General features: G+C 72.2%; 46 protein-coding genes and 1 riboswitch (2 of these 47 running past the window's edge). Of the genes, 23 read left to right on the forward strand and 23 right to left on the reverse strand.

The window, feature by feature from the left end:
* The 4 genes from glgB to ACFVU7_RS07455 form a co-directional block, all read right to left on the reverse strand.
* Positions 1–1,825, reverse strand: the 5' portion of a protein-coding gene (gene glgB / locus ACFVU7_RS07440; RefSeq protein WP_388044603.1) for a 1,4-alpha-glucan branching protein GlgB. The gene continues 605 nt to the left of window position 1, outside the view; the window shows 1,825 of its 2,430 coding nt (coding positions 1–1,825); its start codon is at positions 1,823–1,825; its stop codon lies off the left edge, out of view.
* A 170-nt stretch (positions 1,826–1,995) separates the two neighbouring features.
* Positions 1,996–3,486, reverse strand: coding sequence for a phosphotransferase (locus ACFVU7_RS07445; protein WP_380740405.1), 1,491 nt, complete (start codon positions 3,484–3,486; stop codon positions 1,996–1,998).
* 252 nt (positions 3,487–3,738) lie between these two features.
* On the reverse strand, positions 3,739–5,463 hold the full coding sequence (gene treS / locus ACFVU7_RS07450) for a maltose alpha-D-glucosyltransferase (protein ID WP_074001467.1): 1,725 nt from the start codon (positions 5,461–5,463) through the stop codon (positions 3,739–3,741).
* Entirely contained in the window at positions 5,460–7,415 is a 1,956-nt protein-coding gene (locus tag ACFVU7_RS07455; protein WP_117489574.1) for an alpha-1,4-glucan--maltose-1-phosphate maltosyltransferase, read from the reverse strand. The genes treS and ACFVU7_RS07455 overlap by 4 nt, the downstream gene beginning before the upstream one ends.
* Before the next feature lie 1,042 nt (positions 7,416–8,457).
* Here ACFVU7_RS07455 and glgP point away from each other — a divergent pair.
* On the forward strand, positions 8,458–11,124 hold the full coding sequence (glgP, locus tag ACFVU7_RS07460; RefSeq protein WP_049651957.1) for an alpha-glucan family phosphorylase: 2,667 nt from the start codon (positions 8,458–8,460) through the stop codon (positions 11,122–11,124).
* A 138-nt stretch (positions 11,125–11,262) separates the two neighbouring features.
* On the opposite strand, the gene ACFVU7_RS07465 is transcribed toward glgP, so the two are convergent.
* Both ACFVU7_RS07465 and ACFVU7_RS07470 read right to left on the reverse strand, forming a co-directional pair.
* Positions 11,263–13,110: an ABC transporter ATP-binding protein gene (locus tag ACFVU7_RS07465; RefSeq protein ID WP_074001468.1), complete on the reverse strand. Its 1,848-nt coding sequence runs from the start codon at positions 13,108–13,110 to the stop codon at positions 11,263–11,265.
* Positions 13,107–14,981: an ABC transporter ATP-binding protein gene (locus ACFVU7_RS07470; protein ID WP_380740401.1), complete on the reverse strand. Its 1,875-nt coding sequence runs from the start codon at positions 14,979–14,981 to the stop codon at positions 13,107–13,109. Before ACFVU7_RS07470 ends, ACFVU7_RS07465 begins: the two co-directional genes overlap by 4 nt.
* A 234-nt stretch (positions 14,982–15,215) precedes the next feature.
* Between ACFVU7_RS07470 and ACFVU7_RS07475 the strand changes: the two genes are divergently transcribed.
* Positions 15,216–16,643: a family 2B encapsulin nanocompartment shell protein gene (locus ACFVU7_RS07475; RefSeq protein WP_375876971.1), complete on the forward strand. Its 1,428-nt coding sequence runs from the start codon at positions 15,216–15,218 to the stop codon at positions 16,641–16,643.
* A gap of 7 nt (positions 16,644–16,650) precedes the next feature.
* Here the strand turns inward: ACFVU7_RS07475 and glgX are convergent, their stop codons facing one another.
* Entirely contained in the window at positions 16,651–18,816 is a 2,166-nt protein-coding gene (gene glgX / locus ACFVU7_RS07480; RefSeq protein WP_388044604.1) for a glycogen debranching protein GlgX, read from the reverse strand.
* 175 nt (positions 18,817–18,991) lie between these two features.
* On the opposite strand from glgX, the gene ACFVU7_RS07485 reads away from it, so the two are divergent.
* From ACFVU7_RS07485 to ACFVU7_RS07500, 4 genes are all read left to right on the forward strand, one after another.
* On the forward strand, positions 18,992–20,278 hold the full coding sequence (locus ACFVU7_RS07485) for an Ig-like domain-containing protein (RefSeq protein WP_388044605.1): 1,287 nt from the start codon (positions 18,992–18,994) through the stop codon (positions 20,276–20,278).
* 196 nt (positions 20,279–20,474) lie between these two features.
* Entirely contained in the window at positions 20,475–21,728 is a 1,254-nt protein-coding gene (locus ACFVU7_RS07490; protein ID WP_234348164.1) for an Ig-like domain-containing protein, read from the forward strand.
* A gap of 178 nt (positions 21,729–21,906) precedes the next feature.
* The gene (locus ACFVU7_RS07495; protein ID WP_388044606.1) at positions 21,907–23,151 is read left to right on the forward strand and encodes an Ig-like domain-containing protein; all 1,245 of its coding nucleotides are present in this window, start codon (positions 21,907–21,909) and stop codon (positions 23,149–23,151) included.
* Positions 23,152–23,348: 197 nt separating this feature from the next.
* Complete coding sequence (locus tag ACFVU7_RS07500; RefSeq protein WP_074001473.1) at positions 23,349–23,849, forward strand: ATP-binding protein; 501 nt, start codon at positions 23,349–23,351, stop codon at positions 23,847–23,849.
* 340 nt (positions 23,850–24,189) lie between these two features.
* On the opposite strand, the gene ACFVU7_RS07505 is transcribed toward ACFVU7_RS07500, so the two are convergent.
* From ACFVU7_RS07505 to ACFVU7_RS07530, 6 genes are all read right to left on the reverse strand, one after another.
* The gene (locus ACFVU7_RS07505; RefSeq protein WP_049649065.1) at positions 24,190–24,633 is read right to left on the reverse strand and encodes a hypothetical protein; all 444 of its coding nucleotides are present in this window, start codon (positions 24,631–24,633) and stop codon (positions 24,190–24,192) included.
* Entirely contained in the window at positions 24,633–25,043 is a 411-nt protein-coding gene (locus ACFVU7_RS07510) for a helix-turn-helix domain-containing protein (protein ID WP_063780013.1), read from the reverse strand. Before ACFVU7_RS07510 ends, ACFVU7_RS07505 begins: the two co-directional genes overlap by 1 nt.
* A gap of 63 nt (positions 25,044–25,106) precedes the next feature.
* The gene (locus ACFVU7_RS07515) at positions 25,107–25,466 is read right to left on the reverse strand and encodes a type II toxin-antitoxin system RelE/ParE family toxin (RefSeq protein WP_388044607.1); all 360 of its coding nucleotides are present in this window, start codon (positions 25,464–25,466) and stop codon (positions 25,107–25,109) included.
* A gap of 72 nt (positions 25,467–25,538) precedes the next feature.
* Positions 25,539–26,405, reverse strand: coding sequence for a hypothetical protein (locus tag ACFVU7_RS07520; protein WP_388044608.1), 867 nt, complete (start codon positions 26,403–26,405; stop codon positions 25,539–25,541).
* Positions 26,406–26,626: 221 nt separating this feature from the next.
* On the reverse strand, positions 26,627–26,827 hold the full coding sequence (locus ACFVU7_RS07525; protein ID WP_388044609.1) for a DUF397 domain-containing protein: 201 nt from the start codon (positions 26,825–26,827) through the stop codon (positions 26,627–26,629).
* Positions 26,824–27,606, reverse strand: a complete 783-nt coding sequence (locus tag ACFVU7_RS07530; RefSeq protein WP_388044610.1) for a helix-turn-helix transcriptional regulator — start codon at positions 27,604–27,606, stop codon at positions 26,824–26,826. The genes ACFVU7_RS07525 and ACFVU7_RS07530 overlap by 4 nt, the downstream gene beginning before the upstream one ends.
* A gap of 186 nt (positions 27,607–27,792) precedes the next feature.
* On the opposite strand from ACFVU7_RS07530, the gene ACFVU7_RS07535 reads away from it, so the two are divergent.
* Entirely contained in the window at positions 27,793–28,227 is a 435-nt protein-coding gene (locus ACFVU7_RS07535; RefSeq protein ID WP_388044611.1) for an ATP-binding protein, read from the forward strand.
* Positions 28,228–28,327: 100 nt separating this feature from the next.
* Positions 28,328–28,855 (forward strand): GNAT family N-acetyltransferase, encoded by a 528-nt coding sequence (locus ACFVU7_RS07540; RefSeq protein ID WP_388044612.1) that lies wholly within the window; start codon positions 28,328–28,330, stop codon positions 28,853–28,855.
* A gap of 143 nt (positions 28,856–28,998) precedes the next feature.
* On the opposite strand, the gene ACFVU7_RS07545 is transcribed toward ACFVU7_RS07540, so the two are convergent.
* Positions 28,999–29,703 carry a hypothetical protein gene (locus ACFVU7_RS07545; RefSeq protein ID WP_388044613.1) on the reverse strand — a complete coding sequence of 235 codons (705 nt, stop codon included), beginning with the start codon at positions 29,701–29,703 and terminating at the stop codon, positions 28,999–29,001.
* A 421-nt stretch (positions 29,704–30,124) separates the two neighbouring features.
* Between ACFVU7_RS07545 and ACFVU7_RS07550 the strand changes: the two genes are divergently transcribed.
* On the forward strand, positions 30,125–31,294 hold the full coding sequence (locus ACFVU7_RS07550; RefSeq protein WP_388044614.1) for a protein-L-isoaspartate O-methyltransferase: 1,170 nt from the start codon (positions 30,125–30,127) through the stop codon (positions 31,292–31,294).
* Between the two features lie 417 nt (positions 31,295–31,711).
* Here ACFVU7_RS07550 and ACFVU7_RS07555 read toward each other — a convergent pair whose 3' ends face one another.
* On the reverse strand, positions 31,712–32,971 hold the full coding sequence (locus ACFVU7_RS07555) for a hypothetical protein (protein ID WP_388044615.1): 1,260 nt from the start codon (positions 32,969–32,971) through the stop codon (positions 31,712–31,714).
* A gap of 493 nt (positions 32,972–33,464) precedes the next feature.
* On the opposite strand from ACFVU7_RS07555, the gene ACFVU7_RS07560 reads away from it, so the two are divergent.
* Complete coding sequence (locus ACFVU7_RS07560) at positions 33,465–34,406, forward strand: DMT family transporter (protein WP_388044616.1); 942 nt, start codon at positions 33,465–33,467, stop codon at positions 34,404–34,406.
* Between the two features lie 66 nt (positions 34,407–34,472).
* Here the strand turns inward: ACFVU7_RS07560 and ACFVU7_RS07565 are convergent, their stop codons facing one another.
* Positions 34,473–34,769 (reverse strand): hypothetical protein, encoded by a 297-nt coding sequence (locus ACFVU7_RS07565; RefSeq protein ID WP_388044617.1) that lies wholly within the window; start codon positions 34,767–34,769, stop codon positions 34,473–34,475.
* 220 nt (positions 34,770–34,989) lie between these two features.
* Here ACFVU7_RS07565 and ACFVU7_RS07570 point away from each other — a divergent pair, with 220 nt between their 5' ends.
* Both ACFVU7_RS07570 and ACFVU7_RS07575 read left to right on the forward strand, forming a co-directional pair.
* Entirely contained in the window at positions 34,990–35,763 is a 774-nt protein-coding gene (locus ACFVU7_RS07570; RefSeq protein WP_388044618.1) for a class I SAM-dependent methyltransferase, read from the forward strand.
* A gap of 223 nt (positions 35,764–35,986) precedes the next feature.
* On the forward strand, positions 35,987–36,469 hold the full coding sequence (locus ACFVU7_RS07575; protein WP_388044619.1) for a nuclear transport factor 2 family protein: 483 nt from the start codon (positions 35,987–35,989) through the stop codon (positions 36,467–36,469).
* 55 nt (positions 36,470–36,524) lie between these two features.
* On the opposite strand, the gene ACFVU7_RS07580 is transcribed toward ACFVU7_RS07575, so the two are convergent.
* Positions 36,525–37,280, reverse strand: a complete 756-nt coding sequence (locus ACFVU7_RS07580; protein WP_388044620.1) for a TetR/AcrR family transcriptional regulator — start codon at positions 37,278–37,280, stop codon at positions 36,525–36,527.
* Between the two features lie 150 nt (positions 37,281–37,430).
* On the opposite strand from ACFVU7_RS07580, the gene ACFVU7_RS07585 reads away from it, so the two are divergent.
* Positions 37,431–38,084 carry an NADPH-dependent FMN reductase gene (locus tag ACFVU7_RS07585; RefSeq protein WP_388044621.1) on the forward strand — a complete coding sequence of 218 codons (654 nt, stop codon included), beginning with the start codon at positions 37,431–37,433 and terminating at the stop codon, positions 38,082–38,084.
* Positions 38,085–38,106: 22 nt separating this feature from the next.
* The gene (locus tag ACFVU7_RS07590) at positions 38,107–39,720 is read left to right on the forward strand and encodes an MDR family MFS transporter (protein WP_388044622.1); all 1,614 of its coding nucleotides are present in this window, start codon (positions 38,107–38,109) and stop codon (positions 39,718–39,720) included.
* 69 nt (positions 39,721–39,789) lie between these two features.
* Here the strand turns inward: ACFVU7_RS07590 and ACFVU7_RS07595 are convergent, their stop codons facing one another.
* The 4 genes from ACFVU7_RS07595 to gcvT all read right to left on the reverse strand — a co-directional run bounded on the left by ACFVU7_RS07595 (position 39,790) and on the right by gcvT (position 44,269).
* Positions 39,790–41,157 (reverse strand): L-serine ammonia-lyase, encoded by a 1,368-nt coding sequence (locus ACFVU7_RS07595; RefSeq protein WP_074001486.1) that lies wholly within the window; start codon positions 41,155–41,157, stop codon positions 39,790–39,792.
* 161 nt (positions 41,158–41,318) lie between these two features.
* The gene (gene glyA / locus ACFVU7_RS07600) at positions 41,319–42,587 is read right to left on the reverse strand and encodes a serine hydroxymethyltransferase (RefSeq protein WP_049649095.1); all 1,269 of its coding nucleotides are present in this window, start codon (positions 42,585–42,587) and stop codon (positions 41,319–41,321) included.
* Positions 42,588–42,667: 80 nt separating this feature from the next.
* Positions 42,668–43,048, reverse strand: coding sequence for a glycine cleavage system protein GcvH (gene gcvH, locus ACFVU7_RS07605; protein ID WP_049649096.1), 381 nt, complete (start codon positions 43,046–43,048; stop codon positions 42,668–42,670).
* 99 nt (positions 43,049–43,147) lie between these two features.
* On the reverse strand, positions 43,148–44,269 hold the full coding sequence (gene gcvT / locus ACFVU7_RS07610) for a glycine cleavage system aminomethyltransferase GcvT (protein ID WP_049649097.1): 1,122 nt from the start codon (positions 44,267–44,269) through the stop codon (positions 43,148–43,150).
* Between the two features lie 230 nt (positions 44,270–44,499).
* Positions 44,500–44,601, reverse strand: a riboswitch (glycine riboswitch).
* A 209-nt stretch (positions 44,602–44,810) separates the two neighbouring features.
* On the opposite strand from gcvT, the gene ACFVU7_RS07615 reads away from it, so the two are divergent.
* The 7 genes from ACFVU7_RS07615 (at position 44,811) to ACFVU7_RS07645 (ending at position 53,211) form a co-directional block, all read left to right on the forward strand.
* Entirely contained in the window at positions 44,811–45,614 is an 804-nt protein-coding gene (locus ACFVU7_RS07615) for an enhanced serine sensitivity protein SseB C-terminal domain-containing protein (protein WP_117489618.1), read from the forward strand.
* Between the two features lie 116 nt (positions 45,615–45,730).
* Positions 45,731–46,654, forward strand: a complete 924-nt coding sequence (locus ACFVU7_RS07620) for an enhanced serine sensitivity protein SseB C-terminal domain-containing protein (RefSeq protein WP_388044623.1) — start codon at positions 45,731–45,733, stop codon at positions 46,652–46,654.
* Positions 46,655–47,100: 446 nt separating this feature from the next.
* Positions 47,101–48,087, forward strand: a complete 987-nt coding sequence (locus tag ACFVU7_RS07625; RefSeq protein WP_049649099.1) for an ABC transporter permease — start codon at positions 47,101–47,103, stop codon at positions 48,085–48,087.
* Positions 48,088–48,173: 86 nt separating this feature from the next.
* Complete coding sequence (locus ACFVU7_RS07630; protein WP_074001488.1) at positions 48,174–49,940, forward strand: ABC transporter substrate-binding protein; 1,767 nt, start codon at positions 48,174–48,176, stop codon at positions 49,938–49,940.
* A 97-nt stretch (positions 49,941–50,037) separates the two neighbouring features.
* The gene (locus ACFVU7_RS07635) at positions 50,038–51,048 is read left to right on the forward strand and encodes an ABC transporter permease (RefSeq protein WP_049649101.1); all 1,011 of its coding nucleotides are present in this window, start codon (positions 50,038–50,040) and stop codon (positions 51,046–51,048) included.
* Positions 51,045–52,112, forward strand: a complete 1,068-nt coding sequence (locus ACFVU7_RS07640) for an ABC transporter ATP-binding protein (protein ID WP_049649102.1) — start codon at positions 51,045–51,047, stop codon at positions 52,110–52,112. Before ACFVU7_RS07635 ends, ACFVU7_RS07640 begins: the two co-directional genes overlap by 4 nt.
* Before the next feature lie 34 nt (positions 52,113–52,146).
* A complete protein-coding gene (locus ACFVU7_RS07645) occupies positions 52,147–53,211 on the forward strand; it encodes an ABC transporter ATP-binding protein (protein ID WP_388044624.1) in 1,065 nt (354 codons plus the stop codon).
* A 90-nt stretch (positions 53,212–53,301) separates the two neighbouring features.
* Here ACFVU7_RS07645 and ACFVU7_RS07650 read toward each other — a convergent pair whose 3' ends face one another.
* The gene (locus ACFVU7_RS07650) at positions 53,302–54,657 is read right to left on the reverse strand and encodes an acyltransferase family protein (protein WP_388044625.1); all 1,356 of its coding nucleotides are present in this window, start codon (positions 54,655–54,657) and stop codon (positions 53,302–53,304) included.
* A 129-nt stretch (positions 54,658–54,786) separates the two neighbouring features.
* Here ACFVU7_RS07650 and ACFVU7_RS07655 point away from each other — a divergent pair, with 129 nt between their 5' ends.
* Positions 54,787–55,446, forward strand: coding sequence for a trimeric intracellular cation channel family protein (locus ACFVU7_RS07655; RefSeq protein ID WP_049660599.1), 660 nt, complete (start codon positions 54,787–54,789; stop codon positions 55,444–55,446).
* On the opposite strand, the gene ACFVU7_RS07660 is transcribed toward ACFVU7_RS07655, so the two are convergent.
* Positions 55,352–56,119, reverse strand: a complete 768-nt coding sequence (locus ACFVU7_RS07660) for an IclR family transcriptional regulator (protein WP_074001489.1) — start codon at positions 56,117–56,119, stop codon at positions 55,352–55,354. The genes ACFVU7_RS07655 and ACFVU7_RS07660 overlap by 95 nt on opposite strands.
* A gap of 181 nt (positions 56,120–56,300) precedes the next feature.
* On the opposite strand from ACFVU7_RS07660, the gene ACFVU7_RS07665 reads away from it, so the two are divergent.
* Positions 56,301–57,166, forward strand: the 5' portion of a protein-coding gene (locus ACFVU7_RS07665; protein ID WP_074001490.1) for a cysteine desulfurase family protein. 316 nt of this gene lie beyond the right edge of the window; only the first 866 of its 1,182 coding nucleotides appear in the window; its start codon is at positions 56,301–56,303; its stop codon lies off the right edge, out of view.

Here is a 57,166-nt window from a genome sequence, read left to right on the forward strand (position 1 = left end):
CCCGCTTGCCGTGCACCACCTCGTCGTGCGAGATGGGCAGGACGTAGTTCTCGGAGTAGGCGTACACCATCGAGAAGGTGATCTCGTTGTGGTGGTACTTGCGGTGCACCGGCTCCTTGGACATGTAGACGAGCGAGTCGTGCATCCAGCCCATGTTCCACTTCAGCCCGAAGCCGAGGCCGCCGGCGTCGGTGGGGCGGGTGACCCCGTCCCAGGCGGTGGACTCCTCGGCGATGGTCACCGCGCCCGGGCAGCGCCGGTAGACGGTGGCGTTCATCTCCTGGAGGAAGGAGGCGGCGTCCAGGTTCTCCCGGCCGCCGAACCGGTTGGGCGTCCAGTCGCCGCCCTCGCGGGAGTAGTCGAGGTAGAGCATCGAGGCGACGGCGTCCACCCGCAGGCCGTCGACGTGGAACTCCTCGCACCAGTACACCGCGTTGGCGACGAGGAAGTTGCGCACCTCCTTGCGGCCGTAGTCGAACTCCAGCGTCCCCCAGTCGGGGTGCTCGGCGCGCAGCGGGTCGGCGGGCTCGTACAGCGGCTCGCCGTCGAAGCGGGCGAGCGCGAAGTCGTCCTTGGGGAAGTGCGCGGGCACCCAGTCGACGATCACGCCGATGCCGTGCCGGTGCAGGGTGTCCACCAGGTACCGGAAGTCGTCGGGGCCGCCGAGCCGGGCGGTGGGGGCGTAGTAGCCGGACACCTGGTAGCCCCAGGAGCCGCCGAAGGGGTGCTCCATCACCGGCATGAGCTCCACGTGGGTGAAGTTCAACTCCTGGAGGTAGCGCGGCAGTTCCTCGGCGATGGCGCGGTAGGTGGTGAGGTCCGGGCGCCAGGAGGGCAGGTGCAGCTCGTACACCGACATCGGGGCCCGGTGGTGCGCGGCGCGGGCCCTGCGGGCCATCCACTCGCCGTCCTGCCAGGCGTAGTCGGAGGAGGTGACCACCGAGGCGGTGCCGGGCGGGCACTGGGCGGCCCTGGCCAGCGGGTCGGCCTTGTCCAGCACCCAGCCCTGCCGGGTGTGCACCTCGTACTTGTAGGTGGCGCCCTCGGCCAGGCCGGGGACGAACAGCTCCCAGATCCCGGACGAGCCGAGCGAGCGCATCGGGTGCCCGGTGCCGTTCCAGTGGTTGAAGCCGCCGATCAGCCGGACCCCGACGGCGTTCGGCGCCCAGACCGCGAAGGCGGTGCCGGCCACCCCGTCGACGGTGCGCACGTGCGAGCCGAGCGCCCGCCACAGCTGCTCGTGCCGGCCCTCGGAGATCAGGTGCAGGTCGAGTTCGCCGAGGGTGGGCGGGGTGCGGTAGCCGTCGTGCTGGCGCAGCGGCTCGCCGTCGGGGTACGTCACCAGCAGGGTGTACTCCGGCGGTTCGCCGCCGGCCACCAGGCCGGTGAACAACCCGCTCTGCTGGTGGGTGAGTTCGGCCGGGCCGTGGGTGGTCTCGACGACCACCCGCTCGGCGAACGGGCGCAGCACCCGGATCGCCGTGCCGCCGTGCACCGGGTGCGCGCCGAGCAGCGCGTGCGGGTCGTGGTGCTGCCCGCCCACCAGCCGGTCGACCTCGGCCGGCGGCAGCGGCGCCTCGGGCAGCCGCAGCGCCCCGGTGGGGGCCGGGCGCTCGGCCCCCCGGGGCTGCGGGGCCGCGAGTGGGTCGGCCGGGGACGGGAGGGCGTCCGGGGGCTCCGAGCCGGTGCCGGCGCCCCCCTCCTCCTCGGCCGCCCGGTGCGCCCCGTGCTCGTGGCCGGTGTGGCCTTCGGCGGGGAGCGGTCCGGCCAGGAAGGTGGCCGGTACGGGGCGGGTGGGGCGGCCGGTCGGGTCGATCGGCGTCACGGCGGGGTCCTCCTGCGGCGGGGTGGGCGAACTCCTGCGGGCGGGACAGGAAACGGTCGGGACAGGAAACGGGCGGGACGGGAGACGCGTGGTGCGGAAACGAGTGGTGCGTGAACGGGCGGTGCGGGAATCGGGCGGTGCGGAAAAGGCGTGGGTACGGGAAGGGCCGGTCAGACGGACAGGGCGAGCCGGTTGATCGCGGCCAGCGGGATCGGCAGCCAGCTCGGCCGGTGCCGGGCCTCGTACACCACCTCGTAGACCGCCTTGTCGATCTCCAGCGCCCGCATCAGCTCCGGCGAGGCGGCCGGGTCGGCGCCGCCGCCGGCGGTGTAGCCGGCGCCGTAGGCGGTGCGGTTGCGCTGGGCCCAGGCGGCGGCCAGGTGGGCCAGTTCCGGGTCGACGGGGCCGCCGGCCAGCAGGTGGGCGGCCGCGTAGTCGAAGGAGCGCAGCATCGCGGCGACGTCGCGCAGGGCGGGCTGCGGTTCGCGGCGCTCGTTGACGGACTTGGCGGGCTCGCCCTCGAAGTCCAGCAGCACCCAGCCGTGCGGGGTGCGCATGGCCTGTCCGAGGTGGAGGTCGCCGTGGATGCGCTGGACCGGCAGGCCGTCCGGGTGGGCGTCGGCGAGCTGCTGGAAGGCGGTGCGCAGGGCGGCCCGGAAGCGCAGCAGGCCGGGGACGGCGGCGACGGCGCTGTCCAGCCGGTCGGCCATGGCGCCGGCCAGCCGTCCGGTCTGGGCGCGGTCGAGCCGGGCGACGGGCATCGAGCGGGCGAGGACCCGGTGCACCTCGGCGGTGGCCCGGCCGAGCCGGTGCGCCTCGATGGCGAAGTTGCCGGGGGAGCGGTCCCCCTTGAGCCGGCCGACCTGGTCGAGGGCGAGTTCCCAGCCGTCCTCGGCGTCCGGCAGGTAGCGCTGCAGCAGTCCGAGGGTGGCGGGTTCGGCGCGTTCCATCCGGCTCTCGAACCAGGCGGCGACCCGGGGGATGCGGGTGGAGCCGGCCCGGGAGAGCGCGAGCGACAGTTCGAGGTCGGGGTTGGTGCCGGGGTGGATGCGGCGGAACAGCTTGAGGATGTACGAGGTGCCGTAGATGACCGAGCTGTTGGACTGCTCGGCGGTGGAGGCGCGGCCGGGGAGGTTGGCGGGCAGTCCGGAGCCGGGGGTGCGGCGGAAGGAGAGCGCGCCGAAGCGGTCCCCGGTGGCCAGGTGTTCGAGCAGCCGTCCGGTGAGTTCGGGGTCGTGCACCGCGTCGTAGAGGGTCGCGCCGTCGTACGGGCCCTGGCTGAGCCGGCCGAGCACGGCGCCGGGCCCGATGTCCCCGAGCCCGCCGGAGCGGATGCCGAGCAGCAGCTGGTAGATGTCGCCGTGCGGGGCGCCGGCCGTGGTGGCGTGTTCGACCCGCAGCAGGAGGTGCAGCAGGGCCGGGTCGCCGACCTGCAGCGGGGTGCCGACGACCGGGGTGAGGCCGGTGATGGGCCTTCCCTTGCCGGCGTACCAGCGCTGGGTGGGCAGCCATGAGGCGATCAGTGGCAGGGCCGCCTGGACGAGTTCGCTGACGCCCAGGGCGGTTCTCCGGGCCCCGGCGCCCCGGGTGCCCGCGGGGGTGGCGGGACCGGTGGGGGCGTCGTCCTGGAGGTGGGCTTGAGAACGGGAGGTTTCGGACATGGCTCCCTTTCCCCGGAAGCACGCGGACTGCCCGACGGGTCGTGGCCGGGTCCGTCAGTCTTCCGGATTGCGGCGGCGCGGCGGTCGCGGCACGCGAGCACGGCTCGGGTGTCACGCCTTCGTGTGGGTGGCCGTTGGGCTGTTCTCCGTACGCGGTGGTGCAGAGAACTCCGGGGGCGCGGGGGTTCAACTCGCGCCCCCGGAGGGTCTGGTGGTGCTGTTCACGGCTGCTGTGCCACGTGCGGCGGATCGTTACTTCGATCGCCTGGTCCCGCTCAGGCGCGGGGGCTGCCGGAGCTGGAACCAGTAGAAGCCGTGCCCGGCCAGGGTGAGCAGGTAGGGCCACTCGCCGATCGACGGGAAGCGCACCCCGCCGATCAGCTCGACCGGGTACCGCCCGCCGTACTGCCGCAGGTCCAGCTCGGTCGGCTGCGCGAACCGCGAGAAGTTGTTCACGCACATGACCAGGTCCCCCTCGTACTCGCGCACGAAGGCCAGCACGGCGGGGTTGCTGGAGGGCAGTTCGGCGTAGCTGCCGAGGCCGAACGCCGGATTGAGCTTGCGGATCTCGATCATGCGACGCGTCCAGTGCAGCAGGGAGCTCGAACTGCTCTGCTGCGCCTCGACGTTGGTCACCTGATAGCCGTACACCGGGTCCATGATGGGCGGCAGACTGAGCCTGCCCGGGTCGGCGGAGGAGAAACCCGCGTTGCGGTCCGGGGTCCACTGCATCGGGGTGCGCACGCCGTCCCGGTCGCCGAGCCAGATGTTGTCGCCCATGCCGATCTCGTCCCCGTAGTAGAGGACCGGCGAGCCGGGCAGGGAGAGCAGCAGCGCGGTGAACAGCTCGATCTGGTTGCGGTCGTTCTCCAGCAGCGGGGCGAGCCGGCGGCGGATGCCCACGTTGGCGCGCATCCGCGGGTCCTTGGCGTACTCCGCGTACATGTAGTCGCGCTCCTCGTCGGTGACCATCTCCAGGGTCAGCTCGTCGTGGTTGCGCAGGAAGATGCCCCACTGGCAGCCGCCGGGGATCTGCGGGGTCTTGGCGAGGATCTCGGACACCGGGTAGCGGGACTCCCGGCGCACCGCCATGAAGATCCGGGGCATCACCGGGAAGTGGAACGCCATGTGGCACTCGTCGCCGCCGGAGGCGAAGTCGCCGAAGTAGTCGACGACGTCCTCCGGCCACTGGTTGGCCTCGGCGAGCAGCACGGTGTCCGGGTAGTTGGCGTCGATCTCCTTGCGGACCCGCTGGAGGAACTCGTGGGTCTCCGGGAGGTTCTCGCAGTTGGTGCCCTCGCGGGCGAACAGGTACGGCACCGCGTCCAGCCGGAAGCCGTCGATGCCGAGGTCGAGCCAGAACCGCAGCCCGGCGATCATCTCGTCCTGGACCCGGGGGTTGTCGTAGTTGAGGTCCGGCTGGTGCGAGAAGAAGCGGTGCCAGAAGTACTGCTTGCGGACCGGGTCGTAGGTCCAGTTGGAGGTCTCGGTGTCGACGAAGATGATCCGGGCGTCCGGGTACTGCTTGTCGTCGTCGGCCCACATGTAGAAGTCGCCGTAGGGCCCGTCCGGGTCGGAGCGGGAGGCCTGGAACCACGGGTGCTGGTCGCTGGTGTGGTTCATGACGAAGTCGATCACGATGCGCATGCCGCGGGCGTGCGCGGCGTCGACGAACTCCATGAAGTCGGCGAGGTCGCCGAACTCCGGCAGCACCGAGGTGTAGTCGGAGACGTCGTACCCGCCGTCGCGCAGCGGCGAGGCGAAGAACGGGGGGAGCCAGAGGCAGTCGATCCCGAGCCACTGGAGGTAGTCGAGCTTGGCCGTGAGCCCCTTGAGGTCCCCGACACCGTCGCCGTTGCTGTCCTGGAAGGACCGCACCAGCACCTCGTAGAAGACCGCACGCTTGAACCACTGCGGGTCGAGCTTCTTCTTCGAGGTCTCGGGGAAGGTGTCGGGGACGGGCTCGTTCACTGTCACGCTGGGTTCCTCCGAACCGTGAGGAGGTGAGCCGGCTCGGCTGAGGGATCGAGCCGGACGTAGTTGTGCCGGCCCCAGGTGTAGACGGCGCCGGTGAGCTCGTCGTGCACCGCGTACGGGCCGTCGCCGTCGAGCGTGACGGTGGCCTCCTGGACGTGGTGCGGGTCGAGGTTCACCACGGTGACGACCTGGTCGGTGAGCCCCTCGGGGGTGGTCGCGGTCTTGGAGTAGGCGAGCACCTGGTCGTTGTCGGTGGGGTGGAAGCGCAGGTCGCGCAGCTGCTGGAGGGCGGGGTGGCGGCGGCGCAGCCGGTTCAGCACGGTCAGCAGCGGGGCCAGGGTGTCGGTGCGGCTCCAGTCGCGCGGGCGCAGTTCGTACTTCTCCGAGTGGAGGTACTCCTCGGAGCCCGGGTGGGCCGGCTCGTTCTCGTACAGCTCGAAGCCGGCGTAGACGCCGTAGCTGGGGGAGAGGGTGGCGGCGAGCACCGCGCGGATCGCGAAGGCGGCCCGGCCGCCGTGCTGGAGGTACTCGTGCAGGATGTCCGGCGTGTTGGCGAAGAAGTTGGGCCGCATGTAGGCGGCGGCGTCACCGCTGAGTTCGGTGAGGTAGTCGGTGAGTTCCGGTTTGGTGGTGCGCCAGGTGAAGTACGTGTACGACTGGTGGAAACCGATCTTCGCCAGGGTGTGCATCATCGCGGGGCGGGTGAAGGCCTCCGCCAGGAACACCACGTCGGGGTCGGTCCGGGCGACGTCGGCGAGCACCTTCTCCCAGAACACCACCGGTTTGGTGTGCGGGTTGTCGACCCGGAAGATCCGGACGCCGTGCGACATCCAGAACCGGAGGATCCGGATGGTTTCCTTGACGATTCCGTCCATGTCCTGGTCGAAGTTGACCGGATAGATGTCCTGGTACTTCTTCGGCGGATTCTCGGCGTACGCGATGGTGCCGTCCGTGCGGTGGCTGAACCATTCCGGGTGCTTGTTCACCCAGGGGTGGTCGGGGGAGCACTGGAGGGCGAAGTCCAGCGCCACCTCCAGGTGCAGCGCCTTGGCCTCGGCGACGAAGTGGTCGAAGTCCTCGATGGTGCCGAGGTCCGGGTGGACGGCGTCGTGGCCGCCCTCGGGGGAGCCGATCGCCCAGGGCGAGCCGACGTCGTGCGGGCCGGCCGTCAGGGTGTTGTCCGGGCCCTTGCGGAAGGCTCGGCCGATCGGGTGGACCGGCGGCAGGTAGACCACGTCGAAGCCCATCGCGGCGACGGCCGGCAGGCGTTCGGCGGCGCTGCGCAGGTTGCCAGGGCGCGGCGGCTCGACGCCGGCCGGGTCCACCACGGCGCCCTCCGACCGGGGGAAGAACTCGTACCAGGAGCCGAACAGCGCGCGCTCGCGGTCGACCTGGAGCGGCATCGGGCGGGAGGCGCTGAGCAGCTCGCGCAGCGGGTGGCGGACCAGCGCGTCGAGCACCTCGGGGGCGAGCGCGGCGGCCAGCCGGGACAGCGGCGGCAGGGTCTGGTCGCGCAGCGCGTCGGCGGCGGCCAGCACGTCGGCGCGACCCTCCTTCTTGGGCACCCCGGCCGCGGCCTGCTCCAGCAGCCGGGCGCCCTCCTCCAGGACCAGCGCGGTGTCGATCCCGGCGGGCAGCTTCACCGAGGCGGTCCGGCGCCAGGTGGCGACCGGGTCGCTCCACGCCTCCACCAGGTACGACCAGCGGCCGGGCCCGGTCGGGGTGACGTACGCGCCCCAGCGGTCGGTGCCCTCGGCCAGTTCGCGCATCGGCGTCCACGGGCCGCTGCGGCCGCGCGGGTCGCGCAGCACCACGTTGGCGTTGACGGCGTCGTGGCCCTCGCGGAAGACGGTCGCGGTGACCAGGAAGGTCTCGCCGACGACGGCCTTGGCCGGGCGGCGGCCGGCGTCGACGAGGGGACTGACGTCCAGGACGGGGATGCGGCCGATCACGGTGTCGCTCTCTGTCGTCTTGCGGGCGGAGGGCTTGCGAGCGGGGGCCTTCCGGGCGGCTGCCCCGGTGGCCGGGGCCTTCGCGGAGGCGGACCCGGCGGCCTCCGCGGTGGCGGCCTTCGGAGCTGCGGTCTTCGGGGTGGTGGCGGTGGTGCGGCGCGTGGTGGTGGTGCGCCTGCGGGGTGCCGCCGCCCGGTCCTCCTCGGCCGCGGGGTGCCGGGCCGTCGAGGGGGCTTCGGATTCGGAGGATCCGGCACGGACCGCCCCGGAGGCCCTCGGCGCCGGCATCGCCGGATCTGTCCGAGTGTCAGAATCCATCCGTCCGGCGGATTCCGCGACCGCTGCGTCGAGGCCTTCGGCCACCGGTGTGGACTGGTCCCGCGTGTCGCCGTGCATGCCAAGCTCCTGCCCGAGATCGGCGGCAGCTCCCCGCGGGCCTGGGTACGGGCCGGGGGAGTACCGGAGGACTGCTGGGTGGGGAGGACGTGCGACCGGAAGCCTGCCCGCGCCGCTGTTCCCGGCAACCTGCCCGGCGCCCGCCGAGCCGGCGGTGGGACGCCCCGGAGCCCGTGTGCGTCCCGGCGCACGCCTCCGCCGGGCGCGCCCCGGCCGACCCGGTCCACCCGTGAACGAGCGGGCCGGTAGGGAGGACACGCGTCCGTGCGCGGTGAGCGCCGAATGGGCTAAGAAGGACGGGAACGGACAACACGAAAAGGATTCGGACGTGCTGCTTCGCGGGGGACGCCACCCGTCGTCGTACTCCCCACTGCATCAACGACCTTCGGTCATCCTCGCACCGGCGACAAGGTTTTTGCAGCGGTACGACAGTAGTTTCGGGCCTTCTCTCGGGTGGATGCGCCATCGGAAATGAAGCCGTACCGAAGAGTTCACGTATTGGTAGCGCGGGCCCTCGAAATGTGCGCCTCGCGCGCCCCCCGTGCAGTCCAATGCGCCGAATGCGATCTCATCAATAGCCCGAACGGATGCCCAATAGTCCACTTGACGCACTGTCCGGCCGACCGCCACGGCTACGCTTCACGCCGTGAAGGCAATCCGCAGATTCACCGTCCGCACCGTCCTGCCCGAACAACTCCAGCCGCTGCACGAGCTGGCCCTCAACCTGCGCTGGTCCTGGCACCCCGAGACCAGGGACCTCTTCCGGTCCGTGGACCCGGAGGTCTGGGCCGCGACCGGCGAGGACCCGGTGCGGCTGCTCGGGGAGGTCCCGGCCGCCCGGCTGGCCGCGCTCGCCGCCGACCGGCGCTTCCTGCGCAGACTCGGAGACCTCGCCGACGACCTGCGCGAGTACCTGACCGGCCCCCGCTGGTACCAGACCCGGCAGCAGTCCGACGCCGCCCCGCTGCCCGCCGCGATCGCCTACTTCTCGCCCGAGTACGGCATCGCCGCCGCGCTGCCCCAGTACTCCGGCGGGCTCGGCATCCTGGCCGGCGACCACCTCAAGGCCGCCAGCGACCTCGGCGTGCCGGTCGTCGGCGTCGGCCTGTTCTACCGGCACGGCTACTTCCGCCAGTCCCTGAGCCGGGACGGCTGGCAGCAGGAGCGCTATCCGCTGCTCGACCCGGACGAACTCGCGGTCAGCCTGCTGCGGGAGGCCGACGGCACCCCCGGCCGGGTCGACCTGGCCCTGCCCGGCGGCCGCACCCTGGCCGCCCACATCTGGAAGGCCCAGGTCGGGCGGGTCCCGCTGCTGCTGCTCGACTCCGACATTGAGGCCAACTCGCCCGCCGAGCGGGACGTCACCGACCGGCTGTACGGCGGCGGCAGCGAGCACCGGCTGCTCCAGGAGATGCTGCTCGGCATCGGCGGCGTCCGGGCGGTGCGCGCCTACTGCCGGCTCACCGGGCACCCCGCCCCCGACGTCTTCCACACCAACGAGGGCCACGCCGGCTTCCTCGGCGTGGAGCGCATCCGCGAACTGGTCGCCGACGACCGGACCGGCCTCGACTTCGCCGCCGCCCTGGAGGCCGTCCGGGCCGGCACCCTCTTCACCACCCACACGCCCGTCCCGGCCGGCATCGACCGCTTCGACCGCGAGCTGGTCGCCCGCCACTTCGGCGGCGACGCCGCGCTGCCCGGCGTGCCGGTCGAGCAGGTGCTCGCGCTCGGCGCCGAGAGCTGGCAGGACGGGGACCCGAAGCTCTTCAACATGGCCGCCATGGGCCTGCGGCTGGCCCAGCGCGCCAACGGGGTCTCCACCCTGCACGGCGAGGTCAGCCGCTCGATGTTCAACGGCCTGTGGCCCGGCTTCGACCCGGCCGAGGTGCCGATCACCTCGGTCACCAACGGCGTGCACGCCGCCACCTGGATCGACCCGGCGGTGGTCCGGCTCGGCGCCGCCGAGATCGGCGCCGAGCGCGCCGAGGAGGCGATGACCACCGGCGAGAGCAAGCGCTGGACGGGTCTGGAGCGGATCGGCAACACCGAGGTCTGGCAACTGCGGCGCGCCCTGCGGGCCCAGCTGGTGGAGGAGGCCCGCCGCCGGCTGCACGCCTCCTGGCGTCGGCGCGGGGCCGGCGAGGCCGAGCTCGGCTGGGTCTCCTCGGTGCTCGACCCCGACGTGCTCACCATCGGCTTCGCCCGCCGGGTGCCCTCGTACAAGCGGCTCACCCTGATGCTGCGCGACCAGGAGCGGCTGCGCGCGCTGCTGCTGCACCCCACCCGGCCGGTGCAGATCGTGGTCGCCGGCAAGGCCCACCCGGCGGACGACGGCGGCAAGCGGCTGATCCAGCAGATGGTCGCCTTCGCCGACGACCCGGCGGTGCGGCACCGGATCGTCTTCCTGCCGGACTACGACATGGCGATGGCCCAGCGCCTCTACCCGGGCTGCGACGTCTGGCTGAACAACCCGCTGCGCCCGCTGGAGGCCTGCGGCACGTCCGGGATGAAGGCGGCGCTCAACGGCTGCCTCAACCTGTCCGTCCTGGACGGCTGGTGGGACGAGTGGTTCGACGGCCGCAACGGCTGGGCGATCCCCACGGCCGACGAGAGCGGCGGGGCGCTCGACCCGGACAGCGGCGAGGCCGAGCGGCGCGACGACATCGAGGCGGCCGCGCTCTACGACCTGATCGAGAACCAGGTCGCCGCCCGGTTCTACGACCGGGACGCGGACGGGCTGCCGCAGCAGTGGATCGCCATGGTCCGGCACACCCTGGTCACCCTCGGGCCCAAGGTGCTGGCCGGGCGGATGGTCCGGGAGTACGTCGAGCGGCTGTACGCCCCGGCGGCGCAGGCCCAGCGGGAGCTGGCCGGGCAGCACGGCCACGGCGCGCGGGAGCTGGCGCTCTGGAAGGCGACGGTCCGGGAGGCCTGGCCGGCCGTCCGGGTCGAGCACGTCGAGGCGGACTGCCCGACCGAGGCGCAGGAGCTGGGCAGTTCGCTGGAGCTGCGGGTGCAGGTCGCGCTCGGGACGCTGCGGCCGGGCGACGTCGAGGTGCAGGCGGTCTCCGGCCGGGTGGACGAGCGGGACCGGATCTCGGACGCCTGCCTGCTCGCCCTCAAGCCGGTCGGCGGGCCCGATCTGGACGGCCGGATCCGCTACGAGGGCTCGCTTGAGCTCTGCCGGACCGGCCCGTTCGGCTACACCGTCCGGGTGCTGCCCGCGCACCCGCGGCTGGCCTCGCCGGCCGAGCTGGGGCTGGTCGCGCTGCCGGCCGAGTCGGCCGGGATGGACGCGGGGCTGCTGCGCTGAGGCCGCGGGCGGCCGTCCACCGGTGGTGAACCGGGTGGGCGGCCGCCCGCGTACCTCCGTGCGGGAAATGGGGAATGCCCGGCCGGGTGCGTGACGGCGCACCCGGACGGGCACATTCGTGGGGTCCGGGCCGGGGCCCTAGACCAGGCTGTCCCGCCAGGCCCGGTGGAGGGCGGCGAAACGGCCGGAGCCGTCGATCAGCTCCTGTGGGGAGCCATCCTCCACGATCCGGCCCTGGTCCATCACCAGGACACGGTCGGCGATCTCCACGGTGGAGAGCCGGTGGGCGATGATCACGGCCGTCCGGCCGGCCAGCACGGTGCGCATGGCCCGCTGCACGGCCTGCTCCCCGGGGACGTCCAGCGAGCTGGTCGCCTCGTCCAGGATCAGCACCGCCGGGTCGGCCAGCAGTGCGCGGGCGAAGGCCACCAGCTGGCGCTGGCCGGCCGAGATCCGGCCGCCGCGCTTGCGCACGTCGGTGTCGAAGCCGTCCGGCAGGGCGGCGATGAACTCGTACGCGCCGATGTCCCGGGCGGCCTGCTCGACCTCCTCCCGGGTGGCGCCGGGGCGGCCGACCGCGATGTTCTCGGCGACGGTGCCGGAGAACAGGAAGGACTCCTGGGTCACCATCACGACGCCGCGCCGCAGTTCGGGGGTGGCCAGGTCGCGCAGGTCCACGCCGTCCAGCCGGATCCGGCCGTCGGTCGGGTCGTAGAAGCGGGCCAGCAGCTTGGCGACCGTGGACTTGCCCGCGCCCGTCGCGCCGACCACCGCGACCGTCTGCCCGGCGGGGATCAGCAGGTCGAAGGCCGGCAGCACCTCCTTGCCCGTCCGGTAGGCGAAGCGGGTGCCCTCGAAGGCGACCGCGCGGCCCTGGCCGGAGGCCTCCGGCAGCTCGGCGGGTTCGGCCGGCTCGGCGACGGTCGGCTCGTGGGCGAGCAGGCCGGCGATCTTCTCCAGGGCGGCGGCGGCCGACTGGTAGCTGTTCAGGAACATCGCCAGCTGGTCGACCGGGTCGAAGAGCCGGCGCAGGTAGAGCGCGAAGGCGGTGAGCACGCCCAGCTCCAGCGCGTCGTCGACGACCAGGTAGGCGCCGAGCAGCACCACGCCGGCGAACCACAGGTTGGCGGTGAGGCGGGAGAGGCCGACGTAGCGGGCGATCTCCAGCAGGCCGTCCGCGGTGGCGGTGGCGGACTGCCGGTTGACCACGGCGAAGGCGGCGTCGTTGGCCTTCTCCCGGCGGAAGGCCTGCACCGGGCGGATGCCGTTCATGGTCTCGGTGAAGCGGACGATCAGCGAGGCGGCCGAGGTGCGCGAGCGCCGGTAGACCCGGCGCGAGCGGCGGCGGAAGGAGTGGGCGATCAGGGCCAGCGGCAGGAAGGACGCCAGCGAGACCAGGCCGAGCCGCCAGTCCAGCACCACCAGCAGCACCGAGATGTAGCAGACCGACAGCAGGACCGTCAGCAGCTCCTGGAGGCCCTCGGAGAGCAGCTCGCGCAGCGCGTCGATGTCGCTGGTGGCGCGGGAGATGATCCGGCCCGAGGTGTAGCGCTCGTGGAAGTCCAGGCTGAGCCGCTGGGCGTGCCGGAAGATCCGGCCGCGCAGCTCCAGCACGATGTCCTGGTTGACCCGGGCGCTGATCTTGATGAAGACCCACTGCAGCACCGGGCTGAGCAGCGCGCAGAACAGGTAGGCCGCGACCACGGCGACCAGCGGGCCGGAGTCGTGCTCGCGCAGCGCCGGGATGCCGCGGTCCATCGCCACCGCGACCAGCAGCGGGCCGGACTGGAGCGCGGCCTGCTGGACCAGGATCACCACCATCGCGACGGTGATCCGGGCCCGGTGGGTGCGCAGCAGCGAGCGCAGCAGCGCCCGGGGCGCGCCGGGTGGGACGGGGATGTCCTCCTCGTCGGCGGGCGGCGGGGGCAGCTCCTCCTCGGCCGGCGCGACGGGTTCGGCCCGTACGGGTTCGGCGGTGGTGGTCATGCGCGCGCTCCTTCCGGTGCGAGGGGGCCGTCGGGTATCAGGGCGGCCTCGCCCGACATCAGTTCCCGGTAGTGCGCGCAGTCGCGCAGCAGTTCCTGGTGGGTGCCGACGGCCGTGATCCGGCCGTCCGCCAGCACCGCGACCCGGTCGGCGAGCAGCACGGTGCTGGGGCGGTGGGCGACGACCAGGGCGGTGGTGGTGCCGAGGACCTCGCGCAGGGCCCGCTCGACCAGGGCCTCGGTGTGCACGTCCAGGGCGGAGAGCGGGTCGTCCAGGACGAGGAAGGCCGGGTCGCCGACCACCGCGCGGGCCAGCGCGAGGCGCTGGCGCTGGCCGCCGGACAGGCTCAGGCCCTGCTCGCCGACCTCGGTGTCCGGGCCGTTCGGGAGCTTCTCGACGAAGCCGGCCTGGGCGGTGTCGAGGGCGGTGCGCAGCTGTTCCTCGCCGGCGCCCGGGGCGCCCATCAGGACGTTCTCCCGGACGGTGGCGGAGAACAGGGTGGGCTCCTCGAAGGCGACCGAGACGAGTTCGCGCAGCCGCGGCCGGGGCAGTTCGCGGATGTCCCGGCCGTCCAGCGTGATGGTGCCGGCGGTGGCCTCGTACAGCCGGGGGAGCAGGGCGGTGAGGGTGGTCTTGCCGCTGCCGGTGGCACCGACCAGGGCCATCGTCTCGCCGCTGCGGATGTGCAGGTCGACGCCGGCCAGCAGGTCGGGGCTGCCGTCGGGGGCGTCGGGGTAGCGGAAGCGGACGCCGGTGAAGCGGATGCCGTCCGGGGCGGTGGGCGCCGCGGCGGTGCCTGGGGCGGGGGTGTCCGCCTCGGGGGTGTCCGGTTCGTCCAGCACCTCGAAGAAGCGGTCGGTGGCGGTGGCGGCCTCGTTGGCGTAGGCGAGCAGCCAGCCGAGCGACTCGACCGGCCAGCGCAGCGCGAGCGCGGTGGAGAGGAAGGCGACCAGGGTGCCGGCGCTCAGGTCGTCGTGGGCCACCAGGTAGGCGCCGACGGCGAGGGCGCCGGCGAGCGCGATCTCCGGCAGGCCGACGATGACGGCCCAGAGGTTGGCGAGCAGGTGCGCCTTGCGCAGTTCGGTGCGGCGCAGCTCCTGGGCCTGGGCGCGGAAGCGCTCGGTCATCGACCGGTGCCGGCCGAAGGCCTTGAGGATGCGGATGCCGAGGACGGACTCCTCGACCAGGGTGGCGATGTCCCCGTTCTGGTCCTGGGCGAGCCGGGCGGCGCCGGAGAAGCCGGACTCGAACCGCCGGGTGAGCACGAACAGCGGGACGACGGGCACCAGGGCGATCAGCGCGAGCCGCCAGTCCTGGGTGAACATCACCACGGTGCCGGCCAGGAACATCACCGAGTTGACGATCAGGAAGACCAGCGGGAAGGCCAGGAACAGCCGCATGGTGTACATGTCGGCGGTGGCCCGGGAGAGCAGCTGGCCGGAGCCCCAGCGGTCGTGGAAGGAGACCGGCAGCCGTTGGAGCTTGGCGAAGAGGTCCCCGCGCATCGCCGTCTCCAGCCCGGCCAGCGGGCGGGCCAGCACCACCCGGCGGGTGTAGAACAGCGCGGACTCGACCGTGCCGAGGACCAGCAGCAGGCCGACCAGCGGCCAGAGGCCGGCCAGGTCGTGCTCGGCGAGCGGGCCGTCCACGATCAGGCCGAGGACCACCGGGACGGCGAGGGTGCTGAGCATGCCGAGGGTGGCGGCCGTCACCGAGACGGCCAGCCGGCCGCGGACGGCGCGCGCGTACGGCCACAGGCGCAGCAGGGAGCGGACCGTGGAGTGCCGCGGCCCGGGCCCGGCGGGGCCGGTTCCGTCGCTCTGGGGGCTTCCCGGGGTCGGGTTCTCGGGGTCTTGTCTGTTCTCGGCCATCGCGGTGAGGGTAGGCAGACGGGCCGTCATTTCTCATCCGGTTTTTCGCCCCTGTCGGTGGCGCCCGGCGAGAACCGGCCACTCGGACGGGCGGTGCGGGCGCGAATTAGGGGGCGCGCGCCGCCATTCGTGCAGGTAGGAGTGCGCCGTGCGCCTCTTGCGGGCGCCTGCCGATGAGCCGATGACACGTCCTGTACGGATGTCCAGTGGTGCGTGAGTGACAGGAGTGCACAGATGACGGTCGAAACCGAGCCCACCCCCGGCCCCGGCTCGGCAATCGTGCAGGTACGGGCCCAGCTCAGCCTCAGCACGACCGCGGCGAGGAACCTGGCGACGACGACCAAGTCGAAGCCGCAGATGCAGGAGATCACCTCCCGCTGGCTGCTGAAGATGCTGCCGTGGGTGCAGGTCAGCGCGGGTACCTACCGGGTCAACCGGCGGCTGAGCTACGCGCCCGGGCGCGGCCGGGTGAGCTTCGCCAAGACCGGCGCCGCGGTGACGGTGATCGCCCCCTCGCTGGCGGAGGTCCCGGCGCTGCGCGGCTTCGAGGACGAGGAGGTGCTGGCCGAGCTGGCCCGCCGGTTCGTGCAGCGGGACTTCGCGCAGGGCGAGGTGCTGGTGCAGGAGGGGGCGCCGATCGAGGAGGTGTTCCTGATCGCGCACGGCAAGGTGGACCGGATCGGCACCGGCAAGTACGGCGAGGTGACGGTGCTCGGCACGCTCGCCGACGGCGACCACGTCGGCGACGAGGCGATCACCGAGGGCGGCGGCAGCTGGCCGTACACCGTGAAGGCGAGCACCTCCGGGGTCGCGATGGCGCTGTCCTGGCCGGTGCTCCAGGAGCTGATCGGCCGTTCCGAGTCGCTGCGCGAGCAGCTGCTGGGCTTCGCCGCGGACGCGGCGCAGGCGCAGAACGAGCACGGCGAGGCGGAGATCGACCTCGCGGCCGGCCGGCAGGGCGAGTACGAGCTGCCCGGCGCCTTCGTGGACTACGAGCTGCGGCCGCGCGAGTACGAGCTGAGCGTCGCGCAGACCGTGCTCAAGGTGCACAGCCGGGTCGCGGACCTCTACAACCAGCCGATGAACCAGACCGAGGAGCAGCTGCGGCTGACCATCGAGGCCCTGCGGGAGCGGCAGGAGCACGAGATCATCAACAACCCGGAGTTCGGCCTGCTCGGCAACACCGACTTCGACCAGCGGATCCAGACCCGCGCCGGGGCGCCCACCCCGGACGACCTGGACGAGCTGCTGAGCATGCGCCGCGACACCGACTACCTGTTCGCCCACCCGCGCGCGATCGCGGCCTTCGAGCGGGAGTGCAACCGGGTCGGCGTCTACCCGTCCACCGTCGACGTCCTCGGCAAGCAGCGGCCGACCTGGCGCGGGGTGCCGATCTTCCCGTGCAACAAGATCCCGGTGTCCGACCAGCAGACCAGCGCGTTCATCGCGATGCGCGTCGGCGAGGACAACCAGGGCGTGGTCGGCCTGACCCAGATCGGCATCCCGGACGAGGTGGAGCCGGGCCTGAACGTCCGCTTCATGGGCATCGACGAGAAGGCGATCGCCTCCTACCTGGTGAGCACCTACTACTCGGCGGCGGTGCTGGTGCCGGACGCGATCGGCGTGCTGGAGAACGTCGAGCTCGGGCACGCCGGGAGCTGAGCCCCGGCTACGTGGCGGGGGCGGGCGCGCGCAGCAGCCGCAGCGAGCGCCCGCCCAGTACGACGGTGCCGGCCGGGGCCGGTTCGTCGGGGTGTACGGCGGCGGTGTCGACGAGGGGCTCCCAGCCGGGGGCCGGCGCCGCCGCGGGCAGGGTGAACACCACCGGTTCGTGGCCCGCGTTGAGCAGCAGCAGGAAGCCGTCGTCGCCGATCGGCCGCCCGGCCTCGTCGCGTTCGGGCAGCGCGGAGCCGGAGAGCAGCATGCCGAGGCAGGCGGTCGGCGCGAACCAGTCGGCCTCGGTCATCTCCGTGCCGCGCGGGGTGAACCAGGTGAGGTCGGGCCGGCCGCCGGGGGTGGTGGCCCGGCCGGAGAAGAACGCCCGCCGGTGCAGCACCGGGTGGTCCCGGCGCAGCCGGACCAGCCGGGCGGTGAGCGCGCACAGCTCCTGCCAGCCGGGCTGTTCCAGCAGCGACCAGTCCAGCCAGCCGACCTCGTTGTCCTGGCAGTAGGCGTTGTTGTTGCCGCCCTGGGTGCGGCCGAGTTCGTCCCCGGCGGTGAGCATCGGGACGCCGGCGGAGAGCAGCAGGGTGGCCGTCAGGTTGCGCAGTTGGCGCAGGCGCAGCCGGTTGACCTGCTCGTCGGTGGTCTCGCCCTCGGCGCCGTGGTTCCAGGAGCGGTTGTCGTCGGTGCCGTCCCGGTTGTCCTCGCCGTTGGCCTCGTTGTGCTTGCGGTCGTAGGAGACCAGGTCGCGCAGGGTGAAACCGTCGTGCGCCGTCACGTAGTTGACCGAGGCGTACGGGCGGCGGCCGGCCCGCTGGTAGAGGTCGGAGGAGCCGGAGAGGCGGTAGCCGAGTTCGCGGACGTCCGGGCGGGCGCCGCGCCAGAAGTCCCGGACGGTGTCGCGGTACTTGTCGTTCCACTCGGCCCACAGCGGGGGGAAGCCGCCGACCTGGTAGCCGCCGGGGCCGACGTCCCAGGGTTCGGCGATCAGCTTCACCCGGTTCAGCACCGGGTCCTGGGCGACGGCGGCGAGGAAGGGGTGGTCGGTGTCGACGGCGTCGCCGCCGTTCGTGCCGCCGCGGGCCAGGGCGGCGGCCAGGTCGAAGCGGAAGCCGTCCACGCCCATCTCGGTGACCCAGTACCGCAGCGAGTCGGTGACCAGCCGGATCACCTGGGGGCGGCGGGTGTCCAGGGTGTTGCCGCAGCCGGTGTAGTCGGCGTAGCCGCGCGGGCGGTTGGGCGGGAGGCGGTAGTAGGCGGCGTTGTCGATGCCGCGGAGGCTGAGCGAGGGGCCGAGTTCGGCGCCCTCGGCGGTGTGGTTGAACACCACGTCCAGGATCACCTCGATCCCGGCGGCGTGCAGGGCGCGGACCATCCGTTTGAACTCGCCGACCTGGCCGCCGCGGGAGCCGGAGGCGGAGTAGCCGGCGTGCGGGGCGAAGTAGCCGATCGTGTTGTAGCCCCAGTAGTTGACCAGGCCGCGGGCCTGGAGGTGGTCCTCGCTGGCGTACTGGTGCACCGGCAGCAGTTCGACGGCCGTCACCCCGAGGCGGGTGAGGTGGGCGAGGGCGGCGGGGTGGGCGAGGCCGGCGTAGGTGCCGCGCAGGGGCGGGGGGACGTCGGGGTGGCGCATGGTGAAGCCGCGCACGTGCAGCTCGTAGAGGACGGTCTCGGCCCACGGGGTCTTCGGGCGGCGGTCGTCGGACCAGTCGTCCTCGTCGTGGACGACCACGGACCTGGGCACGTACGGCGCGGAGTCGCGGTTGTCCCGGACGGTGTCGGCGACGTCCGCTTCGGGCCAGTTGCGGACGGCCGCGCAGGCGGCGTCGTGGGAGGTGTAACAGCCGTCGACGGCGCGGGCGTACGGGTCGAGCAGCAGCTTGGCGGGGTTCCAGCGGGCGCCGGTCCACGGGTCCCAGCGGCCGTGCACGCGGTAGCCGTAGCGGGTGCCGGGGCGTACGCCGGGGAGGAAGCCGTGCCAGACCTGGACGTCCTGCTCGGTGAGGTGGTGGCGGGTCTCCTGGCCGTCCTCGTCGAACAGGCACAGTTCGACGGCTTCGGCGGCGGGGGCCCAGAGGGCGAAGTTGGTGCCTCGCCGGCCCGTGCGGTCCAGGTGGTAGCGGGCGCCGAGGGGTTGGCAGCTGCCGGGGTTCAGCTGCTGTTCTGACGCCATGGCGGGGGCCTCCCTGGGCGGGGTGTTCTGGGTCCATTCACCTTCTCTTTCCCGGAATGTGTTGGCCGGAAGCGGTCCGGGGTTTCGGGAGCGGGGGTTTCGGGGGCGGCGTGTCTTCGTTGGGAGGGTTCTCGTTGTTCCGGGCATCGGACTTGAACAGTGGGAGGGCCCCGGGATGCGGCGCCGTGGACGGGTGTGGGCGCGGGGCGTGGCGGCGGTGGCCTGCTGCGTGGCGGTCCTGGCGGGGTGCGGCGGGCCTCCGGTCGTGCCGGACGGGGACGCGGTGGGGCCGGGTGGGCGTACGGCCCCGGCGGCGCCCTCGCGGGCGGTGCTCTCGGTGCAGCCGGTGGACGGGGCGCAGGACGTGCGGCCGGAGGGGGCCGTCCGGGTGACGGTGGCGCAGGGGCGGCTGGTCTCGGTGCGGCTGGCGGACGGGAAGGGCACGGAGGTGCCGGGCACGATCGCGGCCGACGGCGGCGCGTGGGCGCCGGACGGGCCGCTGCCGCTCGGGACGGCCTTCACCGTGGACTCCGTGGCGGAGGACGACCAGGGGCAGCGGGCGGCCCAGCACTCGGCGTTCACGACCGTCACCCCGACGCACACCTTCGTGGCGTTCTTCACCCCGGAGGACGGTTCCACGGTGGGGGTCGGGATGCCGGTCTCGCTGCGGTTCAGCCGTCCGATCACCGACCGGGCGGCGGTGGAGAAGGCGGTGCAGGTCACCGCCGATCCGCCGGTGCCGGTGGCCGCGCACTGGTTCGACGGGCAGCGGCTGGACTTCCGCCCGCAGGCGTACTGGGCGGCCGGGACGAGGGTCACGGTGGCGCTGCGGCTCAAGGACGTGCAGGGCGCGCCGGGGGAGTACGGCACCCAGAGCCGGGAGCTGCACTTCACCGTCGGGCGGGCGCAGGTCTCCACCGTCGACCTGGACGCCCACACCCTGACCGTCCGGGCGGGGCAGGGCGGCAAGGTGGTCCGGGTGCTCAAGGTCTCCGGCGGCAGCCGGGACCACTCCACCTACCGGGGGGTGATGGTGGTGTCGGAGAAGTACAAGGTGACCAGGATGAACTCGCAGACCGTCGGCATGGGCGACGAGTACGACATCAAGGACGTCCCGCACGCGATGCGGCTGACCGCCTCCGGCACCTTCGTGCACGGCAACTACTGGGCGGACCCGGGGGTGTTCGGCGCCGCCAACACCAGTCACGGCTGCATCGGGCTGTCCGATGCCAAGGGCGGGGCGAGCAAGGACTCCCCGGCGGGCTGGCTGTTCGAGCACACCCTGGAGGGGGACGTGCTGGAGGTGAAGGCCTCCTCCGGGGACTTCGTGCCGCCGCAGAACGGGCTGAACGGCTGGAACGTGCCGTGGGAGCAGTGGGTGGCGGGGAGCGCGCTGGGCCGGGGGGTGGCGGCCACCGCGTCCGCTTCGGCGGCTCCTCCGTCGGCTTCGGCGCTGCCGTAAGTCCCGTTCGCCCGTTACGTCCTGTCTTCACCACGGTTTCACGCCCGCGTCAACCGACTCCTCTCAGGATTCACTCGGACGGCTTAGCTATCCTGCTCCGGCGCGCCCGCAGCCCGGCCCGGAAAGATCCACGTCCGGTGCAACTCACGGGGGCACTCAACGCGTCAAGAGAGTGAATACCGGGAGGGGAGAAACCGTGAAGACGGGGAAGACGGCCGGCACCGCGATACGCACCACCAACCGCTACGGGCGGAAGAGTGCGATGGCGCTGGTCATGGGCGGGGTACTGCTGCTCACCGCGGCCTGTGGCGACGACAAGGGCAGTGGTTCGGGCGGTACGGGGGGTTCGGGCGGCGGCAGCGCGGCCTCGGCCGCGGCGGACGGGGGCGGGTCGGCCACGCCGAAGCCCTCGGCCGCGGTGCTGGCCGTGGAGCCGAAGGACGGAGCCCTGGACGTCCCGCCGAACGGGCTGCAGGTGTCCGTCTCGAACGGCAAGCTGACGACGGTCGAGGTGACCGACAAGGACGGCAAGCCGGTCGAGGGCGCGATCACCCCGGACGGCTCCGGCTGGAAGCCCGCGGGCGCGCTCGCGGTCGGCATGGCGTACAAGGTGAACGCCCAGGCGAAGGACGGCGAGGGCCTGGTGGCCGCGTCCACCACCTCGTTCACCACGCTGACGCCGGAGAAGAAGATCTCCACCAACGACAACATCAGCGACGGCGCCACCTACGGCGTCGGCATGATCGTCTCGGTGAACTTCAACAAGGACGTCAAGAACAAGGACGCCGTCGTCAAGGGCATCTCCATCGAGAGCAGCAACGGCACCGTGGTGAAGGGCCACTGGTTCGGCGACCGCCGGGTGGACTTCCGCCCGGAGGCGTACTGGGCGCCGGGCACCAAGGTGACCGTCAAGTACCGGCTGAAGAACGTCGAGGTCGCCCCCGGCATCTACGGCGACGTGGACAAGGACGAGCCGTTCACCATCGGCCGGTCGATGGTCTCCACCGCGGACGCCAAGGCGCACCAGATGACCGTCGAGCGGGACGGCAAGAGCACCACCCTGCCGGTCACCCTCGGCGCGGACGCCACGCCGTCCTGGGGCGGGACGATGGTGGTCATGTCCAAGGAGAAGGTCACCCGGATGAACTCGCAGACCGTCGGTCTCGGCGGCGAGTACGACATCCAGGACGTGCCGCACGCGATGCGGCTGACCACCTCCGGCACCTTCGTGCACGGCAACTACTGGGCCAGCCCGTTCGGCAAGACCAACGCCAGCCACGGCTGCGTGTCGATGCAGGACGTGAAGGGCGGCAGCGACTCCTCCGTCGCCGGCAAGTTCTTCAACGACTCGATGATCGGTGACCCGATCAAGGTCGTGAACACCAAGGAGAAGACCGTCGCGCCCTCCAACGGGCTCGGCGGCTGGAACGTCGACTGGGCCGCCTGGTAGGCCCCTTCGGCGTCTGTCGTGCGGCCCGGTCCTCACTCGTTGGGGTCGGGCCGCCGCGGTTTCCGGGGCGAGCAGCCCCGCGCATGGCGCAACCTTTCCGGTGGCCGGTTGCGTATACCGGTCGGGTCCGTCGGGTCCACGGGGAGTTTCTCGGATCTTCTGAGGGAGGGAATCGACGATGAGGTCGATACGCAGAGTGGTGGCCGTCGGTCTGGTCGGCGGGGCGATGGCGCTGACGGCCGCCTGCGGTGGGGGCAGCGGGGCAAGCGGGGGGAACGGGGGCGGGGGGAGCGCGGCCAAGGCCGATCTGGCGGCCGGCGCGGCGAGCGCCAAGCCCACGGAGGCGGCGCCCAGCAGCAAGACGCCGAAGGTCTCCACGGCCGCGGTGAGCATCGAGCCCAAGGCCGGCTCGGTGGACGTGGCGCCGAACGCGCTCAAGGTCGGCGCGACCGGGGGCAAGCTGACCACCGTCAAGGTGAGCGACAAGAGCGGCAAGGAGGTCCCCGGGACGATCTCCGCCGACGGCGCCTCCTGGACGCCCGCGGCGGGCCTGGAGGTGGGCACCGCCTACCGGGTCAGCGCGATGGCCGCGGACGCCGACGGCGCGGTCGCCACGGCGGACAGCGACTTCACCACGCTGACCCCGACGGCGCTCGCCAAGGCCTCGGACAACGTGGACGACAACGCCACGTACGGCGTCGGCATGATCGTCTCGGTGAACTTCAGCAAGGACGTGAAGAACCGGGACGAGGTCGCCCGCGGCATCAGCTTCGAGACCAGCAACGGCACCGTGGTCAAGGGCCACTGGTTCGGCGACCGCCGGCTGGACTTCCGCCCCGAGCAGTACTGGGCGCCGGACACCAAGGTGACCGTCAAGTACCGGCTGAAGAGCGTCGAGATCGCCCCCGGGGTGTACGGCGCGGACCGGGACGAGCCCTTCACGATCGGGCGGTCCCAGATTTCGACGGTTGACGCCGCTGCGCACAAGATGACGGTCGTACAGGGTGGCCAGTCGAGCGAGATCGACATCAGCGCCGGCGCACCCGAACACCCCACCTGGAACGGCACGATGGTGGTCATGTCCAAGGAGGGCGTGGTGCGGATGCAGTCCAGCAGCATGCCCGGCATGACCGGTGCGCCGTACGACCTCCAGGTCCCGCACTCGATGCGGCTCACCGACTCCGGCACGTACGTGCACGGCAACTACTGGAGCAGCAGCAGGACCTTCGGCGAGGACAACGTCAGCCACGGCTGCGTGGGCCTCAAGGACGTCGAGGGCGGCGGCTCCGGCACGTCGGCGGGCAAGTTCTACGACGGCTCGCTGATCGGTGACGTGATGATCGTGAAGAACTCGATCCGGAAGGAGACGCTCGACCCGTCGAACGGGCTGAGCGGCTGGAACGTCCCGTGGAGCGCCTGGTAAACCGCCGCTGAGGTGGGGGAGGGGTCAACCCGGGATTGACGGAAGTCGGCCCGGGGGGACCCCTTCTTGCATCCGGCATATGCCGACGCGGAGAGATCGTTTGCTCATTGTCCGTACGCGGCTGCTTGCGTTCCGCAATGATGGTCCGCATGGCGGGTTGGGGCGAAGCAGATCAGTCATTGGTTTCCGGGGCCGGCGTGGTCGCCGAAGTGTCCTGGATCGACGTCCAGGGCGGCGGGCTCTCGGCGTTGGAGCGGCTCACCTCCGCGGAGCTGGAGGAGATGTATTCCAGCAGACTGTGCGACCAGTCCGCGCCCAACGAGGTACGGCTGCCCTCCCGGCCGGAGTCGGGCCCGGTGGCCCGTCGGCTGGTGCTCTCGGTCCTGGAGTCCTGGGAGCTCCACCAGCACCTGGAGGCCGGGGAACTGCTCACCAGTGAGCTGGTGTCCAACGCGGTGCGGCACGCGGCCGGACGCACCATCGGACTGCACGTCAGCCGCAAGCCCGGCTGGCTCCGGATCGAGGTCCGGGACTCCTCCCGGGCGCTGCCCTGCATGATCCTCGCCGAGGCCCAGCCGGTGAACGAGCGTGGGCGGGGGCTGAGGGTCGTCGACGACCTCGCCGACCGCTGGGGCGCGGACCTGCTGCCGCGGGGCAAGGGCGTCTGGTTCGAGCTGAAGGTGCGCGAGCGGGGCTGAGGCGTCCGGCCGGTCGGCGCTTTTTTTGTGGGGAAACGCGCAGGGCCCCCGGATTCGCCGTGGTCCGGCGGGCGGGGGCCCTTGCAAGTCATCGCGCCGGCCAAGGGGGTGCGTGCCGCGCGATGGGCGTCGGCAGTGCCAGGTCGGGCCCGCCGAAGTCATCAACCCAGGGCGGCGTGCGGTGTCGCCCGCCGTTGGGCTGCTTCGACTATCGCATGGATCTCAGCATGCGGGCAAACCAGATGACTTCGAATGCAAGGCATGTTACGTAGTTCACCTTTGGATTTTGCATAGGTTAACGCTGCCGCCTGTGAATATTCATGATCACGGGCCTGCTTGCCTACTTCGTCGGCTGCCAGGGGTTGCGCAGCGAGAGCATCGGGGTGTCGACGCCGAGCCTCGTCGCGGTGCTGTGCAGCGACTCCCGCAGGTACGGGTAGAGCACGGTGACCCCGATCTGCTCGATGAACTGCCGCTGGAGGTCTTCCGCCAGTTCGAACGGCTCGCCGACGGAGAACGCGGCCGTCGCATCGACGGCGAAGTCCGCCTGGGTGCCGGCCAGCTCAAGGCGGCACCGCACTTCCAGGACGGTTCCGCCGTCCCGCTCGCGGAGCCATGTGAGGAGTGTCGTCCGGCTCTCCGCCTCCTCGCGATCCTCCTGCTGGTCGAAGAGCCGACGGCCTGAGACCTCCAGGAACGTGACGTCCAGGAGTTCGGCGGCCTCGGTGATCTCGCCGACGGACGCGAATCGCCGAGTCGGCCTGTCGGTGGACCGACCCGCCATCACGCCGTCACCGGCCTCTGGCTGTCCGGCTCCCAGGCCGCGGGTCGTGGCCCGGGCCCCCGTTCACGGACGGCCACGTGGACCTCGACCTCCACGGGGGCCGGCTGCCAGGCCGGTGCGACGGCCGAGCAGGTGTGGTCGACCATGCTGTGGAGCCGGGCATCGACGGCCCGCGCGTAACGCTGCAGGGTGGAGTAGCGGGCGTCGCCTCCGACGCGTTCGAACTCGGAGACGGTCGACTGGGATGTCCCCATGCGCTGTGCGACCTCGCGCTGGGTGAGGCCGCGCTTCTGGCGGGCCACGACGAGCGTCTCCACCAGTGCGGCGTAGGCCTCGGCGTCTTCCAGGCCCGCTGCGGTGTGGGGGTCGTCCGGGTCGATGCCGAGTAGATCATGCAGTGTGGGTGCCATGGTCTCCCTACCCTCCCGTTGATTCAACAGTATCGCCCAAAGCCGATACCGAGAACCGGGTGCTCAGTCTTTTGGGTTACGGTTCCGCCAATCCTTGAGGCGCTTCTCAGCTGTGCTGAGCTCGCTCGGCGGGGTCTTCTGGGTCTTCTTCTGGAAGAAGGACAGCGCGAGGAGCACGAGACCGTCGGCCTCCTCGGCGTAGAGGAGCCGGAAGATGCGGCGGTTGCCGGTGAGCCGAACCTCAAGGAGGTCGCTCCCGAGGCTCTTGACGTCGCCGGGCAGGGTCTGCCTCTCCTGGACCCGCCGCATCAGAACGGCGAGTTTGGTCTCCTCGTGGGACGCGAGACGGGCCTTCTCCAAGTCCTTGCGCACCGGCGTCGATCCGTCCGCGCCCTCGTAGAAGGCCCACTGTCGTTCGTCCAACGCTCACCCGCCATGCGTCTCGCCCAATCTGTTTATAGGAAGTCTAGGGCCCTGCCCGCTTCGGTCGACATGTCAACGGATGTGCACCGCTTGGCTGTTGTGATCGCGAAGGGTGCCGCGGATCCGGGCGGCGTGGCGGTGGACGGCGGCCGGGGAGAGGGCGCCCGGGCGGGGTGGTGCGGCCGGTGGGGCGCCGGGGGTGCTGCGGCAGGCGCGGCAGAGGCCGCCGAGGAGGGCGTGCGGGCGGCAGGGGGTGCGGCAGTTGGTGCACTCGGGGATGGGGACCGGCTGCGGGGGTCGCGGGGACTGCGGGCGCTCGGGTGGCAGCTTGTCGATCAGGCGGCGCCGGGTGAAGCCCGCCGGGCTGTGGATGTCCGGCGGCAGGTTCGCGGTGAGCGCGGCGGTGAAGAGGGGGAGCGTGGTCCCCCGGTCCAGCCACTCGGCGGCCAGCGGTTCGAGCGCGGCGCAGTCGGCGGCGGAGAGGGCGAGGCGGGGGTCGACCAGGCCGAGGCCGGCGAGGGCGGCGTAGGCGGCCGAGGTCGGGGAGGTGCGGTTGAGCGTTCGCTCCCTGGGGGGATCGGGTGCGGCGGGCGTTGACGCCTCCCCGGTGGAGAGGAAGTGCGCCCACCAGCCGTCGGAGCGGGGCGTCCGGGAGAAGTAGGTGCGGAATACCCAGCGGCACTGCCGGGAGTCGAGGCGCTCGCGGACGCGACGCAGGTGACCTGCGGTGGAGAGCTTGGTGAGGGCGGAGCGGCAGGCCATCTGCCCGTAGTGGGGCTGGAGGACGGCGAGGGTCTTCGCGTCCATGGCCGCGCCGTCGGGGAGCCGGTCGATGAGCGAGGCGAGGTAGGCCTCGCGGGCCGGGAGATGCCTGAAGTCGGCGGCGGAGCGGGGGAGTTGCTCCGGGGCGGACTGCTTGCCGTACCCAGGGGTGGCCATGGCGGTAGAGTCGTGGGTAGCCACAGGATCGAGCTCGCATTTCGATCGTGCCGGTCAGACCCCCGTTCGGTGTTGGTAGCACCGGCGGGGGTTGTTTCGTTGGTGCGCACGCTACACGGGGGAACCGGCTGTGGTGTAGTCGTGACGATAAGTCATATGTGCTGTGTGCGGGGGTGGTTGGGAGGGGAGGGGGGTAGTTACCTCACCGTTCCATTAAGGGGTCACTCGGCTCGTGTTGCTTGAGCTTCGGAGGCGAAGGCGACGAAGGCGGACCAGGCCTCGGGGGAGAAGGTGAGGGTCGGGCCGGCCTTGTCCTTGGAGTCGCGGACGTGGACGGTGGAGGGGGCGGAGGCAACCTCGACGCAGTTGCCGCCCTCTGTGCCGCTGTAGCTCGACTTCACCCAGGCCAGGTCGGTGCTCATAGCTCCTCTGCCAACTTGTTGATGAAAGTGGCTGACTCCTCGGGGCTGAGGGCCTGCCGGAGGATCATTGCATAGCGCTGCCACAACAGATTCACCTTCTCCGGGTCGGCAGACAGCAAGCCCATGGACTGCCCTTCCTCGTAGACGAGGCGTTCATGATCGGCGGTCTCCAGCAGGACGAATGCGCCATTGACTCCTGGGTGAAGGCATCGGGCAGGTACTACCTGAATGTCGATGTGCCTGGGCTTGCCGGCATCAAGGAGGTGATTCAACTGCTCCTTGTGTTCCGCGGCAGTGCCGACCTGGCGCAGGAGGGCGAACTCGTCGATGAGGAAGCTGAATGACTTGGTCTGATTGCTCAGGATCGCTTGCCGGGCCAATCGGGCTGCGACTCGCTCCTCCACGGTGTCGTCGTCCAGCGGAGGCCAGTGTGCGTTCAGCAGGGATCGGACAGTGGCCTCGGTCTGAAGCAGTCCAGGGATGAGCTGGTTCTCGTATGAGCTCAAGACAGTTGCCTCGGGTTCGTACTTCATGAAGTCCTGCGAGAAGGAGGGGAACTTCTCGGGCTGCAGGAATGCGGTCGCCGCCAGCAGCATCCCCTTCGCATCACACAGATCATCTGCCGCCTGGAGCAACTTGAGCGTCGGCTTCCGCCGCCCCGCCTCCATCGACCGCACGCTCTCGACGTCGTAGGAGGCCGCCCTGCTCAGCTGCTCCCGGGTCACGCCCGCCGTCGCGCGCCACCGCTTGATCTGATCGCCGCAGTACTTCCAGGCCATGGGGTTTTCCTTCGGCGCGCCCACGATCCCGTGCCCCTCCCTGCCCTGGTCACAGGGCGGTTCAAGCTCTCGTTGTACCTGCGGTGTAACTGCTGAGGCTATGCCCGGCTGCCGACGCTTGAAGGGTGAAGTGGCCGAACTCAGCTCTCCCGAGTGACGCCGTCCGTACAACCCCCAAGGACTCTGATGCTCACTCAGCCCGCCGACGTCGTCGAGTGGATGTTCCCCCGACTCCCCCGCAGCGCCGGCCGTGCCCGTATCCGGTTCATCCGGCAGGTCTTCGAGTGGGAGGTGCCCATCGACTCCGCCGAGACCGGGCTGATCCTCCTCAGCGAACTCGTCACCAACGCCTGCCGCCACGCCCGTTCCCCGCGTGACCGGATGATCGGTGTCCGGATCCTCCTCCCCACCGACTCCCTGCTCCGGATCGAGGTCTCGGACGCGAACTCCACCCTCCCGACCCCGTGCGACGCCTCCCCGGAGGACGAGTCCGGCCGGGGCCTCGAACTCGTCGCCGCCCTGGCCACCTCGTGGGGCGCCCACCTGCGCGGTGACGGCTACATCGGCAAGACGGTCTGGTGCGAACTCGCCCTTCCCACCCCGGCCAACCCGCACGGCTGAGCCCGCGACCTGCGGAGACGCGCAACTGGCGCTCCGCCGGAGCGCGTCCTGATCTTCGACGGCGTCGGCAACCGGCGCCCGAGAGGATCAGGAGACCTGTATGCGCCCGCTGCCCTGGCCGCCCGCCCCGATCAGGACCGAGCGGCTCGTACTCCGCGAGCCCGAGGCCCGGGACCGTGCGGCGTTCGTCGAGTTGCTGGCCTCGGCGGAGGTGAACACCTACCTCGGTGGGCCCAAGCCGCGGGACGAGATCGAGCGCGAGATGCCCGGGGCGCCCAGCCGGAGCCCCGGGGTCTTCGCCGTCGATCGCGACGGGGAGACGATCGGCCAGGTCCTGCTCCGCAAGGAGGCGGGGCGCCTCGGCCGGGTCGGTGAGCAGGCCGAACTCGGCTACCTGTTCCTGCCGCAGGCCTGGGGTCGCGGCTACGCCGCCGAGGCGTGCGCGGCGGCCCTCGACTGGTTCACCGGCGTACTGCCCGGCGAGCCGGTGGTGCTCGCCACCCAGACCGCGAACCTCCCCTCGATGCGCCTCGCCGCGAAGCTGGGCTTCACCGAGGTGGAGCGCTTCGAGGCCTTCGGCGCCGACCAGTGGCTCGGCCGGTGGTCCCCGGAGCCCCACCGGGACTGACCGGCCCCGCCGCTGGTCCCGTCGCCGGCCGCGCGAGAAGTCGGGTGGGCCGACTTCTCGCGCTCAACCGCTTTGGTGGAGGTCAGTTCCACGGCTCCCGGTCCGGGTCCCCCGCTGGTCGCCGGTTCCGGCCGGACCGTCGGTCAGTCCTTCGCCTCGACCTCGACGGCGGCCCGGATGTCCAGCGTGCGCCGGGCCAGTTCCCCGGGCCCACTGGCGCCCGTCTCATCGACGACGATGCCGACGGTGCTGCCGTCCGCCCAGGCGCAGGTGGTCTGGGGCACGGCCGGGAAGTCGAGCACCGCGCAGTCCATCGCGCCGCCGAGGGGGCCGGCCGGGTAGTCCTGGCGCTCGACCACCACCGGGTCGTCCGACGGGGCGCCCGTCGTCTGCGTCTCCGTGCCGAAGTACTTGTCCAGCTCCCGCCGGACGTCCGGGAAGCTACCGGTCAGCCCGATCACGGTCAGCGTGGTTTCGGTCGCCCCGGCGGGGCCGTAGCCGGCCACCGTCAGCTCCCGGTACGGCCGCAGGGCCGTCATCTGCCGCTCGATGTCGGCGCGCAGGGTCAGGATGCTGTCCTCGTCCGGGAGCCGCACCTGGTCGCCGATCCGGTCCGCGAGCACGATCCGGTGCCGCGTCGGCGCGCCGAACCCGGTCACCGCCGCGACGGTCACCGCGGCGAACAGGCCGACGACCACGGCCCCCGCGATCACGGCATTGCGGGGCACCCGCCGGTACCAGGGCAGCGGAGCCACCGGCTCCAGGGTGTTCGCCCAGATCGCCCGGAGGCCGCTGGGCTCCTCGGCCCCCTGGGCACTCTCGGACCCGGTCGTATCGTCACTCTGCACGGGCCCGGATCCTACGGCAGCGCCCGCAAGGCCCGCCGGGGTTTTCCGGGCGCCGCCACCAGTGGCGGCAACCGCCTCCTCGCCCCCACAGGACGGAACACCCGGGGCCGTCGCGGGTGGCGCGGCCATCCGCCGACCGCGCGAGAAGTCGGCCCAGCCGACTTCTCGCGCCGGTCGGGGTGGTCCTCGCACGGTCCGGCGGGACACACACGCGCACGCGCCCCTGGCAGCTCCCGCACGCCTCTACCGCCTGGTGCGGTGCTGCGCCAGATTGGTCGCCGACCGTTGAGTACGACCGAAGGGACGCTGCGATGGGCGAGCACGAGAAGCAGCCGCCGGACCCCGGGCAGGGGACTCCGCCGCCGAACAACAGCGACAGCAAGGTCGACGTTCCGCCGCCGGGCAACGGGAAGCATAAGAAGTGACGGCGGACGACGGGGGCCTGGCCGGGCTCCGGACGCGCCTGCACGCGGAGATGGAGCGGGGCGGGGCGTGGCCGGCCGACTCGCCGTGGCTGCGCGAGGCCTTCGCCGCGCTGCCCCGGGACGGGTTCGCACCGGACAGGTTGTGGCGGTGGGACGGCCGGGCCTACGCACCGCTCGACCGCGCGGTGGATCCGGGCGGCTGGGCGGGTGAACTGTACTCCGGGGCCTACTCCGCAGCCGTCACCCAGCTCACCGGAGGACTCCCGTCGTCGTCGTTGTCCGCGCCCTCCGTGGTGGCGGACATGCTGGACAGCCTCCGCGTGGAACCGGGGCACCGGGTGTGGGACCTCGGCACCGGCCAGGGCTGGACGGCGGCACTGTCCGCCTGGCGGGCCGGGCCCAGGCTGGTGGTCGGCACCGAAGTCGACGAGCACCTGGCCGCGTTCGCCCGCACCCGACTCGCGGCCGCCGGGCTCGACGCCGAGGTGACGGCAGGCGACGGCACCGACGGCGGGGTGCCGGGTGGTGGCCAGGTCGACCGGCTGCACGCCACGTACGCCGTCGAGACCGTGCCCTGGTCCTGGGTGGAGGCGGTACGGCCCGGTGGGCGGATCGTCTACCCCTGGGGCCGGTTGGGGTACGTCGCCCTCACCGTCGCCGCCGACGGCGCCGCCGCACACGGCTGGGTCCACGGCCTGGCCCAGTTCATGGGCGACCGGACCGGTCCGGCCCAACCGAGCACGGGGCCCGCCGCCTACGCGCGGGTGCGCGGCGGTGCCGAGCCCGAGGCGCACGGGGCACTGGACCGCGACCCGGCCGGCCTGGAGGACTGGCACCTCCGGTTCGCGCTGCGCGTCGCCGTCCCGGACGCCGTGCTGTTCACCGCGCAGGGCGAGGACGGGCCCGCCACCCTGGTCCACGACGGGGACCGCTCGTGGGCCGAGATCCGTCCCCGTACGGACGGCGGGCCGCAGCTCCTCCAGGGCGGGCCGCGCCGCCTCGGCGACGAGGTGCTGGCCGCCTGGACGCAGTGGGACGCGCTGGGCCGCCCCGACCTGTACGACTACGGCATCACCGTCACCCCCGACTCCCAGTGGGCCTGGCAGGGCGCCCCGGACACCGGCCCGAGATGGCCCATCGGCGGCCTGCACCCGGCCACGCGGTGACCGCGAGCCCTGCCGAGCACCCCCCCCGCGCCCACGCCCGGGGCGGCCGCCGCATCGGGCAATGGAGCCGCGCTGAACGACGTTCTCCGGCGATCCGGGTCGGACGAGGACTTCGCGGCGGATGTGGCGCCCGCTCGCGCCGAGTTCGCCGTGCTCGCCGAGTTCACCGACCGGTTCTCGACACCGGGCTTCTGACCCGCGCGGACCTGCGGCTGTTCGATCCCGGCGACGACGCGGCCATGGCCGCCGACACCGCCGCTGAACTGCACCTCGGAGTGGAGTCGGCCGACGACACCCGCCGGATTCGCGGACCTGCCCGGCGTCCAGGCGATCACGCTCGGCTTCTCCACCTGAGGGGCCTGCGCGAGAAGTCGGACCGGCCGACTTCTCGCGCTTCGGGGCGCGTCGATGACGCCCTCAGGAGATCGAGAAGCCCATCTGGTTGACCACCGGCGTCATCGGCACGTACAGCACCTGCGCGTAGCAGGTCGTCTGGTGCGCCGTCGATCCGGGCGGGCAGGCGACCTCCGAGCGGGCGGCGACGATGACGCCGCGGGCCTCCATGTCGCCGTTCGGGCCGGACGGGTTCGCCAGTGCGGGGCCGCCGCTGTCGCCCTTCGCGGCGACCGCCCGGCGGTCGCCGCCCTTCGACTCCGCGATGTCCACCGGCTTGATCTTGGTGCCCTCGTCGTTCGTCGTCTCCACGTCGACCCGCTTGACCTGCACGTCGCACCTCCACCCCGACTGGGCGCCGCTCAGGCAGATCAGGTCCCCGACGTTGTTCCGCCCGGCGCCGTACGTGTGCCGGGACGAGCCGCCGCTGTCCGACCAGGAGCCGTCGTAGAACCGGCCGCCGCCGTTCCCGTTGACCGCGATCATGCCGACGTCCAGGCCGTTGCCGACCGCGGCCAGGTCGCCGATGTAGCTGCCGGTGCCGTTGTAGTACCGGCCGCCGCCGCAGTGCGCGGCGGTCAGCACCACCTTCGTCCCGCCCTTCCAGCCGCTGAACGCCGTCGAGCAGAACGACGCCTTTCCGGTGTTCACCTCGGCGCCCGCGTAGTACGGCGCGCTGTCGGAGTGCCGGTTGCCGGACAGCGCCACCGGTGTCTCCTCGACGCCGGCCGACACCGGCATCCCGGCGATCTCGGCGGCCCGCGAGGAGTACGCCTGCACGGTCGCGTCGCCGCCGGTCAGCTGCTTCGCCGGGGCCGGCGCGTACGTGATCGCGATGGCGGTGCCGTCCTCCTGCGGGCCGATCGACGTCCACGCGTCGCGCGCCACGGCGGCGGTGAACCGGTCGATCGCGGCGCGCATCTCCGCGCGGGAGTACGGGCTCGGATGGACGTCGACGGTGTAGCCGGGGCCGACGTCCGCGGCGTTCGCGTCCAGCAGGGAACGGACCTGGGCCGGGGTCTCGCCCTTCCAGTAGATGTCGGCGTGCTGGTTCGCCGCGTCGATCACCGTCCCGGCGTAGCCGGCCGCCGCCGGATCCCGGGACTCCACCCACTCCTGCACCGGGTCCGTCATGTGGTGGAGCAGCTGCTGGGCCTTCGGATCGCGGAGCACCGGCAGGGTCACCGACAGGTAGGGCTCGTCCTTCACGACGTCGGCGGCCATCAGGGCGGAGGCGACCACGGTGGTCAGGGCCAGGGACAGCACGAGGCTGGAGCGGCGCACGAGCGGGTCCTTCCGGTGGGCCGATGGGGTCGACACTCAGCGTAGGGAGGAATGAACGGTCCGCTACGGTCTGGAAGTCGAGGGCGGGCCGCCGGTGGTTGCACGGCCGAGGAGACGCGCCCCCGGGAGGGGCGTGACAGCCTCCCGGGGGCGCGTGGGGCGGGCGGTCACCATCGCCCCGGACCCCGCGGCTGCCGCGAGGAGACCGTTCCTGCGGGGTGAGGACGCGTCAACGACCCTCGCCGCATGAGAAGTCGGACCGGCCGACTTCTCGCGCCCGCCGGTCGGTACCATCGACGCGTGAACCTGTACTGGCACGTCGTGCTGCCACCGCTCAGCGCCTGATCGGGCGCGCGCTTCGGTGGCTTGACCTCCCCACGACCCCGGCTCGGCCCGACAGTGGCCGCCGTGGGTTGGCGGCGTGCGCCCGTTCTCGGAAACCCGTTCCCCTGACGGTCTTCGACGACGGAAGTTCACGACTGTGCCGAATCGTTTGTCCTCACCTGCCAGCACCCTCCCCACGGCCCCCCGCCGCACCCGCCGCACCCGCCGCACCCGCCCGCGCGGCGGCGTGGCGCCGATCCTGACCGCCGCCGTGCTCTGGGGCACCACCGGGACGGCCAGTTCGCTGGCACCCGGCGGCGCCCCGGCCGCGGGAATCGGAGCCGCCGGGCTGGTCCTCGGCGGGCTGCTCCTCTTCCTCACCGACCGCGCCGCCCGCGTACTGCCCCGGAAGTGCGGGCCGCACGAGCGGTGGCTGCTCGCGGCCGGCGCCATCGCGGTCGCCGGATACCCGGTGACCTTCTACCCGGCGGTGAGCCGTACCGGCGTGGCCGTCGCCACCGTCATCGCGCTCGGCAGCGCGCCCGTGTTCACCGGGCTGCTCGGCTGGCTCACCCGACAGGGACGGCCCGGCGGACGCTGGGCCGGTGCCACCGCGCTGGCCGTACTCGGCTGCGCCCTCCTGGTGCTCGGCCCCGAACTCGCCGGGGGCGACACGACGGTGGACCTGCCGGGCGTGCTCCTGGCCGCGCTCTCGGGACTCTCGTACGCCGTCTACTCGCTGATCGGCGGGCGGCTGATCGCCGGCGGACACCCCTCCGGCGGGGTGATGGGCGCGATGTTCGGCGGCGGAGCGCTGATCGTCCTCCCGGTGCTGCTGTGCGGCCCCACGGGCTGGTTGCTCACGCCGCGCGGAGCGGGCGTGGTGCTGCACCTCGCGGTGATCACCACCTTCCTCGCCTACTGGCTCTTCGGCCACGGCCTACGCCACACCACCGCCCAGACCGCCACCACCCTGACCCTCGCCGAACCCGCCGTCGCGGCGGTGCTCGGCGTGGCCGCCCTCGGCGAGCGCCTGCCCGCCGCCTCCTGGTACGGCCTCGCCATCCTCGCCGGAGGCCTGGCCTTCCTGGCGCTCCCCGCTCGGCGGTAGGAGCGTTGAGTCGCGCGAGAAGTCGGCCGGTCCGACTTCTCGCGCGGCGGGCGGACCGGGCCGTCGTCAGGCGGTGAACACGCTGGAGCCGAACTCCTGGGTCGTGTGACCGCCGGGAGGAACGACCGCGATCACGTTGCCGGTGCAGTCCGGTCCGTCGTACACGAGGGCGTACTCGTTGGTGTCGTTCTGCACGATGAGCGGACGGTACGTGGCGTTGTTACAGCCGCTCGGGTTCTCGATGACCGTCTGGCCGGGATTGAAGATCAGCTCTCCGTGGGCCGCGAAGGCCGTGTTGGGCAGGGCGAGGGTCATGGTTCCGGCGGCGGCGAGGGTGCCGAGTACGGTCGTGAGGCGTCGCATGAGGGCTCCTGGGGAGTCGGGCGATCGGGGTCGGGGTCGAAGTGCCCCGGGCCCAACCTCCCCGCCCGCCGGGACGACCGCAATTCCCGTGCGCCGAGCGGGTGACACGTGTACGCACGAATGGGCGCGCGGGCCGATCGGCAAGGCCGACTTCCCGTGCGGCGGTGCGGGTTCACGCGAAGCGGTTGCCTCCGGTGGTCCCGTTTGATGGGCTGGTCGGATGGGACACACGGGGCAGGAGAGCCGGACGGCGAGGTACGACCGGATCGGCGTCGGGTACCGGCAGGTCCGTCGGCCCGATCCGCGGCTGCACGCGTTGATCGGGTCGGCGCTGCGGGGAGCGCGTACGGTGGTCAACGTCGGTGCGGGGGCGGGGTCGTACGAGCCGGAGGACGCCGAGGTCACGGCCGTCGACCCGTCGCAGGTCATGCTCGACCAGCATCCGGGGGAGCGGAAGGTCAAGGCCTCGGCCGAGCAACTTCCGTTCGAGGACGGGGCGTTCGACGCGGCGATGGCCGTCCTGACCGTCCACCACTGGTCGGACCCGCGGCGCGGGCTGGCCGAGCTGCGGCGGGTCGCGCGGCGGCAGGCGGTGTTCACCTGGGATCCGGCGCACCGGCCGCAGCTGTGGCTGCTGGAGGACTACCTGCCGGAGATCAGGGAGTTGGAGGACTCCCGCTTCACGCCGCTGGAGGAGGTGGTCGAGACCCTGGACGCGTACACCGTGCTGCCCTTCCCCGTCCCCTGGGACTTCACCGACGGCTTCCAGATCGCCCACTGGCGGCGGCCCGAGCACTACCTGGACCCGGTGGTCCGGCAGGCCAGTTCGACCTTCGCGCAGCTGCCGCCGGAGGTGGTCGAGCCGGCCGTCGAGCGGCTGCGGGCCGACCTCTCCTCGGGGGCGTGGCACCGGCGGTACGCCGACCTGCTCGACCGGGACAGCATGGACTACGGCTACCGCCTGGTCCTCGCCGGCGAGCGGCCGGCCGGGTAGGCGTTGTCGGCGGCTGCCGCCGCACAGGAAGTCGGGCCGGCCGACTTCCCGTGCAGCGCGGCTGCCGAACGATCGGTGGAGCCGGGACGGCGGCTGTCGGCTCGTCGAGGGGGAGCCGCCTCCCGGCGGCTAGGGTTGGGGCCATCGATCGATGCGCGGGGGCCAAGTCGATTGCCGCAGAGGGATCCTGGGGTCCCCGTGCGCTGCCGAAGGGGCCTCCGTCATGCCGGATTCCGCCACGCCCAGCTCGCCCAGCCCGCCCAACCCGCTCGACCTGCTCGTCCGCTACCGGCGGGCGATGCTCGACCTGGACGCGGACGCGCTGGCAGAGCTGTACGCCGAGGACGGGGTGCACGAGTTCCCGTTCCTGTTCCCCGGGATGCCGGAGCGGTACCGGGGGCGGGAGGAGATCCGGGCCGGCTACCGGGCCGCCTGGGGTGCGAGTGCGGCGCGGCCGCGGGAGATCCGGGAGGTGGCCGTCCATCCGGGGGCCGACCCGGAGGTGCTGACCGTCGAGCAGCAGGTGGTCGGGACGCTCGCCACCACCGGGGAGCCGTTCACCGTGCCGGGCCTGCTGGTGATGCGCGCCCGGGACGGCCTGCTGGTGCACGTGCGGGACTACATGGACGGCCTGGGCGTGGCCCACGCGATGGGCCGGCTGGGTGCCGTCGCCGCGCGGCTGGGGGCCGGGGCGGCCGGCAGGTAGGAAGGGCGGAGTGGGAAGTCGGACCGGCCGACTTCCCACTCCGTGAGCGGCCCGGTCAGAGGGCGAAGTGGGCGGCGATGCCGTCGAGGACGCAGTCGAGGCCGGTTTCGAACTGCCAGTCGGGGTCGTCCTTGCGGGTGGCCGCGTGGAGGTAGCGCTGGTAGTTGGGGTAGCGGCCGGTGCCCATCAGCCAGGTCATCCGGGGGGCGAGGCCGGCCCGGGTCTGGTCGCCGTCGGACCAGCCGCGCTCGCGGCGCAGGGTGTCCAGGGTGACCTCGGTGGTGACCGAGCCGTGGACGTAGCCGGTGACGGTGCGGAACACCGCCATGGTGGTGTCGGCGTCCAGGCCGTGCTCGGCCAGGGCGGCGAACGCGTGCTCGGGGACGGCGAGTTGGTTCGGGCTGAGGGAGAACGGGGTGGCCGCCCGGACAGTCCACGGGTGGGCCAGGTGCATGGCCCGCAGGTGGAGGGCGAGAGCGCGCATGGTCGCCCGCCAGTCCTCGGCGGGGGCGGCGTCCAGGGGGAGCCGGCCGTAGACGAAGTCGACCATCAGCTCGATGAGTTCGTCCTTGCCGGAGACGTACCGGTAGGCGGCCATCGGGGCGACGCCGAGTTCGGCGGCGAGCCGGCGCATGGTGACGGCGTCCAGGCCCTCGGCGTCGGCGACGGCGACGGCGGCCTCGGCGATCCGCTGCGGGGTCAGGGTGGTGCGCGGTGTGGGGGCCGGGCGGTCCAGGCGCTCCCAGAGTGACGCCGGGGGCCTGTCGTCGCCGGCGGGGGTGTCCCCGGTGGGGGCCTGCTGAGCGGGCATGGGGGCGGGCTCCTTCCGACTGGGGGTCGGTCTCACCGTAGCACCCTCCTGTGTACGACGTATCGGCAGTGGACGCCGTACACGTCGATGTGTACGTTGTATTCGAGACGGATACGCCGTACACACCAGCCATCCCGGAGGGGGACTCCCATGTCCACGGAGCAGAAGTCCAGCGAGCGGACGTCCAACGAGCGGACGTCCAGCGAGCAGGCGTCCAACGAGCAGAACCTGAAGGTCGCCGTCCTCGTCGGCAGCACCCGCGACGGCCGTTTCGGCCCGGTGGTCGCCGACTGGCTGCTCGGCCACCTCGAAGCGCGCGGCGACCTGACCGCCGACCGGATCGACCTGGTGGAGACCCCGCTGCCCGTCACCTTCCCGTCCTTCGGCGGCGAACTCTCGCCGGACGACGCCGCGCTGCTGGCCGCCGTGTCGCCCCGGCTGGAGGCGGCCGACGCCTTCGTGATCGTCACGCCCGAGTACAACCACAGCTTCCCGGCCCCGCTGAAGAACGCCATCGACTGGCACAACCGGCAGTGGCACGGCAAGCCGGTCGGCTTCGTCTCGTACGGCGGCCTGTCCGGCGGCCTGCGGGCGGTCGAGCAGCTGCGGGTGGTGATGGCCGAGCTGAACGCCGCCACGATCCGCAACACGGTCAGTTTCCACGGCGCCTCGCAGTGCTTCGACGCCGAGGGCAGGGCGATCGACCCGGCCGCCGACACCGCCGCCAAGACCATGCTCGACCAGCTCACCTGGTGGGCGCAGGCGCTGCGGGACGCCCGCCGGGCCCGCCCGTTCGCGGCCTGAGCCGGGGAAGGGGGCGGACGGCATGGCCACGGAACAGAGCGGGGGCCAGAACAAGGACCAGGCCGACGAGCGGCCCAAGCCGCCGCTGCTCGGCGTCGTCGGACTGATGCTCGGCATCTTCCTCTCGGCCCTCGACGGCCAGATCATCGGCACCGCGCTGCCGACCATCGTCGGCGACCTCGGCGGGCTGGAGCACCTCTCCTGGGCGGTCACCGCCTACCTGCTGACCTCCGCCGCCGCCACCCCGCTCTGGGGCCGGCTCGGCGACCTGTACGGGCGCAAGGGCGCCTACCAGTGGGCGGTGGTGGTGTTCCTGGCCGGCTCGGTGCTGGCCGGACTCGCCCAGGACATGGGGCAGTTGATCGCCTTCCGGGGCCTCCAGGGGATCGGCGCGGGCGGGCTGATGGTCGGCGCGCTCTCGGTGATCGGGGTGCTCGTCCCCGCCTCCGACCGGGCGCGGGTGCAGTCGGTGGTCGGCGTGCTGATGCCGATCGCCTTCGTCGGCGGACCGCTGCTCGGCGGCTTCCTCACCGAACGGCTGAGCTGGCGCTGGGCCTTCTACGTCAACCTGCCGGTCGGGCTGGTCGCGCTGCTCGCGGTCGGCGTCGGGGTACGGCTGCGGACGGAGCGGGTGCGCGCCCCGTTCGACTGGGCCGGGGTCGCCCTGCTGACCACCGGCATCCTCGCGCTCACCCTGGTGAGCAGCTGGGGCGGCACCGCCTACTCCTGGACCTCCCCGGTGCTCCTCGGCACGGCGCTCGTCGCGGTGGTCGCGCTGGGCTGGTTCGCCCGGACCGAACTGCGCGCCCCCGGGCCGCTGATCCCGCCCGCGCTGTTCCGCGACCGCAACTTCACGGTGGCGCAGATGCTGGGCTTCCTCACCGGCGCGGTGATGATCGCCCTGGTCGGCTACCTGCCGCTCTACCTGCAACTGGCCCGGGGCGCCTCGCCCACCGCCGGCGGGCTGCTCCTGCTGCCGCTGATGCTCGGCATGATGGGCACCCAGCTGGTGACGGCGCGGCTGATGGGCCGGCCCGGCGGCGAGCGGCGCTACCCGCTGCTGGGCGGCGCGGTCACCCTGGCCGGCGGCGCGCTGCTGCTGCTCCTGCGCACCGACACCCCGATCGCCGTGGCCTCGGCCCTCACGGCCGTCGCCGGGATCGGCCTCGGCCTGGTGATGCAGAGCACCCTGCTGACCTCGATGGGGGCGGTCCGGCCGCAGGACATGGGCGCGGCGATGGGCGTGGTCACGCTGCTGCGGAGCATCGGCGGCTCGCTCGGCATGGCGGCGCTCGGCGCGGTCTACACGGCGCGGCTCACCGACTCCCTCACGGAGCGCCTCGGGGCCGCCGAGGCCGGCCGGCTCACCGGCGGCGGGCTGACCCCGGCCTCCCTCGACGGGCTCCCGGCGGCCGTCCGCGACGCCGTCGGGGCGGCGGTCACCGGCGGCCTGCACGGCACGGTCGTGGGCGGGGTCCTGCTGGCGGCCGCGGCGACGGCCCTCGCCTGCCTGGTGCGCCCGCAGCAGGGAGCGGCCAGGGAGATCAAGCCGCCGAAGCCCGAGCCCGAGCCGACGAAGCCAGACCCGGAGCCGGAGCCGGCCGACACCCCCGCGAAGGCGGCCACGGCCGGGTGATCCGGAGAACGCGCAGGCCCCCGGGCGGAACGGGGGACCGCCCGGGGGCCTGCGGAAAAGCCGGTCAGCTCAGCACTCGATGACGTTGACGGCGAGCCCGCCGCGCGAGGTCTCCTTGTACTTGATCTTCATGTCGGCCCCGGTCTCCTTCATCGTCTTGATCGCCTTGTCCAGCGAGACGTGGTGCCGTCCGTCGCCGCGCAGCGCCATCCGGGCCGCGGTGACGGCCTTGACGGAGGCCATGCCGTTGCGCTCGATGCAGGGGATCTGGACGAGGCCGCCGACCGGGTCGCAGGTGAGGCCGAGGTTGTGCTCGATGCCGATCTCGGCGGCGTTCTCGACCTGCTCGGGGGTGCCGCCGAGGACCTCGGCGAGGCCGCCCGCGGCCATCGAGCAGGCGGAGCCGACCTCGCCCTGGCAGCCGACCTCGGCGCCGGAGATGGAGGCGTTCTCCTTGAAGAGCATGCCGATGGCGCCGGCGGCGAGCAGGAAGCGGACGATGCCGTCGTCGTCGGCGCCCGGGATGAAGTTCAGGTAGTAGTGCAGGACGGCCGGGATGATCCCGGCGGCGCCGTTGGTCGGCGCGGTGACGACCCGGCGGCCGGAGGCGTTCTCCTCGTTCACGGCCATCGCGTAGAGGGTCACCCACTCCATCGCGTTGGCCGGCCCGATGCCCTCGGCGCGCAGCGCGCGGGCACCCGAGGCGGCCCGGCGGCGGACCTTCAGCCCGCCCGGCAGGATGCCCTCGCGGGACATGCCGGCCCGCACGCACTCCTGCATCACGGACCAGATCTCCAGCAGACCGGTCCGGATCTCCTCCTCGCTGCGCCAGGCCTTCTCGTTCTCCAGCATCAGGCCGGAGATCGACAGGCCGGTCTCCCGGCTGAGCCGCAGCAGCTCGTCGCCGGTGCGGAAGGGGTACTTCAGCACGGTGTCGTCGGGCTTGACCCGGTCCGCGCCGATCGCGTCCTCGTCCACCACGAAGCCGCCGCCGACCGAGTAGTAGGTCTTCTCCAGCAGGGTCGAGCCGTCCGCCGCGTACGCCCACAGGGTCATCCCGTTGGCGTGGTACGGCAGCGAGCGGCGGCGGTGCAGGATCAGCTGGGTGTCCGGGTCGAAGTCGATCGGGTGCTCGCCGAGCAGGTTGATCCGCTTCTCGGCGAGGATCCGCTCGACGTCCTTGTCGGCCTGGTCGACGTCGACGGTGCGGGGCGAGGCGTTCTCCAGGCCGAGCAGGACGGCCTTCGGGGTGCCGTGGCCGTGGCCGGTGGCGCCGAGCGAGCCGTACAGCTCGGCCCGTACACCCGTCACCCGGTCCAGCAGGTCCTCGGTGCGCAGTCGGCGGGCGAACATCCGGGCGGCGCGCATCGGGCCCACGGTGTGGGAGCTCGACGGGCCGATGCCGATGGAGAAGAGGTCGAAGACGCTGATGGCCACGGGGGACGTCCTTGTCTGGTCTCGTGGAAGGACTTGCGGGCAGGGAGGGGCCGACACGGGACGGGGCACCGCGCGCACTTCCAGTGTGCGCGGTGCCCCGGGGTGCCTGGTACGCCGGAGGGGTGAGGCCGGTCACCCCGCCCGAACGATCACCGGAGTGATCAGAGGTTCGGGTAGAGCGGGTACTTCGCGGCCAGGGCGGAGACCCGGGCCTTCAGCGCGTCGGCGACGGTCTCGTCGAAGGCGGGCTTGAGCGCCTCGGCGATGATGTCGGCGACCTCGCGGAAGTCCTCGGCCTGGAAGCCGCGGGTGGCCAGGGCCGGGGTGCCGATGCGCAGGCCCGAGGTGACCATCGGCGGGCGCGGGTCGTTCGGGATGGCGTTGCGGTTGACGGTGATGCCGACCTCGTGCAGCCGGTCCTCGGCCTGCTGGCCGTCGAGCTGGCTGTTGCGCAGGTCGACCAGGACCAGGTGGACGTCGGTGCCGCCGGAGAGCACGCTGGCGCCGGCCTCGGCCACGTCGGCCTGGAGCAGGCGCTCGGCGAGGATGCGGGCGCCGTCCAGGGTGCGCTGCTGGCGCTCCTTGAACTCCTCGGAGGCCGCGACCTTGAAGGCGACCGCCTTGCCGGCGATCACGTGCTCCAGCGGGCCGCCCTGCTGGCCGGGGAAGACCGCGGAGTTGATCTTCTTGGCGAACTCGGCCTTGGACAGGATGACGCCGCCGCGCGGGCCGCCCAGGGTCTTGTGGGTCGTGGTGGTGACCACGTCCGCGTAGGGCACCGGGTTCGGGTGCAGCCCGGCGGCCACCAGGCCGGCGAAGTGCGCCATGTCCACCATGAGCAGCGCGCCGACCTCGTCGGCGATCCGGCGGAACGCGGCGAAGTCGAGCTGGCGCGGGTAGGCGGACCAGCCGGCGATGATCAGCTTCGGCTGGTGCTCCTTGGCGAGGCGCTCGACCTCGGCCATGTCGACCTGGCCGGTCTTCTCGTCCACGTGGTACGCGGCCACGTTGTAGAGCTTGCCGGAGAAGTTGATCTTCATGCCGTGGGTCAGGTGGCCGCCGTGGGCCAGGCTCAGGCCCAGGATGGTGTCGCCCGGCTGGATCAGCGCGAACATCGCGGCGGCGTTGGCCTGCGCGCCGGAGTGCGGCTGGACGTTGGCGTGCTCGGCCCCGAACAGGGCCTTGATGCGGTCGATCGCGATCTGCTCGACCACGTCGACGTGCTCGCAGCCACCGTAGTAGCGGCGGCCGGGGTAGCCCTCCGCGTACTTGTTGGTGAGCACCGAGCCCTGGGCCTCCATGACCGCCACCGGGGCGAAGTTCTCGGAGGCGATCATCTCCAGGGTGGTCTGCTGGCGGTGCAGCTCGGCGTCGACCGCGGCGGCGATCTCCGGGTCGAGGGCGTGCAGGGACTGGTTGAGAACAGTCATGGTGTGGTCTTCCCGGGAGGAGGAGGGAAAGGGGCCAGGGCGGGACGGACCGCGGTGCGGCGGCCCGTCCCGTCGGGGGCTCAGCCCTGGGGGTTGGTGAGCGCGTCGTACTCGTCGGCGCTGAGCAGCTCGTCGGTGGCCTCGACGCGCACCTTGAACAGCCAGCCGCCCTCGAAGGGGTCGCTGTTGACGAGGGCGTTGTTGTCCAGGACGTCCGGGTTGACCTCGGTGACCTCGCCGGTCACCGGGGAGAACAGGTCGCTGACCGACTTGGTGGACTCCAGCTCGCCACAGGTCTCGCCGGCGGTCACGGTCTCGCCGACCTCGGGCAGCTGCACGTAGACGATGTCACCGAGCGCGTCCGCGGCGTGCTTGGTGATACCGATCGTGGAGACACCGTCCACGGCGGCCGTCAGCCACTCGTGCTCCTTGGTGTACTGAAGGTGCTGGGGGTTGCTCATGGCGTCATTCTCCAGGATGGGAAGCGGGTACGACGAAGCGGGCCGCCGCGCGGACGGCTGCGACGTGCGCGTATGGGAAAACGGGGGGCGTGCGAGGGGTCAGCGGGCGCGCTTGTAGAACGGCAGCGCCACGACCCTGACGGGCTCGTGCTTGCCGCGCACGTCCACCGCGACGGTGGTGCCGGGGGCGGCGTGGGCGGCGTCGACGTAGGCCATCGCGATCGGCTGCCCCAGGGTCGGGGACGGCGCGCCGGAGGTGATCCGGCCGATCGGCTCGCCCTCGGTGGAGACCACGGTGTACTCGGCGCGCGGCACCCGCTTGCCGTCGGAGACCAGGCCGACCAGCACCTTCGGCGGGTTGGTCTCGGCCGCGGCGGCGGCCGCCTCCAGGGCCTTGCGGCCGACGAAGGCGCCCTCGTTGGTGGTCTTGTCGAAGCGGACGACCCGGCCCAGGCCGGCGTCGAACGGGGTCAGGTCGGTGGACAGCTCGTGCCCGTACAGCGGCATGCCGGCCTCCAGGCGCAGCGTGTCGCGGCAGGACAGGCCGCAGGGGACCAGGCCGCGGTCCGCGCCGGCGGCGGTCAGCGCCTGCCAGACCGGCTCGGCGTCGGCCGGGTGACAGAAGATCTCGAAGCCGTCCTCGCCGGTGTAGCCGGTGCGGGCGAGCAGCACCTCGCGGTCGGCCACGAAGGCCGGGAGGATCGCGTAGTACTTCAGGCCGGGCAGGTCGGCGTCGGTGGTGTCGGCCAGGATGCCGGTGGCCTCCGGGCCCTGGACGGCGATCAGCGCGTAGGTGTCGCGGTCGTCGGTGACGACGGCGTCGAAGCCCTTGGCACGGGCGATCAGCTCGTCGAGGACCAGCTGGGCGTTGGAGGCGTTGGCGACGACCAGGAAGGCGTCCTCGCGCAGGCGGTAGACGATCAGGTCGTCCAGGATGCCGCCGTCCTCGGCGCAGATCATGGTGTAGCGGGCGCGCAGCTCGCCCAGCGCGGAGACGAAGCCGACCAGGGCGTGGTCCAGCATCTCGCCGGCCTGCGGGCCGGTGACGGTGATCTCGCCCATGTGCGAGAGGTCGAACAGGCCGGCCTTGGTGCGGACGGCGAGGTGCTCCTCGCGCTCGCTGCCGTAGCGCAGCGGCATGTCCCAGCCGGCGAAGTCGGTCATGGTCGCGCCGAGGGCGCGGTGCAGCGCGTCGAGCGCGGTCAGGCGGAGGGACGACATGGCCAGGAACTCCTCGGTCGGGGCACTCAGGGGTGCACGCACCGGACCGGACCCGCTGGGGGGCCGACCCTGCGCGCGGGCATGCGGCGGCGTGGGTCTCCCCATCTGTCGTCGAACCTGAGAGCTTCACCGCCCCGCCGCCCGCAGCCGTTTCCAGCTTGGGGGACAGCATGACGGCTTGCACCGTGGGTGGGCGCACGACAGGGCCGGGCGCCGCTTTCCAGATGTGCCTAACCCGTGCGGTAGGGGTGCCTGAGAGATTCCGGGGAGGACTTGCTCCTTCGGCGCCGGCTGTGCCTGAGTGGCACTCCGGGCTCTCCCGCGCGGGTTCGAGCGGCCGGTATGGAGTTGTGGGGGCCCGCGGCGCATGCCGTCGGACGGGCACATCATGGCACGTCCCGGACGACGAGGGGAGGGGGGACCCGGTCACACCGCGCGGGACCCGAACACGAGTCCTGACCGCACCCCCCGCACGCCTCTAGACTGCTGCGCGTCGGTGCGGCAGTGGGCGGCCGACGGCAGAGGGCGGAATCGGCGGCGCATGGGGTACCCGGTGGAGCAGCAGCAGGGGTGGGGCGGACCGGAGGAGGCGCCGGCGGGCGGCTCCTGGCCGGCCAACGAACTGGAGCAGGTGCTGACCGCGGCCCTGGGCGACCCGGGCGCGACCCCACGGGTGTTCGAGGTGCTGGCGCGCAGCCAGGTGTGGGTGCCGCTGCCGGCCGGGGCCGACCCGCAGGGCCAGGCGCTCGACCTGCCGACCATCGAGCTGGGCGGCGACCCGTACGTGCCGGTGTTCTCCTCGCAGGAGGTGTTCCTCCAGCAGGCGCCGGGGATGGCCTTCGCGATCGCGCCGGTGTGGGAGTTCGCCCGCGGGCTGCCGCTGGGCCTCGGCATCGCGGTGAACCCGGACGCGCCGGTGGGCCTCCCGGTGCCGCCGCAGGGGGTCGCCGAGCTGCGCCGCGGCCCGCGCGAGGACCGCTGGGAGCAGGCCGAGGGCGCCGCGGAGCCGACCGGCGGCCGGGTGGCGCTGCGCGAGCCGGTGCCGGGCGAGGACCCGGAGCACTTCCTGGCCGCCTGCCGGAGCGAACTGTCGGCGCTGCCCGGTGTGTTGACCGCCCGCAGGGCGCTGGCCAGCATCGAGGGCGAACCGACCGTGATGTTCGTGGGCGTCCAGTTGGACCCGGCGGCCCCGGCCGACCCGGCCGCGGTGAACGAGGCACTCGGGCGAGCGCTGGGAACCGCGCCGCTGCCCGGGGGCGTCCACCTCGTACTGCTCGACCTCGCCGACGACCCGGTGGTCGAGTGGCTGCTCACCCGGGTACTGCCTTTCCACACGCGGGCGTGAGCGGGTCCGGATCAGAGGCACGTCGCCGTGGCGGTGGCCGGTGCCGCGCCATAGGGTGCGTGCAGACGGCCGACGGGTCGGCGGGTTGAGGGAAAGAGGCGCGGCGAGGTGGGCGCATGAGTGCGGGAACGGGAGCGGGCGGTGTGCCGGGGCCCTGGGGCCAGGCACCGGCCGGGCGCCCGGGAGCTGATCCCGGCGCGTTGGAGCGCGCCCTGCGCGACGTCGCGCCGGAGCGCTACGACGCGTACGAGCGGCTGCTGCACGCGCTGGCGGACGGCCGGGTCTGGATGCTGCTGTGGCACGGCACGCCGGGCAGCCCGGACGCGCAGTACGGGAACATGGAGATCAGCGGCCACGGCTACGCGCCGGCCGTCACCTCGCCCGAGCAGCTGACCGCCTCCGGCTGGGCGCGGGCCCACGAGGTCGTCTCCGGCCGGGAGATCGCGGCCTCGCTGTACCGCACCCGCTGGGGCCTGTGGCTCAACCCGCACGCCCCCGGCGGCGGCGTCGGCGTGCCCTGGGCGGACCTCCGGCGGGTCGCCGCGGGCCTGGACCGGCTGCCGGCCGGGCCGTTGAAGCTCAGCGAGCCGCAGTTGAACGCCCAGCCGTTCTTCGCGCTGCTGGAGCGGCAGGCCGCCGAGGTGCGCGCGGTCCGGGCACTGCGCCGGGCCTGGGTGCAGCCCGCGGTGGGGGAGTCGTACCTGGCCATCGGCCTTGACCTCTACGAGAGTTCGCCGCCGGCGGTGGAGGCGGTGCGGGCGCTGATGCAGCGCGCGATCGCGGTGGCCCCGGAGGGGCTCGCGGTGTCCACGGTGGCGATGTCGGACGAGTACGACCCGGTGGCGCTGTGGATGCGCGCCAACGCGCGGCCGTTCTTCGACCGGGAGGCGGGCCGCCCGCCGACCGGCCCGTACCCGCCGGTGCCCCCGCCGCCGTACCCCGGGCAGTCGATGCCGGGCTACGCGTACGGCACCCAGCCGCCGGCGCAGGGCTGGCAGCAGCAGCCGCAGCGGCCGTGGCCCGGCTACCCCGGGCGCTGAATCCCAAAACCCATTCTCCGAAGCCGACTTGATTGTCCGTCAAGTCGGCTTCGATGCTTTCCGGACGAATTTCCGGATGTGCGGCCCGGTCATCTTGACATGGCAGTTACAGCCATGTGAAGAGGTATATGCCGAAGATCGGGGAGGTGCATGCACGCAGATCACAGTTGGGCATCTGTCGGTTGTCAGGGCTGGCGCAAGCCAGTTCGGATGGCAGAGAGTTCTGCGCAACGCACCGCGCGTGCTGGAACCCCACAAAGGTGAGCGCGCACGCCGACAAGCCCGTCCACGCGACGCCCATCCCGCGTGGTGGCAGTGCCTGTGCACGACGCACTGCCGTCAACACCCGCTCCTCCTAAGCACCTCCGCACGTCCGCAGCCGCACCGCCGAAGACGGCGACCGGCACCCGTGGGCCGGCCACCGTCGGCGAGGGGACCAACTGACCATGACATCCGTGACCACCGCCGGGAACGAGCCGGAGGCAGCAGCCGCCGCCGGACCGGCCAAGAAGATCGAGGGCCGCTCCCTCGGCCAGATCGCCTGGACCCGCTTCAAGCGGGACAAGGCCGCCGTCGCCGGCGGCGTCGTGGTGATCCTGCTGATCATGCTCGCCGTGCTGGCCAAGCCGATCGAGTCGATGTTCGGGCTCGACCCGGACGCCCTCCACCAGGACCTGCTGGACGCCGACCTCGGCGGTCTGCCGTTCGGCGACTGGGGCGGCATGAGCCTCGAACACCCGCTCGGCATCGACCCGCTGCAGGGCCGTGACCTGCTCACCCGCGTCATCGAGGGCTCCTGGGTCTCCCTGCTGGTCGCCTTCGGCGCGACCCTGCTGTCCAACACCATCGGCACCGTGCTCGGCATCATGGCCGGCTACTACGGCGGCTGGGTGGACACCGTGATCAGCCGGGTGATGGACGTCTTCCTGGCCTTCCCGCTGCTGCTCTTCGCCATCGCGATCTCGACCTCGCTCCAGGGCGGAGCCTTCGGCCTGCACGGCCTGCCGCTGCACATGCTGGTGCTGATCTTCGTGATCGGCTTCTTCAACTGGCCCTACATGGGCCGGATCGTGCGCGGCCAGACGCTCTCGCTGCGCGAGCGGGAGTTCGTCCACGCGGCCCGCAGCCTCGGCGCCCGCGGCCCGTTCATCCTGTTCAAGGAGCTGCTGCCCAACCTGGTCGGTCCGATCCTGGTCTACTCGACCCTGCTGATCCCGACCAACATCCTCTTCGAGGCGGGGCTGAGCTTCCTCGGCGTCGGCATCCAGCCGCCGCAGGCCTCCTGGGGCGGGATGCTCCAGGACGCGATCCGGTACTACCAGGTGGACCCCCAGTACATGGTGGTCCCCGGTCTGGCGATCTTCGTCACCGTGCTCGCCTTCAACCTGCTCGGCGACGGTCTTCGCGACGCCCTCGATCCCAAGAGCAACTGATCCCGCCGCACATGACCACGCATCATGTGATGCGCCGTCAAGGCTCTCCTTCACCGCCTCCCATCCCCAAGGGGTTGATCTCACCCATGCGTAGGTCCCGTACCGTCGCCCTGACCGCGGCCGCAGCCGCCGCCGTCCTGGTCGTGACCGGTTGCACCAGCTCGTCGAAGGACACCGGTTCCGCCTCGTCCTCCGGCACCGGAGGCGGCTCCGGCGCCAACGCCGCCACCAAGGGCATCGTCAACGCCTCGGACAAGAAGGGCGGGACGGTCACCTACGAGATGAAGGGCACCCCGGACTCGCTCGACCCGGGCAACACGTACTACGCGTACATCTACAACTTCTCGCGCCTGTACGCCCGCTCGCTGACCACCTTCAACCCGGCGCCGGGCGACGAGGGCAACAAGCTCGTCCCCGACCTCGCCGAGTCGATGGGCCAGGTCAGCGCGGACGGCCTGACCTGGACGTACAAGCTGCGCAAGGGCCTGAAGTACGACGACGGCACCCCGATCTCCTCGAAGGACGTCAAGTACGCCGTCGAGCGCTCGAACTACGCGCTGGACGTGAACTCCAACGGCCCGGTCTACTTCCGCGAGCACCTGGTGGACAACGCCACGCCGTACGCCGGCCCGTACAAGGACAAGGAGGGCGGCCTCGACTCGATCGAGACGCCCGACGACACCACGATCGTCTTCCACCTGAAGCAGCCCTTCGCCGACTTCGACTACCTGGTCAGCGCCCCGCAGACCGCGCCGGTCCCGCAGGCCAAGGACACCGGCTCGGAGTACGTGAAGAAGATCGTCTCCTCGGGCTCCTACAAGTTCGAGTCCTACGAGGACGGCAAGCAGGCCGTCCTGGTCCCGAACACCAACTGGGACGCGAGCACCGACCCGATCCGCAAGCAGCTTGCGGACAAGATCGTGCTCCGGATGAACATCGACCAGTCCACCATCGACAAGGACCTGCTGGCCGGCAACGCCCAGGTCGACCTGGTGGGCGGCGGCGTCGACCCGCAGACCCAGGCGCAGATCCTCCAGAACCAGAAGCTGAAGGCCAGCACCGACAACGCCTACGGCGGCCGCCTGGTCTACATGGCGATCAACTCCAAGCTCGCGCCGTTCGACAACATCGAGTGCCGCAAGGCCGTGCAGTACGCGGTCGACAAGGTCTCGGTGCAGACCGCCCTCGGCGGCCCGATCCGCGGCCAGATCGCCAACACGGTGCTCCCGCCGGACATCCCGGGCCACCAGGACTTCAACACGTACGAGACCAAGGACAACAAGGGCGACGAGGCCAAGGCCAAGGAGGCCCTGAAGGCCTGCGGCAAGGAGGGCGGCATCAACACCGTCCTCTCCGCCCGCACCGAGCGCGCCACCGAGGTCGCCGCGGCCACCTCGATCCAGGCCGCGCTGAAGAAGGTCGGCATCAACGCCGAGATCCAGCAGTACCCGCAGGGCAAGTACCTCCAGGACAGCGCCGGCTCCCCGCAGTTCGCGGCCGAGCACAACATCGGCCTGATGATGATGCAGTGGGGCGCCGACTGGCCGACCGGCTACGGCTTCCTCCAGCAGATCGTCGACGGCCGCACCATCAAGCCGTCCGGCAACAACAACCTGGCCCAGCTGGACAACCCCGCGGTCAACAAGCTGCTCGACGACGCCGCGATCAACCCCGACAAGACGGCCCGCGAGAAGATCTACGGCGACGTCGACAAGAAGGTCATGGACCAGGCGGTCTACGTCCCGCTGACCTACTTCAAGGTCTTCCTGTACCGCCCGGACAACGCCACCAACGTGGTCTCCACCTCGGCGTTCTCGGGCGAGTACGACTACCTGAACATCGGCGTCAAGTAAGAGCCTGGCTCCGCATCCCTGAAGGCAGGTGAAGGCAGCGGCGCCCGCCGCCGTCCGGAAGATCCCGGACGGCGGCGGCCGCCGGAGCCGCCCAACTGTGTTTGCCTACATCATCCGCAGGATCTTCGCGGCGGCGATTTTGCTGCTGGTCGTCAGCGCGGTCACCTTCGCGATCTTCTTCCTGCTCCCGCGCCTCGCGGGCGAGACGGCCGACCAACTGGCCGCCCAGTACATCGGGAAGAACCCGTCGCCGGACGCGATCGCGGCGGTCAAGCAGAACCTCGGCCTCGACCAGCCGCTGTACACCCAGTACTGGAACTTCCTGAAGGGGCTGGTCAGCGGCGCCGAGTACCACTTCGGACCGGAACCGGCCACCTGTCACGTGCCCTGCTTCGGCTACTCCTTCAAGAACCACCTGGAGGTCTGGCCCGAGCTGACCAAGCGGATCCCGATCACCATCTCGCTCGCCGCCGGTGCGGCCGTGCTCTGGCTGGTCTCCGGCGTCGCCACCGGCGTCGTCTCCGCCCTGAAGCCGCGCTCGATCTTCGACCGGCTCTCCATGGGCGTCGCGCTCGCCGGCGTCTCGCTGCCGGTCTTCTTCACCGGCGCGCTGCTGCTCACGCTGTTCAGCTACGAGTGGCCGATCCTGGACAACCTGCACTACGTCGACTTCACCGACGACCCGCTGATGTGGGCCCGCAACCTGATCCTGCCGTGGATCTCGCTGGCCTTCCTCTACTCCGCGCTCTACGCCCGGCTCACCCGCGCCGGGATGCTGGAGACCATGAGCGAGGACTACATCCGCACCGCCCGGGCCAAGGGCCTGGTCGAGCGCAAGGTCGTCGCCCGGCACGGGCTGCGCGCCGCGCTCACCCCGATCGTCACGATCTTCGGCATGGACCTCGGGCTGCTGCTCGGCGGCGCGCTGATCACCGAGCAGGTCTTCTCGCTCCAGGGCGTCGGCCAGTTCGCCGTCCAGGCGATCTCCGACAACGACCTGCCCAAGATCCTCGGCGTCACCCTGCTCGCCGCCTTCTTCATCGTCGCCTGCAACCTCGTGGTCGACCTCCTGTACGCCCTCGTCGACCCCCGGGTGAGGCTCTCGTGACCGACCTCCAGAAGGACCCGGCGGCCGCTCCCGCCCCGGCCGGCGACCCCTTCCTCTCCGTGCGCGACCTGCGGATCCACTTCGACACCGACGACGGCCTGGTCCGCTCGGTGGACGGGGTCAGCTTCGACCTGCACAAGGGGCGCACCCTCGGCATCGTCGGCGAGTCCGGCTCCGGCAAGTCCGTCACCTCGCTCGGCATCATGGGCCTGCACCGCTCCAAGCGGGCCCGGATCAGCGGCGAGATCCGGCTGAACGGCGAGGACCTGATCGCGGCCGGCCCGGACCGGGTGCGCCAACTGCGCGGCCGCGAACTGGCGATGATCTTCCAGGACCCGCTGACCGCGATGCACCCCTACTACACGGTGGGGCAGCAGATCGTCGAGGCCTACCGGGTGCACCACCCCCAGGCCACCAAGAAGCAGGCCCGGACCCGCGCGGTCGAGATGCTCGACCGGGTCGGCATCCCGCAGCCGGACCGCCGGGTGGACGACTACCCGCACCAGTTCTCCGGCGGCATGCGCCAGCGCGCCATGATCGCCATGGCGCTGGTCAACGACCCCTCGCTGCTGATCGCCGACGAGCCCACCACCGCCCTGGACGTCACCGTCCAGGCGCAGATCCTGGACCTCATCCGCGACCTCCAGGAGGAGTTCGGCTCCGCGGTCATCATCATCACCCACGACCTCGGGGTGGTCGCCGAACTGGCCGACGACATCCTGGTCATGTACGGCGGCAAGTGCGTCGAGCGCGGCCCGGCCGAGACCCTCTTCGACGCGCCCGAACACCCGTACACCTGGGGCCTGCTGGGCTCGATGCCGCGACTGGACCGGGAACTCCAGGACCGGCTGGTGCCGGTCAAGGGCACCCCGCCCAGCCTGATCAACGTGCCGTCCGGCTGCGCCTTCCACCCGCGCTGCCCGTACGCCGCCCTGACCGACGGGCGCTCCACAAGCGAGGTCCCGGCACTGGCCGAGGCCGTGCCCGGGCACTTCGCGGCCTGCCACCTGGCGGCCGGCGAGCGGCACCGCATCTTCGCCGAAGAGATCGCGCCCCGGCTGTGAGCCCGGCCTCGTACCACCTTTCTGGAGAGAACCGATGACGGACACTCAGGCGGTTCCGACCCCGCGGTCGGCACCCGCCCCCGGCCGTGAGCCGCTGCTGAAGGTGGCCGGCCTGACCCGGCACTTCCCGATCCGCGGCGGGCTGCTGCGGCGCCAGACCGGCGCGGTGCGGGCCGTCGACGGCATCGACTTCACCGTCAACGCCGGCGAGACGCTGGGCGTCGTGGGCGAGTCCGGCTGCGGCAAGTCGACCATGGGCCGACTGGTCACCCGGCTCGACGAACCGACCGGCGGGACCATCGAGTTCGAGGGCACCGACATCAGCCACCTGAGCGTCGGGGCGATGCGGCCGCTGCGCCGCGACATCCAGATGATCTTCCAGGACCCGTACTCCTCGCTGAACCCCCGGCACACCGTCGGCACCATCGTCGGCGCGCCGTTCCGGCTCCAGAACGCGGTGCCCGAGGGCGGCCTCAAGAAGGCCGTCCAGGAGCTGCTGGAGCTGTGCGGGCTCAGCCCCGAGCACTACAACCGCTACCCGCACGAGTTCTCCGGCGGCCAGCGCCAGCGCATCGGCATCGCCCGGGCGCTCGCGCTGAAGCCGAAGATGATCATCGCGGACGAGCCGGTCTCCGCGCTGGACGTGTCGATCCAGGCGCAGGTGGTCAACCTGCTGGACGACCTCCAGCAGGAGCTCGGGCTGACCTACCTGATCATCGCGCACGACCTCTCGGTGGTCCGGCACGTCTCGGACCGGGTCGCGGTGATGTACCTCGGCAAGATCGTGGAGATCGCCGACCGGGACTCGCTCTACCGCAGCCCGATGCACCCGTACACCAACGCGCTGATGTCCGCCGTGCCCGTCCCGGACCCGCGCCGCCGCCAGCGCGCGGGCCGCGACCGGATCCTGCTCAAGGGCGACGTCCCCTCGCCGATCAACCCGCCCAGCGGCTGCCGCTTCCGCACCCGGTGCTGGAAGGCGCAGGACGTGTGCGCGAGCCAGGAGCCGCCGCTGGCGGTGCTCGAGACCGGGCACCAGGTGGCGTGCCACTTCCCCGAGAACGCTCCGGGGAACGCTCCGGCGGATGCCACGGCCTGAGGTCCCCGCACGGACGCGAGAGGCCGCCCGCCCCGGACCCCCGGGGCGGGCGGCCTCTTCGGCGTCCGCGTCCCAGGCGTCCCGGGCGCCTCAGACGCCCGCGGCCGGCACCGCTTCGGGCCTCGGCGCCGGTTCGCGCGGGCCCGGGGCGGGGGCCGGGAAGCGGCGGTCCAGCGCCCGGACCACCCGGCGGCCGAGGCGCTGGAACGGGATCTCGACCAGCCGGTACGACAGGTAGGAGAGCACCACGAGCGCCCCCAGGTAGCCGAGGGTGAGCGCGGCCTGCCCCGTCGGCCCGACGATCGGCGGGTAGCCCTGGAGCCTCCAGCCGACGAAGTACATCAGCGGCCCGTGCAGCAGGTAGACCGAGAAGCTGATCGTGCCGAGCCCGCTCAGCCAGCGCGGGAAGCGGCGCCGGCGCAGCAGCATGGCCGCCGCGAACAGGGCCCAGGCGGCCAGGTAGGCGAGGGAGAAGGACTGCCACGAAGGGGTCCAGGTGTGCCAGAGCGCGGTGTCCCGGTTGTACAGGTAGCCGACCGTGACGCCGGCGACGACCACGAAGGCGCAGCAGAGCAGGGCCGGGAGCCGGTCGAGCAGGCCGTGCTCCAGCCGGTACAGCACGGTGCCGGCGAACATCGTCGCGAAGATCAGCATGGTCTCGAAGCCGGTGCTCCGGTTGTTCACCGTGATCAGGACCAGGCCCAGGCCGCCGAGCAGCAGCGCGCCCCAACGGGTCAGGTCCGGACGGGCGGTGGCGATGCACGCCATCGCCATCAGCACCACGATCCCGGCCACCGCCACCAGGTGCCTGGTGGCCGGCAGGTCCACCGAGATCCCGCCGATCGGCAGCCAGGTGCCGAGCACCAGGGCGACGGACGCGAAGCCGACCGCGATCGGCGCGCTGTTCCGGTGCCACCCCCGCACGAACAGCGCGCACACGAAGTAGTAGAAGACCATCTCGTAGGTGAGCGACCACATCACGCCGATGGCGCTGGGCACCCCCACCAGGTCCTGGAGCAGCAGGCCGTTGGCGGCGAGCGACAGCACCGGGTGGTCGAAGGGGAAGCTCTGGACGATCTGGCCGCCGCGGGGCAGCACCAGCAGGCTCACCACGATCGTGACGGCCACCGCGGGGTAGATGCGGAAGAGCCGTCCGGTCCAGAACGCCCGGACGTCGCCGCGCCGTTCCAGTGACGCCGGGATGATGTACCCGCTGACCAGGAAGAACAGCATCACGCCGAAGAAGCCGAGGTCCAGCTGGCGCGGCACCCGGTCCGCGTGGGGGATCTTGCCGAGCAGTCCGAAGTGGTGCATGGCGACGGCGAGGGCGGCGACGCCGCGCAGCGCGTCGAGCCAGCCGAGCCTGGCGGAGGCGGGCGGTTCCGGCGGCGACTTCGACGGCTCCGGCGGTGACGCCGGGGCCGACCTGGGCTTCACGAGCTTCACAGGCGGAGGCTAGCCGAGCAGGTCCGGCCGGACGGCGCGCAAGCCGTCCGGCACCCTTCCGGCGGTGCGTTCGCATCCGGAGAACGGACGTTCACCGGCACATCCGTGCACATCGGGTACACATGGACGGTGACATCCCAGCTCTTCCCGACCGACGTCCAGCAGTCGCTGGACCTCGTCGGCATCTTCGTCTTCGCCCTCTCCGGGGGCCTGCTCGCCGTCCGCAAGAACATGGACATCTTCGGCATCTGTGTGCTGGCGGAGGTCACCGCCCTCGGCGGCGGCGTGATGCGCGACCTGGTGATCGGCGCGACCCCGGTCGCCGCGTTCACCAACCTCGGCTACTTCGTGACCCCGCTGGGCGCCGCCCTGGTGGTGTTCTTCCTGCACCCGGAGGTCGAGCGGATCAACCGGGCGGTGCAGACCCTGGACGCCCTCGGGCTCGGGCTGTTCTGCGTGACCGGCACCGCCAAGGCCCACGACTTCGGGCTCGGCGCCGTCGCCGCGATCGCGCTCGGCATGGTGACCGCGGCCGGCGGCGGCGTGATCCGCGACATACTCGCCGGGGAGATCCCCTCGCTGCTGCGCTGGGACCGGGAGATCTACGCCGTCCCCGCCCTGGTCGGCGCCACCGTCGTCGCCCTGCTGATCGCCACCGACCGGCTCACCGGCGTGACCGGCACCGCCGCCGCGCTCACCGCCTTCGGGCTGCGGATGCTCGCCCTGAAGTACGGCTGGCGTGCCCCGCGGGCCTGGCACCGCAACGGTTCTCGCACCAGCGAGGAGTAGGCGAGCCGCCGTACGCGAGCGAGATCGCCTCGGCCGTGCAGAGCAGTTCCGGCACCATCCTGGCCAGTTCGGCCGGCGGAACCTCGCTCGCCGGGGCGCTCAGCGCGCAGGCCGCGACCGTCCGCCCGCCGCTGCCCGCGACCGGCGCGGCCACGCAGGTCACCGGCTCCCGGTGCTCGCGCGACTCGGCCGCCCAGCCCCGGCGGCGCACCGCCGCCAGCTCGGGCTCCGCGCGGGCGTCGTCCGCGGACAGCCCGGCGAGCAGCACCCGGCCGACCGCCGTCCCGTCGACCGGGGCCCGGCGCCCGATCCGGGACGGCTCCGCGCCCGGCGGCCCGGCCACCTCGTCCAGGTAGAGCACCTCGCCGTCGTGCAGCACGGCGAGCCGGACGGTGTAGCCGCAGCGGGCGTTGAGCGCGGCCAGGTACGGCGCGGCGACCTGCCGGACGTCGAAGTCCTCCAGCGCGCGGTGGGCCAGCGAGAGCACCCGGCCGCCGATCCGGTAGCGCAGGTCCGGCTGGCGGCGGGCGAAGCCGTGCTCCTCCAGGGTGCGCAGCAGCCGCAGGGCGGTGGACTTGTGCACCCCGAGGCTGCTGGCGGCCTGCTCCAGCGAGAGCGGTGCGTCGCCGAGCGCGTCGAGCAGGGTCAGCGCGCGGTCGACCGACTGCGACATGGCGTTCCCCGTGGATCCGGCTGACTGGTGGCGTCAGGCTAACCGCTGGGTGGCTCAGTGGTACAAACCAGTACCGGACGCGGCCGTCCGGCCGTGGTGCGTCCGGCCCGTGCGGGCGGTGGCTGGATCGGTGCCCCGGGCCGGAACCCCGCCCCGTGCGGCGCTCTACAATCGGATGGTTATGCCATACCTGGACCATGCGGCGACCACGCCGATGCTGCCCGAGGCGATCGCCGCGATGACGGCGCACCTGGGGGTGGTCGGCAACGCCTCGGCCCTGCACGCGGCCGGCCGCCGGGCCCGCCGGGTGGTCGAGGAGTCCCGGGAGTCGCTGGCCGAGTCGCTGGGCGCCCGCCCCAGCGAGATCGTGCTCACCGGCGGCGGCACCGAGTCCGACAACCTCGCGGTCAAGGGCCTGTACTGGGCCCGCCGGGACGCCGACCCGGCCCGCACCCGGGTGCTGTGCAGCCCGGTCGAGCACCACGCGGTGCTGGACGCGGTGCACTGGCTCTCCGAGCACGAGGGCGCCGCCGTCGAGTACCTGCCGGTCGACGAGCACGGCCGGGTGCACCCCGAGGCACTGCGGTCCGCGATCGAACGCGACCCGGCGTCGGTGGCGCTGGTCACCGTGATGTGGGCCAACAACGAGGTCGGCACCGTCCAGCCGGTCCGCGAACTGACCGCCGTGGCGGCCGAGTACGGCATCCCCGTGCACGCCGACGCGGTGCAGGCGCTCGGTCAGGTCCCGGTCTCCTTCGCCGAATCCGGCCTCACCGCGCTCACCGTCACCGGACACAAGATCGGCGGCCCGTTCGGCATCGGCGCGCTGCTGCTCTCCCGGGGCGCCGCGCCCGTACCGCTGCTGCACGGCGGCGGGCAGGAGCGCGACGTGCGCTCCGGCACCCTGGACGCCCCCGGCGCGGCCGGCTTCGCGGCCGCCGCCGCGATCGCCGTCGAACGGCGGGCCGAGCACACCGTCACGCTGGGCGCGCTGCGGGACGAACTGGTGGCCTCGGTGCTGGACGCCGTCCCCGACGCGATCCTCAA

This window comes from Kitasatospora sp. NPDC058046 (assembly GCF_042885595.1).
Taxonomy (GTDB): domain Bacteria; phylum Actinomycetota; class Actinomycetes; order Streptomycetales; family Streptomycetaceae; genus Kitasatospora.

What these genes read in the sequence shown, in the direction of transcription:
- ACFVU7_RS07445 (WP_380740405.1), bottom strand. Translation starts at nt 3,486, where the DNA reads ATGTCCGAAACCTCCCGTTCTCAAGCCCACCTCCAGGACGACGCCCCC.
- ACFVU7_RS07465 (WP_074001468.1), bottom strand. Translation starts at nt 13,110, where the DNA reads ATGACCACCACCGCCGAACCCGTACGGGCCGAACCCGTCGCGCCGGCC.
- ACFVU7_RS07470 (WP_380740401.1), bottom strand. Translation starts at nt 14,981, where the DNA reads ATGGCCGAGAACAGACAAGACCCCGAGAACCCGACCCCGGGAAGCCCC.
- ACFVU7_RS07475 (WP_375876971.1), top strand. Translation starts at nt 15,216, where the DNA reads ATGACGGTCGAAACCGAGCCCACCCCCGGCCCCGGCTCGGCAATCGTG.
- glgX (WP_388044604.1), bottom strand. Translation starts at nt 18,816, where the DNA reads ATGGCGTCAGAACAGCAGCTGAACCCCGGCAGCTGCCAACCCCTCGGC.
- ACFVU7_RS07485 (WP_388044605.1), top strand. Translation starts at nt 18,992, where the DNA reads ATGCGGCGCCGTGGACGGGTGTGGGCGCGGGGCGTGGCGGCGGTGGCC.
- ACFVU7_RS07495 (WP_388044606.1), top strand. Translation starts at nt 21,907, where the DNA reads ATGAGGTCGATACGCAGAGTGGTGGCCGTCGGTCTGGTCGGCGGGGCG.
- ACFVU7_RS07505 (WP_049649065.1), bottom strand. Translation starts at nt 24,633, where the DNA reads ATGGCGGGTCGGTCCACCGACAGGCCGACTCGGCGATTCGCGTCCGTC.
- ACFVU7_RS07510 (WP_063780013.1), bottom strand. Translation starts at nt 25,043, where the DNA reads ATGGCACCCACACTGCATGATCTACTCGGCATCGACCCGGACGACCCC.
- ACFVU7_RS07520 (WP_388044608.1), bottom strand. Translation starts at nt 26,405, where the DNA reads ATGGCCACCCCTGGGTACGGCAAGCAGTCCGCCCCGGAGCAACTCCCC.
- ACFVU7_RS07525 (WP_388044609.1), bottom strand. Translation starts at nt 26,827, where the DNA reads ATGAGCACCGACCTGGCCTGGGTGAAGTCGAGCTACAGCGGCACAGAG.
- ACFVU7_RS07530 (WP_388044610.1), bottom strand. Translation starts at nt 27,606, where the DNA reads ATGGCCTGGAAGTACTGCGGCGATCAGATCAAGCGGTGGCGCGCGACG.
- ACFVU7_RS07535 (WP_388044611.1), top strand. Translation starts at nt 27,793, where the DNA reads ATGCTCACTCAGCCCGCCGACGTCGTCGAGTGGATGTTCCCCCGACTC.
- ACFVU7_RS07540 (WP_388044612.1), top strand. Translation starts at nt 28,328, where the DNA reads ATGCGCCCGCTGCCCTGGCCGCCCGCCCCGATCAGGACCGAGCGGCTC.
- ACFVU7_RS07565 (WP_388044617.1), bottom strand. Translation starts at nt 34,769, where the DNA reads ATGCGACGCCTCACGACCGTACTCGGCACCCTCGCCGCCGCCGGAACC.
- ACFVU7_RS07570 (WP_388044618.1), top strand. Translation starts at nt 34,990, where the DNA reads ATGGGACACACGGGGCAGGAGAGCCGGACGGCGAGGTACGACCGGATC.
- ACFVU7_RS07575 (WP_388044619.1), top strand. Translation starts at nt 35,987, where the DNA reads ATGCCGGATTCCGCCACGCCCAGCTCGCCCAGCCCGCCCAACCCGCTC.
- ACFVU7_RS07580 (WP_388044620.1), bottom strand. Translation starts at nt 37,280, where the DNA reads ATGCCCGCTCAGCAGGCCCCCACCGGGGACACCCCCGCCGGCGACGAC.
- ACFVU7_RS07585 (WP_388044621.1), top strand. Translation starts at nt 37,431, where the DNA reads ATGTCCACGGAGCAGAAGTCCAGCGAGCGGACGTCCAACGAGCGGACG.
- ACFVU7_RS07590 (WP_388044622.1), top strand. Translation starts at nt 38,107, where the DNA reads ATGGCCACGGAACAGAGCGGGGGCCAGAACAAGGACCAGGCCGACGAG.
- glyA (WP_049649095.1), bottom strand. Translation starts at nt 42,587, where the DNA reads ATGACTGTTCTCAACCAGTCCCTGCACGCCCTCGACCCGGAGATCGCC.
- gcvH (WP_049649096.1), bottom strand. Translation starts at nt 43,048, where the DNA reads ATGAGCAACCCCCAGCACCTTCAGTACACCAAGGAGCACGAGTGGCTG.
- gcvT (WP_049649097.1), bottom strand. Translation starts at nt 44,269, where the DNA reads ATGTCGTCCCTCCGCCTGACCGCGCTCGACGCGCTGCACCGCGCCCTC.
- ACFVU7_RS07615 (WP_117489618.1), top strand. Translation starts at nt 44,811, where the DNA reads ATGGGGTACCCGGTGGAGCAGCAGCAGGGGTGGGGCGGACCGGAGGAG.
- ACFVU7_RS07620 (WP_388044623.1), top strand. Translation starts at nt 45,731, where the DNA reads ATGAGTGCGGGAACGGGAGCGGGCGGTGTGCCGGGGCCCTGGGGCCAG.
- ACFVU7_RS07625 (WP_049649099.1), top strand. Translation starts at nt 47,101, where the DNA reads ATGACATCCGTGACCACCGCCGGGAACGAGCCGGAGGCAGCAGCCGCC.
- ACFVU7_RS07630 (WP_074001488.1), top strand. Translation starts at nt 48,174, where the DNA reads ATGCGTAGGTCCCGTACCGTCGCCCTGACCGCGGCCGCAGCCGCCGCC.
- ACFVU7_RS07645 (WP_388044624.1), top strand. Translation starts at nt 52,147, where the DNA reads ATGACGGACACTCAGGCGGTTCCGACCCCGCGGTCGGCACCCGCCCCC.
- ACFVU7_RS07660 (WP_074001489.1), bottom strand. Translation starts at nt 56,119, where the DNA reads ATGTCGCAGTCGGTCGACCGCGCGCTGACCCTGCTCGACGCGCTCGGC.